Origin of the sequence: Enterococcus sp. 22-H-5-01 (genome assembly GCF_050310005.1) — a bacterium.
GTDB lineage: Bacteria > Bacillota > Bacilli > Lactobacillales > Enterococcaceae > Enterococcus_A > Enterococcus_A hailinensis.
The window spans coordinates 1819402-1877072 of record NZ_CP189993.1 but is presented as its reverse complement, the minus strand read 5'-3'; the positions used below and the strand labels follow the sequence as shown (position 1 = coordinate 1877072).

59 protein-coding genes and 1 riboswitch (2 of these 60 only partly in view) are annotated in these 57671 nt (G+C 38.9%); of the genes, 11 read left to right on the top strand and 48 right to left on the bottom strand.

All coding sequences use genetic code 11. The annotated features are described in order from the left end of the window. From ftsH to pth, 9 genes are all read right to left on the bottom strand, one after another. Positions 1-214, bottom strand: partial view of an ATP-dependent zinc metalloprotease FtsH gene (gene ftsH / locus ACQKTA_RS09535; protein WP_407855895.1) — the beginning only. 1847 nt of this gene lie to the left of the window's left edge; the window shows 214 of its 2061 coding nt (coding positions 1-214); it begins with the start codon at positions 212-214; its stop codon lies beyond the left edge, outside the window. A gap of 94 nt (positions 215-308) precedes the next feature. Further along, positions 309-854 (bottom strand): hypoxanthine phosphoribosyltransferase, encoded by a 546-nt coding sequence (gene hpt / locus ACQKTA_RS09530; RefSeq protein WP_332580160.1) that lies wholly within the window; start codon positions 852-854, stop codon positions 309-311. A 13-nt stretch (positions 855-867) separates the two neighbouring features. Beyond that, positions 868-2205 carry a tRNA lysidine(34) synthetase TilS gene (gene tilS, locus ACQKTA_RS09525; RefSeq protein WP_407857197.1) on the bottom strand — a complete coding sequence of 446 codons (1338 nt, stop codon included), beginning with the start codon at positions 2203-2205 and terminating at the stop codon, positions 868-870. A 75-nt stretch (positions 2206-2280) separates the two neighbouring features. Then, positions 2281-2727, bottom strand: coding sequence for a S1 domain-containing RNA-binding protein (locus tag ACQKTA_RS09520; RefSeq protein ID WP_332580162.1), 447 nt, complete (start codon positions 2725-2727; stop codon positions 2281-2283). Positions 2728-2783: 56 nt separating this feature from the next. After that, the gene (locus ACQKTA_RS09515) at positions 2784-3218 is read right to left on the bottom strand and encodes an FtsB family cell division protein (protein WP_427813566.1); all 435 of its coding nucleotides are present in this window, start codon (positions 3216-3218) and stop codon (positions 2784-2786) included. 74 nt (positions 3219-3292) lie between these two features. Beyond that, on the bottom strand, positions 3293-3562 hold the full coding sequence (locus ACQKTA_RS09510) for an RNA-binding S4 domain-containing protein (RefSeq protein WP_407855892.1): 270 nt from the start codon (positions 3560-3562) through the stop codon (positions 3293-3295). Between the two features lie 3 nt (positions 3563-3565). Then, positions 3566-5128 (bottom strand): putative polysaccharide biosynthesis protein, encoded by a 1563-nt coding sequence (locus tag ACQKTA_RS09505; RefSeq protein WP_427814540.1) that lies wholly within the window; start codon positions 5126-5128, stop codon positions 3566-3568. A 39-nt stretch (positions 5129-5167) separates the two neighbouring features. Then, positions 5168-8680 carry a transcription-repair coupling factor gene (gene mfd, locus ACQKTA_RS09500; RefSeq protein ID WP_427813565.1) on the bottom strand — a complete coding sequence of 1171 codons (3513 nt, stop codon included), beginning with the start codon at positions 8678-8680 and terminating at the stop codon, positions 5168-5170. 33 nt (positions 8681-8713) lie between these two features. Further along, positions 8714-9271, bottom strand: coding sequence for an aminoacyl-tRNA hydrolase (gene pth / locus ACQKTA_RS09495; protein ID WP_407855890.1), 558 nt, complete (start codon positions 9269-9271; stop codon positions 8714-8716). Positions 9272-9629: 358 nt separating this feature from the next. On the opposite strand from pth, the gene ACQKTA_RS09490 reads away from it, so the two are divergent. Both ACQKTA_RS09490 and ACQKTA_RS09485 read left to right on the top strand, forming a co-directional pair. Next, a complete protein-coding gene (locus tag ACQKTA_RS09490) occupies positions 9630-10610 on the top strand; it encodes an L-lactate dehydrogenase (protein ID WP_071858067.1) in 981 nt (326 codons plus the stop codon). 210 nt (positions 10611-10820) lie between these two features. Next, positions 10821-12227 carry a L,D-transpeptidase family protein gene (locus ACQKTA_RS09485; protein WP_427813564.1) on the top strand — a complete coding sequence of 469 codons (1407 nt, stop codon included), beginning with the start codon at positions 10821-10823 and terminating at the stop codon, positions 12225-12227. Positions 12228-12265: 38 nt separating this feature from the next. Here the strand turns inward: ACQKTA_RS09485 and ACQKTA_RS09480 are convergent, their stop codons facing one another. The 20 genes from ACQKTA_RS09480 to ACQKTA_RS09385 form a co-directional block, all read right to left on the bottom strand. Next, positions 12266-12988 (bottom strand): YebC/PmpR family DNA-binding transcriptional regulator, encoded by a 723-nt coding sequence (locus tag ACQKTA_RS09480; protein WP_427813563.1) that lies wholly within the window; start codon positions 12986-12988, stop codon positions 12266-12268. A 76-nt stretch (positions 12989-13064) separates the two neighbouring features. Beyond that, complete coding sequence (locus ACQKTA_RS09475) at positions 13065-13568, bottom strand: VanZ family protein (protein ID WP_427813562.1); 504 nt, start codon at positions 13566-13568, stop codon at positions 13065-13067. A gap of 123 nt (positions 13569-13691) precedes the next feature. Next, positions 13692-15233 carry a PcsB-like coiled-coil domain-containing protein gene (locus ACQKTA_RS09470; protein WP_427813561.1) on the bottom strand — a complete coding sequence of 514 codons (1542 nt, stop codon included), beginning with the start codon at positions 15231-15233 and terminating at the stop codon, positions 13692-13694. 231 nt (positions 15234-15464) lie between these two features. Next, positions 15465-15980, bottom strand: a complete 516-nt coding sequence (gene mreD / locus ACQKTA_RS09465) for a rod shape-determining protein MreD (RefSeq protein WP_427813560.1) — start codon at positions 15978-15980, stop codon at positions 15465-15467. Further along, positions 15977-16837 carry a rod shape-determining protein MreC gene (mreC, locus tag ACQKTA_RS09460; RefSeq protein ID WP_332580173.1) on the bottom strand — a complete coding sequence of 287 codons (861 nt, stop codon included), beginning with the start codon at positions 16835-16837 and terminating at the stop codon, positions 15977-15979. The genes mreD and mreC overlap by 4 nt, the downstream gene beginning before the upstream one ends. A gap of 149 nt (positions 16838-16986) precedes the next feature. Next, positions 16987-17625, bottom strand: coding sequence for a thiamine diphosphokinase (locus ACQKTA_RS09455; RefSeq protein ID WP_427813559.1), 639 nt, complete (start codon positions 17623-17625; stop codon positions 16987-16989). Next, positions 17625-18275, bottom strand: coding sequence for a ribulose-phosphate 3-epimerase (gene rpe / locus ACQKTA_RS09450; protein WP_427813558.1), 651 nt, complete (start codon positions 18273-18275; stop codon positions 17625-17627). Before rpe ends, ACQKTA_RS09455 begins: the two co-directional genes overlap by 1 nt. A gap of 64 nt (positions 18276-18339) precedes the next feature. Continuing rightward, on the bottom strand, positions 18340-19221 hold the full coding sequence (gene rsgA, locus ACQKTA_RS09445) for a ribosome small subunit-dependent GTPase A (protein WP_427813557.1): 882 nt from the start codon (positions 19219-19221) through the stop codon (positions 18340-18342). A gap of 96 nt (positions 19222-19317) precedes the next feature. Then, complete coding sequence (pknB, locus tag ACQKTA_RS09440) at positions 19318-21489, bottom strand: Stk1 family PASTA domain-containing Ser/Thr kinase (protein ID WP_427813556.1); 2172 nt, start codon at positions 21487-21489, stop codon at positions 19318-19320. Next, positions 21486-22229: a Stp1/IreP family PP2C-type Ser/Thr phosphatase gene (locus tag ACQKTA_RS09435; RefSeq protein ID WP_427813555.1), complete on the bottom strand. Its 744-nt coding sequence runs from the start codon at positions 22227-22229 to the stop codon at positions 21486-21488. Before ACQKTA_RS09435 ends, pknB begins: the two co-directional genes overlap by 4 nt. A gap of 21 nt (positions 22230-22250) precedes the next feature. Then, the gene (gene rsmB / locus ACQKTA_RS09430; protein WP_427813554.1) at positions 22251-23603 is read right to left on the bottom strand and encodes a 16S rRNA (cytosine(967)-C(5))-methyltransferase RsmB; all 1353 of its coding nucleotides are present in this window, start codon (positions 23601-23603) and stop codon (positions 22251-22253) included. Further along, positions 23604-24545 carry a methionyl-tRNA formyltransferase gene (fmt, locus tag ACQKTA_RS09425; protein ID WP_332580180.1) on the bottom strand — a complete coding sequence of 314 codons (942 nt, stop codon included), beginning with the start codon at positions 24543-24545 and terminating at the stop codon, positions 23604-23606. Continuing rightward, entirely contained in the window at positions 24538-25029 is a 492-nt protein-coding gene (gene def / locus ACQKTA_RS09420) for a peptide deformylase (RefSeq protein ID WP_332580181.1), read from the bottom strand. The genes fmt and def overlap by 8 nt, the downstream gene beginning before the upstream one ends. Before the next feature lie 35 nt (positions 25030-25064). After that, positions 25065-27467: a primosomal protein N' gene (priA, locus tag ACQKTA_RS09415; RefSeq protein ID WP_427813553.1), complete on the bottom strand. Its 2403-nt coding sequence runs from the start codon at positions 27465-27467 to the stop codon at positions 25065-25067. A 187-nt stretch (positions 27468-27654) separates the two neighbouring features. Further along, entirely contained in the window at positions 27655-27957 is a 303-nt protein-coding gene (gene rpoZ, locus ACQKTA_RS09410) for a DNA-directed RNA polymerase subunit omega (protein ID WP_071858051.1), read from the bottom strand. Positions 27958-27961: 4 nt separating this feature from the next. Then, positions 27962-28576, bottom strand: a complete 615-nt coding sequence (gmk, locus tag ACQKTA_RS09405) for a guanylate kinase (RefSeq protein ID WP_332580183.1) — start codon at positions 28574-28576, stop codon at positions 27962-27964. A 111-nt stretch (positions 28577-28687) separates the two neighbouring features. Continuing rightward, entirely contained in the window at positions 28688-29572 is an 885-nt protein-coding gene (locus tag ACQKTA_RS09400; RefSeq protein WP_427813552.1) for a YicC/YloC family endoribonuclease, read from the bottom strand. Between the two features lie 38 nt (positions 29573-29610). Beyond that, positions 29611-29826, bottom strand: a complete 216-nt coding sequence (locus ACQKTA_RS09395) for a YdbC family protein (RefSeq protein WP_332580185.1) — start codon at positions 29824-29826, stop codon at positions 29611-29613. Next, complete coding sequence (locus tag ACQKTA_RS09390; RefSeq protein ID WP_427813551.1) at positions 29826-31442, bottom strand: patatin-like phospholipase family protein; 1617 nt, start codon at positions 31440-31442, stop codon at positions 29826-29828. Before ACQKTA_RS09390 ends, ACQKTA_RS09395 begins: the two co-directional genes overlap by 1 nt. 89 nt (positions 31443-31531) lie before the next feature. Further along, a complete protein-coding gene (locus ACQKTA_RS09385) occupies positions 31532-32236 on the bottom strand; it encodes a class A sortase (protein WP_332580187.1) in 705 nt (234 codons plus the stop codon). A 267-nt stretch (positions 32237-32503) separates the two neighbouring features. On the opposite strand from ACQKTA_RS09385, the gene ACQKTA_RS09380 reads away from it, so the two are divergent. Continuing rightward, positions 32504-33274 carry a hypothetical protein gene (locus ACQKTA_RS09380; protein ID WP_332580188.1) on the top strand — a complete coding sequence of 257 codons (771 nt, stop codon included), beginning with the start codon at positions 32504-32506 and terminating at the stop codon, positions 33272-33274. A 33-nt stretch (positions 33275-33307) separates the two neighbouring features. On the opposite strand, the gene thiT is transcribed toward ACQKTA_RS09380, so the two are convergent. The 3 genes from thiT to ACQKTA_RS09365 form a co-directional block, all read right to left on the bottom strand. Further along, complete coding sequence (gene thiT / locus ACQKTA_RS09375; protein WP_427813550.1) at positions 33308-33892, bottom strand: energy-coupled thiamine transporter ThiT; 585 nt, start codon at positions 33890-33892, stop codon at positions 33308-33310. Positions 33893-33941: 49 nt separating this feature from the next. Then, positions 33942-34040: riboswitch (TPP riboswitch) on the bottom strand. A 64-nt stretch (positions 34041-34104) separates the two neighbouring features. Then, positions 34105-34467: a hypothetical protein gene (locus ACQKTA_RS09370; protein WP_332580190.1), complete on the bottom strand. Its 363-nt coding sequence runs from the start codon at positions 34465-34467 to the stop codon at positions 34105-34107. A 64-nt stretch (positions 34468-34531) separates the two neighbouring features. Continuing rightward, positions 34532-34990 (bottom strand): low molecular weight protein-tyrosine-phosphatase, encoded by a 459-nt coding sequence (locus tag ACQKTA_RS09365; protein ID WP_407855872.1) that lies wholly within the window; start codon positions 34988-34990, stop codon positions 34532-34534. Positions 34991-35042: 52 nt separating this feature from the next. Between ACQKTA_RS09365 and ACQKTA_RS09360 the strand changes: the two genes are divergently transcribed. Continuing rightward, a complete protein-coding gene (locus ACQKTA_RS09360) occupies positions 35043-36020 on the top strand; it encodes a 2-hydroxyacid dehydrogenase family protein (protein WP_427813549.1) in 978 nt (325 codons plus the stop codon). 8 nt (positions 36021-36028) lie between these two features. Here the strand turns inward: ACQKTA_RS09360 and ACQKTA_RS09355 are convergent, their stop codons facing one another. The 12 genes from ACQKTA_RS09355 to ACQKTA_RS09300 all read right to left on the bottom strand — a co-directional run bounded on the left by ACQKTA_RS09355 (position 36029) and on the right by ACQKTA_RS09300 (position 48059). Then, the gene (locus tag ACQKTA_RS09355) at positions 36029-36592 is read right to left on the bottom strand and encodes a TetR/AcrR family transcriptional regulator (RefSeq protein WP_427813548.1); all 564 of its coding nucleotides are present in this window, start codon (positions 36590-36592) and stop codon (positions 36029-36031) included. Between the two features lie 11 nt (positions 36593-36603). Continuing rightward, positions 36604-37605, bottom strand: a complete 1002-nt coding sequence (gene ruvB, locus ACQKTA_RS09350; protein ID WP_427813547.1) for a Holliday junction branch migration DNA helicase RuvB — start codon at positions 37603-37605, stop codon at positions 36604-36606. A 13-nt stretch (positions 37606-37618) separates the two neighbouring features. After that, entirely contained in the window at positions 37619-38218 is a 600-nt protein-coding gene (gene ruvA, locus ACQKTA_RS09345) for a Holliday junction branch migration protein RuvA (protein WP_427814539.1), read from the bottom strand. 109 nt (positions 38219-38327) lie between these two features. Further along, positions 38328-39788, bottom strand: a complete 1461-nt coding sequence (locus ACQKTA_RS09340) for a helix-turn-helix domain-containing protein (protein WP_427813546.1) — start codon at positions 39786-39788, stop codon at positions 38328-38330. A 52-nt stretch (positions 39789-39840) separates the two neighbouring features. Beyond that, the gene (locus ACQKTA_RS09335) at positions 39841-40539 is read right to left on the bottom strand and encodes an LrgB family protein (RefSeq protein ID WP_427814538.1); all 699 of its coding nucleotides are present in this window, start codon (positions 40537-40539) and stop codon (positions 39841-39843) included. Beyond that, positions 40520-40948 (bottom strand): CidA/LrgA family protein, encoded by a 429-nt coding sequence (locus ACQKTA_RS09330; RefSeq protein ID WP_427813545.1) that lies wholly within the window; start codon positions 40946-40948, stop codon positions 40520-40522. The genes ACQKTA_RS09335 and ACQKTA_RS09330 overlap by 20 nt, the downstream gene beginning before the upstream one ends. Positions 40949-41074: 126 nt before the next feature. After that, positions 41075-41506 carry a peptide-methionine (R)-S-oxide reductase MsrB gene (gene msrB, locus ACQKTA_RS09325; RefSeq protein WP_407855869.1) on the bottom strand — a complete coding sequence of 144 codons (432 nt, stop codon included), beginning with the start codon at positions 41504-41506 and terminating at the stop codon, positions 41075-41077. A 148-nt stretch (positions 41507-41654) separates the two neighbouring features. Then, positions 41655-42209, bottom strand: a complete 555-nt coding sequence (locus tag ACQKTA_RS09320; protein WP_332580200.1) for a Maf family protein — start codon at positions 42207-42209, stop codon at positions 41655-41657. A 21-nt stretch (positions 42210-42230) separates the two neighbouring features. Further along, positions 42231-44231 carry a DNA mismatch repair endonuclease MutL gene (gene mutL, locus ACQKTA_RS09315; protein ID WP_427813544.1) on the bottom strand — a complete coding sequence of 667 codons (2001 nt, stop codon included), beginning with the start codon at positions 44229-44231 and terminating at the stop codon, positions 42231-42233. Positions 44232-44298: 67 nt separating this feature from the next. Beyond that, the gene (gene mutS / locus ACQKTA_RS09310) at positions 44299-46854 is read right to left on the bottom strand and encodes a DNA mismatch repair protein MutS (RefSeq protein WP_427813543.1); all 2556 of its coding nucleotides are present in this window, start codon (positions 46852-46854) and stop codon (positions 44299-44301) included. A 35-nt stretch (positions 46855-46889) separates the two neighbouring features. Next, positions 46890-47255 (bottom strand): YlbF family regulator, encoded by a 366-nt coding sequence (locus tag ACQKTA_RS09305; protein ID WP_332580203.1) that lies wholly within the window; start codon positions 47253-47255, stop codon positions 46890-46892. A 9-nt stretch (positions 47256-47264) separates the two neighbouring features. Continuing rightward, entirely contained in the window at positions 47265-48059 is a 795-nt protein-coding gene (locus ACQKTA_RS09300) for a TIGR00282 family metallophosphoesterase (protein WP_332580204.1), read from the bottom strand. Between the two features lie 572 nt (positions 48060-48631). Here ACQKTA_RS09300 and brnQ point away from each other — a divergent pair. Then, on the top strand, positions 48632-49987 hold the full coding sequence (gene brnQ / locus ACQKTA_RS09295; protein WP_427814537.1) for a branched-chain amino acid transport system II carrier protein: 1356 nt from the start codon (positions 48632-48634) through the stop codon (positions 49985-49987). 152 nt (positions 49988-50139) lie between these two features. On the opposite strand, the gene ACQKTA_RS09290 is transcribed toward brnQ, so the two are convergent. Next, positions 50140-50919 (bottom strand): HAD family hydrolase, encoded by a 780-nt coding sequence (locus ACQKTA_RS09290; RefSeq protein WP_332580205.1) that lies wholly within the window; start codon positions 50917-50919, stop codon positions 50140-50142. 425 nt (positions 50920-51344) lie between these two features. On the opposite strand from ACQKTA_RS09290, the gene rpsD reads away from it, so the two are divergent. The 4 genes from rpsD (at position 51345) to ACQKTA_RS09270 (ending at position 53010) form a co-directional block, all read left to right on the top strand. Then, positions 51345-51956: a 30S ribosomal protein S4 gene (rpsD, locus tag ACQKTA_RS09285; RefSeq protein ID WP_332580206.1), complete on the top strand. Its 612-nt coding sequence runs from the start codon at positions 51345-51347 to the stop codon at positions 51954-51956. A gap of 151 nt (positions 51957-52107) precedes the next feature. Continuing rightward, entirely contained in the window at positions 52108-52230 is a 123-nt protein-coding gene (locus tag ACQKTA_RS09280) for a zinc-ribbon domain-containing protein (protein ID WP_427813542.1), read from the top strand. An 18-nt stretch (positions 52231-52248) separates the two neighbouring features. Continuing rightward, positions 52249-52785: a hypothetical protein gene (locus tag ACQKTA_RS09275; protein ID WP_427813541.1), complete on the top strand. Its 537-nt coding sequence runs from the start codon at positions 52249-52251 to the stop codon at positions 52783-52785. 21 nt (positions 52786-52806) lie between these two features. Beyond that, entirely contained in the window at positions 52807-53010 is a 204-nt protein-coding gene (locus tag ACQKTA_RS09270; RefSeq protein WP_427813540.1) for a DUF975 family protein, read from the top strand. A gap of 26 nt (positions 53011-53036) precedes the next feature. On the opposite strand, the gene ACQKTA_RS09265 is transcribed toward ACQKTA_RS09270, so the two are convergent. After that, a complete protein-coding gene (locus ACQKTA_RS09265; RefSeq protein WP_427814536.1) occupies positions 53037-53744 on the bottom strand; it encodes a TVP38/TMEM64 family protein in 708 nt (235 codons plus the stop codon). A 331-nt stretch (positions 53745-54075) separates the two neighbouring features. Between ACQKTA_RS09265 and ACQKTA_RS09260 the strand changes: the two genes are divergently transcribed. Next, positions 54076-54618: a biotin transporter BioY gene (locus ACQKTA_RS09260; RefSeq protein ID WP_407855865.1), complete on the top strand. Its 543-nt coding sequence runs from the start codon at positions 54076-54078 to the stop codon at positions 54616-54618. 124 nt (positions 54619-54742) lie between these two features. After that, positions 54743-55903, top strand: a complete 1161-nt coding sequence (locus ACQKTA_RS09255) for a macrolide family glycosyltransferase (RefSeq protein WP_427813539.1) — start codon at positions 54743-54745, stop codon at positions 55901-55903. A 32-nt stretch (positions 55904-55935) separates the two neighbouring features. Here ACQKTA_RS09255 and ACQKTA_RS09250 read toward each other — a convergent pair whose 3' ends face one another. Further along, on the bottom strand, positions 55936-56799 hold the full coding sequence (locus ACQKTA_RS09250; RefSeq protein ID WP_427813538.1) for an ROK family protein: 864 nt from the start codon (positions 56797-56799) through the stop codon (positions 55936-55938). Positions 56800-56876: 77 nt separating this feature from the next. Then, positions 56877-57671: the 3' portion of a ketose-bisphosphate aldolase gene (locus tag ACQKTA_RS09245; RefSeq protein ID WP_407855862.1), read on the bottom strand. 105 nt of this gene lie beyond the right edge of the window; only the last 795 of its 900 coding nucleotides appear in the window; the start codon falls outside the window, past its right edge — the gene reads right to left on this strand; its stop codon occupies positions 56877-56879.

Below are 57671 nucleotides of genomic sequence, written 5' to 3'. Positions count from 1 at the left end.
TATACTCACCAGTGATTTTATAAACGCCACCGGCTGGCTGGATCTTCACATTTTTGATCTTGCCTTCTTGCATTTGTTCAGTAAAAGTTGAATACTCGATATCTGGCGATGCTGATTTGTTGTCTCCAAATAGGAAATACACAACCATGACCATCGCTAAGATGACGAGAATATAATAGAGAGCATTTTTTACTCCCTTATTGTTTTTATTCATCTACGTCCTCCTCACGCTTGTTAGCTGATTAGCTTGTTAAAAGTTTTATCAATTCTGACCTTTTAAGTATATCACACTGAGTTTTTTTCAGTCACTAATTTGATTGATAAATTTTTGGCTTTAATACGCCTACGTAAGGCAAGTTACGATACGCTTCCGCATAATCCAATCCATAACCGACTACGAATTCATTTGGTACATCAAATCCGATATAATCTGCTTGGATATCGACCACACGACCTTCTGGTTTATCTAATAATGTGACGATTTTCACTGATTTTGCTTTACGATATTTGAACAAATCAACTAAATAGCCCAATGTTCGACCGCTATCAATGATATCCTCGACAATCAATAAGTCGCGTCCTTCAACATTTGTATCTAAGTCTTTGATGATTTTTACTTCACCAGAAGAGACCGTTTGGTTCCCGTAGCTCGATACATCCATGAAATCCAACTCTAAATGAGTATCGATTTCGCGAATAATATCCGCCATAAAAGGAACTGCTCCTTTTAAAATACCAACCACCAAGGGATTTTTATCCATATAATCTGTAGTTAGCTGTGCACCTAATTCGACACAACGGCTTTGAATATCTTCTCTAGTGATCAAGATTTTTTCAATATCTTTTTCTAGCATATAGAAACTCCTTTCAGTTCGCTTTGTTAAGCGTATAGTCAAGTATGTAGTGTATTCTATCAGTTTCAGTAGTAATACTCAAATAGGAATTAACAAATGATAAGATTGCCAAGATCTCGCCCGAGGCATCTTCAACAATCCAAGCGGCATCTCGTTCTGCCGTCGGGATCTTTTTATCAATAAAATAACGGTTTACACGTTTGGTTAAACCTTGGGTCAAACGAATACGATCACCAGCCTTGCGATGACGAATCATTAACGGAAATTTCACCGTGACCGGTAAAGGGATTCGAAACTCCTCACTAGGTTTATATTGGCTATTTTTTCTTACGCTGATTATTGACCCATCTGATAATTGACAATGTTCATTTTCATTAAGGGAATACTTTTCTTGGTCAGTGATTTCTACTTTTTTCTCAATAAAATAGGTATCATATCGGCGGACAAATTGCCAAGCGTCTCCTAGATCAAATCGCCATTGACTGCTTGCTTTTTCTAATTGTTCTAATAAGGAAAATAGTTGTCGTTGTGAGACTACTAGCTCTTGGGCTTCTGTAATTTGTTGGAACAAAGTAGTTAAAAAATAATAACGTTCCCCCGTCTCAACAGGCAACACTGATTGAGTAAATGACCAGCAAGCCCCATCAGTTTCAACGTTGTTTAAATTTTCTTTTAGACTCTTTTGGATCAATTGATCTGCCCAAGTTAGTTGTTGGTGGAACTGATTGGCATGTTCTAGTAGTTGCGGATTTTCTTTTTTTAGTTCCGGGACGACATTCAAACGGATTCGATTTCGAAAATAATCAGTGGAATGATTAGTTGCATCTTCAAAATATGTTAGGTGTTGCTCATTTGCATAAGCATAGATTTGTTCCTTCGAAAAGGTTAATAATGGACGAATCAGTTTGCCCGTAGCGAAAGGTTGCACTCTGGAAATCCCCGCATGTCCTGCAAGAGAACCACCACGTACCAAACGCATCAGAAGAGTTTCTACTTGGTCGTTTCCATGATGGGCTGTCAATAAAAGGTTATATCCTTCTCTTTCCATAATCGTTGAAAAAAATTCATACCGCAGTTTGCGAGCCTTTGCTTCCATATTTTTTTTGGTTGGTGTTTGCCATACTTTTAGATAAAAAGGAATGTTATGTTCTTTACAATATTGTTCTAAAAAAGCTGCTTCCGCCTTTGATTCTTCTCGCAATTGATGATCGATGTGCGCAACGCCGATCGAGCTTCCCATTTTTTCTAACAAGTGTAACAAAACCATTGAATCCACTCCGGTCGAAACAGCTAACAATATTTTTTGGCTCGTTCTCAATTCTGGATTCTGATATAAAAAAGCCTGTTCCATTTTCGACTCCTTACGTTTTGTTCTTAAATTTCTAGCTAAAAAAAGCTGAAATCTTTTAGGATTCCAGCTTTTTTTCTAATTACGACGACCGCCACGGCCTCCGCGTTTACCTTCAGTATTGCGTTTGATCGATGACAAACGATCATCGCTATCCTTCAAAAAGGAACTCATCAATGAATCGAAGTCTTGTTTGCCGCTATTATTTTGGGGCTTTCCTTTAGGCGCAGGTTTTGGACGATTGTTATCGCGAAATTCCCGTTTAAAAGGTTTCTTTTCTGGTTGAGGTTGGTCTTGTGCTTTACGAATCGAAAGACCTACTTTTCCATCGTCTCCTACAGAAGTGACTTTTACTGTTACTTCATCACCGACAGTCAACACATCATGAATATCCTTAACGAAACCATTAGATATTTCACTGATATGGACTAAGCCCGTTTTGCCCTCTCCCAAGTCGATAAAGGCACCAAAATTTGTAATTCCTGATACTTTTCCTTGCAGCTTAGCTCCTACTTCGATTGACATAAAAAAAATGTTCCTCCTAGTTTTTTCCATTTTTTATCTTAAAACTGCTGAATATTTTAATTCGCAGTTTCGGACTTTATTACTTCGTCAGCTGACTGAGTGTCTTTGCTTGGCGTTTTTGTTTCATCCGGCAATACAAATACTAATTCGCCGTCTTTTGAATAGTAGAATCGACTACGAGCTAATTTTGCTACATAGTTATCATCTTTTAGCATTTTAACGTCCTTTTTTAAACCTACGACTTGATCATCTACCTTGGCAGATTCAGCGACTGTTTTTACTTTGATGTCGTTCAACTCGCTCAAATGACGTTGCTCATTAAAAATTTGAACTCCCATGACAATGGCAACAAATGCTGCGACAGCAAAAAGGGCTGCTAACCGTCGACGTTTAAAAATCAATTGACGATGCTGTTTTTGAAATTTACGATACTGCTCTTTTGCATACGGAGTATCTAACGCTGCAATTTTCGGCGTCTCGCTTTCATTCATTCCCGCTCGCTCCTTACCATGAAATTCTTTACTATTATACCAATTCACGGTATAATTGTCTATTTGAATTATCTTTAATTTCCGTTATTTTCCACACGAGTCTCATTAATAATATGGTACATTTTCGCTGCATCTTCTTTTTTTGTTGATTCATGTAGCTCATCGATTCCAACCTCTAAAATTTTATTTCCGAATTGGATTCGCAATTGATCACCGATTTTAACATCCGTCGATGATTTCGCTAGTTTTCCATTCACTTGGATACGACCTTTATCTGCCACTTCTTTAGCAACACTCCGCCGCTTGATGATCCGTGAAATTTTTAAGAATTTATCTAAACGCATAAATTATCCTCTTTTCCAATTTATTCTTAATAGTTTACTCCCGAACGGCAACATCAGCCATTCGCGAATTGTTAATAATCGTATTTGAATCGCTAATATTATAAAAGTACTGCCGCCAATCGCCACCCCTAAGATGGCAGCAATCAAAGCGATACTCCTCTTGTGGACGACCCCAAATATCAAACTAATACCGCCATAGTAACATAAAAGGACGACAACCATACCAATTAAACACAGAACTAATTTCTGATTGAAGCGGCGCTCATTTCCGTAATTTCTTGTCTCACGTTCACTAGTCAGATGCAAAATGAATAGTGCTACCGCCAAACCTATCAAAGTAGAAAGACTGGCTCCGACGGTTCCAAATTGTTTGGTCAAGCCGCCTGTAGTGACGATCTTTAAAACTAAACCTGCTCCAGCTGCTTGTAGTGAACTGCGATACTGATTCTGACTTTGAGCGATGCTCTGATACGCTTGAACCATCGCCATCAAAAAAATCGCAAACACAAACAACAATAACGTGAGGTTTCCCTTATAATCTTTGAACAGTGCATAATTGACGTACGGTAAAAGCAAGGCCAAACCTAATGAAGCCGCTGCAGCAATAGCCGAAGTCAAACGTAAAAAAATTCGACTTGTCTTAATAAACATCTTGCGGTCACGATTGACTAAATAGCGAGTCATCAATGGTAGAAAACTGGAACTCAAAGCTAGAGCCACAACTAAACCAAGTTGAACCAATGGTTGGCCTCGGTCATAAACCCCTTTGGCTAATTTTGCACCGTGTTCACTTAAGCCATAATCAACTAATGCTTTTTTTACTGTAAACGAATCGATTAATTGAAATAAAATCAGCAAGCCGCTATAGATGGTCATCAGCCCGCCTTCAAGTACTAATCGCTTGCCTAAAGCCCATGCTTCATCTCCTAGCCTAAGCTTGCGCCGTAATAGACTTGTGCCTAAAATTTGGTGGCGGTAATACCATAAAACGATCACTGCTGCTACTCCGCCGACCACTGCTCCAGACATTGCCACAGTCCCAGTGTGATAAACATTCCAGCCAAATTGTTTAAATGACCAAGCTGCCACGATGATAACACCGACTCGAATCAGCTGTTCGACAACTTGCGAAACGGCGGTTGGGACCATCAATAATTTTCCTTGAAACTCTCCGCGTGTGATCGATAAAAAAGGCATGATCACAAAGGTGAAAGAAACAACTCGAATCAACGGTGCTAATCTCCCGTCTCCCATCCAATCCGCCAGCGGTTGAGCGGTGAAAAAACACAATCCCCACAAAATCAAACCAAAACCGCTGATCAAAGGAAATAATCGCTCTAATGCTTGTCCTTGTTCTTTAATTTCTTTTTGTTCTGCCACATATTTCGAAATAAATTGCGGCAAACCTGATAAGGCCAAAGTCATCGCGATTCCATAAATCGGATAGACTTGCTGATAGACATAAAATCCTTCGTCCCCAGCAAAGTTTTGATAGGGAACCCGATAGACTGCGCTTAATAATTTTGCTACAAATGAAGCTGCTGTCAGGATGAAGGCACCTTGCATCATGACTTTCATTTCTTTATTCGCCAGTGCCTCCACCACCTATTCTTTGTATTTTTGCTCTCGCAATGCCCGAACGAAAAGACTGATTTCGCGTAGCCATACTGCTTCATCCATCGTTTTACCGACTGTAAGTTTAATAACCATTTTTTCTTTTTCCACACCAAGCGTTGCTTTCATTTTCGTTGCGCTCAGCGCTTCAAATAATTGTTCCACTTTATACGCTTTAGTACCGACTTTACTCAACGTCAAAATAATTTGCTGCTGACGTTTATGGATACTTTCGACTAATGCACGATCACCATCCATTTTAATCTGGCCGATGTTCAACAAATTAGCGACTTCATCCGGGTAGTCACCAAAACGATCGACTAAGTCTGCTTCCACTTCATCCAGCATTTCGGTGCTTTCCAACTCGCGAATTCGTTTATAGATTTCAATTTTTTGTCGTTCATCTTCAATGTACGTTCCTGGAATATAGGCATCAATTCCTAAATTGATCTCAACTGAAGTCCGTTCAATTTGATTATTCTTCCCTTGCTTGCGATCAACTGCTTCAGAAAGCATTTGTGAATACATATCGAACCCAACAGCGTCAATAAATCCATGTTGCTGTGCTCCTAATAAATTTCCGGCACCGCGAATCGATAAGTCACGCATCGCGATTTTAAAACCAGAACCTAATTCAGTGAAATCTTTGATTGCTTGCAGTCTTTTTTCACTAACTTCATTCAAGATTTTTTGCGGTTCATACATGAAATAAGCATAGGCGATTCGATTACTTCGTCCTACCCGTCCACGTAATTGATACAACGTCGACAAACCCATGTAATCGGCATTTTCCACGAACAATGTATTAACGTTTGGAATATCGACCCCGGTTTCAATGATCGTCGTTGTTACTAAAATATCGTATTGTCCTTCAATGAAATCCATCAGCGTATTTTCTAATTGGACTTCGGTCATTTGACCATGCGCAAAACCAACCTTTGCGTCCGGGACTAACATTTGAAGCTCTTCCACTTTCCACTCAATCGTTTCAACTCGATTATATAAATAAAACGCTTGTCCTCCGCGAGCCATTTCACGTTCGATTGCTTCACGAATCGCACCTGGATTTGTTTCCATCACATATGTTTGGATCGGGTAACGATTTTCTGGCGGCGTTTCGATTACGGAAAGATCACGTACACCTAGCATCGACATGTGCAATGTTCGAGGTATCGGTGTCGCCGTCAGCGTCAAGACATCGACTTGAGAGCGTAATTGTTTCAACCGCTCTTTATGCTTTACGCCAAATCGTTGTTCCTCATCGATAACCAACAATCCCAAATCAGCGAATTGTAAATCTTTTGATAGTAAACGATGAGTTCCTACAACAATATCTACTTGACCAGTGCGGATTTTCTCAATCGTTTCATTTTGTTGTTTCTTTGTTCGAAAACGACTCAATACATCAACATTGACGGGGAAATTCTCAAAACGTTCCGTCATTGTTTCATAATGTTGTTGCGCTAAAATCGTTGTTGGAACTAAAAAAGCTACTTGTTTATTTTCTTTAATCGCCTTAAAAGCTGCGCGCAAAGCTACTTCCGTTTTACCAAAACTGACATCTCCGACTAATAAACGATCCATCGGACGGTCTTTTTCCATATCATGTTTGATTTCGGCTGTACTTCGCAATTGGTCATCGGTCTCGCTATATGGGAAAGCATTCTCAAATTCCTTTTGATACTCATCATCAGGACCAAAAGCATAGCCACGTTCTGCTTCACGCTTCGCATAAAGCTCAATCAAATCATCGGCAATGTCTTCGATTCTTTTCGATACTTTACTTTTAGTTTTTGTCCACTCACTGCCACCTAGTTTATTGATTTTCGGTGGTTTAGCCTCTGAAGAGACATATTTTTGAATCAAATTTAATTGTGTGACCGGAATAAATAATTTGTCATCTTTTTGGTAGATGATCGACATGTAATCCTGGTGGACTCCGTCGATTTCGATTGTTTCCATCCCGACATATCTACCGATCCCATGATTGGCATGGACGACGTAATCGCCCGGTTTTAATTCATTGTAGCTTTTCAAACGTTCCGCATTCGAAATCGTTTGACGACGGGCTCTTTTTTTAGTGACCTTCTGAAAAATTTCTCGTTCAGTAACGACAACCAATTTATCTTGCGGCAACTCAAAACCGCTAGTTAAATGGCCAATAACAACCTGTGTGGTGCCGATGAGCAATTTGTCTGGTGTTGTCTGTACAGCTTGAATCGCCACATCTCGAAATTCTTGCATCAGTTTTTCTTGGCGCTCCTGATCTGAAACGACAAATAAAACAGTTTGCTCTTGTTTTTCCCATCGATCGACTTCGGTCTTTAATAAGGGCATTTGACCAAAAAATTGTTGCATTGAACGGTATTGAAAATTATGGATTGCTTCAAAGCGCAAATTGCCCATGCCTTTTTGAAATAGCGAAAAGAAAGTTGTAGCAAACGGCGCTTTCTTGATTAGATCAGGAACATTCATTCCAAAAGACTGCTCTGAAAAAACACGTAACTCCTCTAATTTTTGCGTGTGCCACTCAGCTTCTTCTCGTTCCATTTCCCGATATGTTTCCATCAGACGGGGATAATCATCTACAAAAAGCAAGGCATCTTCAGCTACATGATCCAGTAAAGAAGTTTTTTTATTGTAAAGTAGATCCGTGTAATACTTAGCATATTCAGTCGGGATGCCTTCTTCCCAAGCAGCAATCAATTGACCAAAATAATCATTTAAAAAGTTATAGCTTTCTTTATCTTGGGTAACCGCTAAGCGATTTTGCAACAATTGATTGACTTTAGCGACTCCTTGCGTCAATTCTTCGGCAGCAAAAACAAGATCAGTTGTCGGTGTGACCCAAACCTCGGTTAAGTTTTCAACTGAACGCTGAGTCTCCGGTTCAAAATAGCGTAAAGAATCGATCTCTACATCAAATAATTCTACTCGCACAGGGTACTCAGTCGTTAAGGGATAAATATCGATGATACTACCACGCATACTGAATTCTCCCGGTTTGCCAACCATCGATTGACGCTCGTAACCCATTAAAACCAAGCGTTGAGCTAAGTTTTCTAAATCAATTTCACTCCCGATTTTCCAGTGTAATTGATTAGCTTGCCAAACTTCAGGTGTTGGAAGGTATCTTCTCAACGCTGCAGCAGGTACAACGTAAATCCCATTTTCGCCTTGTGATAAGGCTTGCAAAGTCGCTACTCGTTCTGTCCGAGCTTCCGGTGAAGCAAAAGCCATCTCAGCAGATAAGACCTCATCAACTGGAAAAAGATGAACATCTTCTTCGATTTGGCGTAATTCTTCTGCTAATTGATTACTATAGTAAAGATTCGGGACAACGATCACCGTCTGCTTTTGACTCTTTTGATGAGTCGCAGCCATTACTAATGCTTTCGCTGAACCAGAGAGCCCGATCACTAACTGGCGTTTAGCTTTTTTTGTTAAATATTCTTGCCACTCTTTTACTAGCGGCAACTGATTAATAAAATCAATCAAATTCATTCGAGTACTCCTCATCTAATTTGTTATACATTTTTAATTAAAGCGATTCATTGTATTTAAAAAATCATTTTCTGCAACGAAATCATCGACTGCTTCTGCTGCTCGCGCAACACTATCTGCAATAACGGTTGCTTCCTCTTGATTAAATGTACTCAGCACATGGTTAACGACTGTTTTACCGTTTGGTCGACCGATACCGATTTTTATCCGATTGAATTCTTGTGTTCCAATATGTGAAATAATACTTTTTAATCCATTATGGCCGCCTGCACTGCCTTTTTGACGTAAACGTAATTTACCCATTCCCATATCTAAATCATCGGCTACCACGACTAATTCAGTTAGCTCAACCCCAAAATAAGTCATCAAAGGACCGACCGCACGCCCTGATTCATTCATAAAAGTCGTTGGTTTAACTAATAAAATTTTTTCGCCATTCACAAAATAATCTGCAACTTCCGCTTCAAAGGGATTTTTCTTAAAAGTTACTCCTTGTTCAGCTGCTAAACGATCCACGACCATAAAGCCTATATTGTGTTTTGTATTTTCATATTTTTTACCTGGATTTCCCAGTCCAACAATCATCTTCATGTATTTTTCCGCCTCATTTTTTCTTAATAGTCTATCTTTTATGTAAAGAAATCATCATTTTCCATCGGCATGACAAAATGCTGGATAGTCGTCTGACTACCCAGTTCTAAAATTTCTTTACATAGTATAACACAAACTTTGCTGTAGTGACCGTTTTCAGTGCTCTGTGCCAGTATAAAAAATGTGTTATTTTTATAAAAACTTAAGCATAGCAGTCCTTAGAACATCAACACATAAAACGCTTACTAAAGAAACAGGTAAAAAAACTGTATTATTAATGAGTAAAACACGTGACAAATTTCATTAACTAATGTTATGATTCCAATGGAAAAACAAATAGAAGAAGGGATTGGTACACATGACTGCATCAGCAGCTAGTAAAACCCATCAAAAAGTAATCTTAGTTGGAGACGGCGCAGTAGGCTCAAGCTATGCCTTTGCATTAGTCAATCAAAATATCGCTCAAGAAATCGGCATTATTGATATCGATAGCAACCGCACACAAGGAGATGCGATCGACTTATCTCACGCATTAGCCTTCACTTCACCTAAAAAAATCTATTCAGCTTCATACGAAGACTGTCACGATGCTGACTTAGTTGTCATCACAGCTGGCGCTCCACAAAAACCAGGTGAAACTCGTTTAGATTTAGTTGGTAAAAACTTGCGCATTAACAAAAGTATCGTAGAACAAGTTGTTGCTTCTGGTTTCGACGGAATCTTCTTAGTTGCCGCTAACCCAGTAGATATCTTAACTTACTCTACTTGGAAATTCTCAGGTTTCCCTAAAGAACGCGTTATCGGTTCAGGTACTTCATTAGATACAGCTCGTTTCCGTCAAGCAATTGCAGAATTAGTTGACGTTGATGCTCGTAACGTCCATGCTTATATCTTAGGTGAACACGGAGATTCAGAATTCCCAGTTTGGTCACACGCTAACGTTGCTGGCTTACAAATTTACGAATGGGTTAAAGATAATCCAGAAGTTGATGAAGAAGCATTAGTTAACCTATTCTTCGGCGTTCGTGATGCTGCATACGAAATCATCGAGAAAAAAGGCGCTACTTTCTACGGTATCGCAGTTGCTCTAGCTCGTATCACTCGTGCGATCTTAAACGATGAAAGTGCAGTATTCCCATTATCTGTATACTTAGAAGGTCAATATGGCCAACAAGACATCTATATCGGTGCTCCAGCAGTCATCAATGCTAAAGGGATCCAAAACATCATTGAAATCCCATTAACTGACTCTGAAAAAGATCGTATGGATGCTTCTGCTAAAGAACTTAAAGAAGTAATGACTAAAGCTTTTGCTGATCTTGAAGCTGAAGGTAAATAATCAAAACTTTTCTAGCCACAAAGAATAAAATATTCTTTGTGGTTTTTTTAATATTTGATTACGTTTCAAGACCAATCACTCGTATTTCTTCCTATCTGTGGTATATTTATAATCGGTATAGTATTAAAATATGGAGCCATTTGTCTCTAATTTTCTCCATACGTTAATAAAAAAACCAAATACATAAAGAAACAACGAGGAGTTATTTCGATGACAAGACAAGAAAACAGAAATTCTCACAGCCGGAAAAAAATCGGTATTATTGTTGTCTTAGGTTTATTAGTAGTTCTGGCAGGCGGATATGGTGTTCGTAGTACATATTATACTAAAAGGTTTCTTCCAAATACCGAAGTCAACGGTGTAAAAATCGATAATTTAACCATCAGTGAAGCCAATCGAAAAATCACACGTGAATTATCCAAGTCACCTTTCCTTATCAAAGTGGATGGGAAAGATTGGAAAGAGATCAATCGTGAAGATTTAGGTTGGAAAAATTCATATACTTCTGCATTGACTAAAGTTCAAAAAGAGCAAAATCCTTATAGCTGGGGAATGCAATTAGTTTCTGCGTCAGATAAACAAGACGTAGATGGTTCAACTTTAGATGAAACAAAATTAAATGCTGTTATTGATGCTGTTAAAGCAGAATTGACCGAGACAAACAAAACCAGAACAGCAACTGAAAATGCTAAGGTCACTCGTACCGATAGCGGGTTTGAAATCAGCCCAGAAAAACAAGGAAATACGATCGACGTTGATGCTGCTGTTGCTGCCTTTAAAGAAGCGGCAAAAAACGGAGAACAAACGATTGATTTTGATGACTACTTAGCAAAACCAACAATCACTAAAGATGATGCTAGCTTGAAGAAAACACTAGATAAAATGAATGCTGTTGCTAAAATTAAAGCAACGTACAGTATCAATGGCAATACATTTGACATTCCGACCTCAGATATCAATGATTGGTTGATCGATGATAATGGAACAATGTCTCTTGATCAAGAAAAAGTAACTGCTTATGTGAAAAGCTTAGGCGACAAATACAATACAAGCACCAACCCAACTGAATTCAATAGTACGAAACGTGATAAAGTTTCTGTTCCAGCAGGTACGTACAGTTGGACAATCAATACCACAAGTGAAGTTGAAGCACTAACAAAACAAATCTTAGAAGGCAAAGATTTTACCCGTTCACCTATTGTGACTGGTGCTACAACAGCTGATAAAGCTTTAGTCGATAAGACATACATCGAAGTCGATTTAGAAAATCAACACATGTGGTACTACAAAGATGGCAATGTTGCATTAGAAACAGACATCGTAAGTGGTAAACCAAAATCTCCTACTCCAACTGGTGTTGATTATGTTTGGGAGAAAAAGACAAATGAAACATTGACCGGAAAAAATGATGATGGTTCTGATTATGCAAGCCCGGTGAAATATTGGATGCCAATCGATTGGAGTGGCGTAGGTCTGCACGATTCTGACTGGCAAACAGCTTATGGTGGTGACCTTTGGAAAACACGTGGATCTCACGGTTGTGTCAACACCCCTCCAGATGTCATGGCAAAACTTTATGATATGGTTGAAGTCGGTACTCCAGTAGTCGTCTTTTAGCCAAATAAAAACCAGCGAATGATCGCTGGTTTTTTTATTTATTCAACTGAAGTAAATACTTCTGAAACGTCATCATCATCTTCCAGTTTCTCAACCAGTTGATTTAATTTTTCTCGCTGCTCTTCAGCTAACGCAACCGTCGTTTGAGGAATCATCGTTAACTCTGCTTGAGCCAACGTAAAGCCATCTGCTTCTAATTGATCACGAACACTGGTAAAATCTTCTGCGGCAGTATAGATTTCAAATACTTCTGGAGAAATTTCCATATCTTCTGCCCCGGCCTCTAATACGTCTTCAAACATTGTATCTTCATCAACTGCTAACCCTTCACGCTCGATAGCGATATATCCTTTTCGATCAAACATATAATTAACTGACCCTGTTTCACCCAGACTGCCTCCATTGCGCGTAAATGCTACGCGTACATTGGTTGCTGTGCGGTTGCGGTTATCTGTTAATGCATGGACTAAAATAGCTACTCCACCAGGTCCATAACCTTCATAAGTAATTTCATCATAATGCTCACCTTCACCTGCTGAGGTTACCTTTTTGATTGCTCTATCGACATTATCATTCGGCATATTAGCTGATTTTGCTTTATCTATCACTAAGCGTAAGGCAGGATTAGTACTCGTATCCGGCCCACCAGCCTTTGCTGCCATATAAATTTCACGAGAGATCTTTTGGAAAATTTTTCCTCTTTTTGCATCTTGCGCATTTTTTCGTCCTTGGATATTGTTCCATTTACTATGTCCAGACATCCTTATACACTCCTTAAAATACTATGCTCTTCCTTTATTCTCCATCTGAATATTCATTACGTCAAGGAAAAACCCGCTATTTCTTCTTGCGGATCAAGCGATAGATAATAATAAGCAGACAAGCTGTCAAGGCCCCACACGAATCAAGCATAACATCTTGAAATAATGGTGAACGTCCGCCAGTCAACATTTGATGAAATTCATCGGTCGCTGCATATCCCGTTGCTGCAAGCCAAGCAAAAAAGAGCGTTAAAAGTAATGAGCTTTGTTTCAATTTTGGCAGTAAGCCTAAAAATAAACTGCCTCCCATAATAAAATAAGTCATAAAATGAGCAGCTTTGCGAATAAAAAATTCAATAAATTTTACATAACCGGCAGCTTTAATACTTATTTCTGTCCCTGCATAATCAAAAGAAATTCGGCTTAAAGCGGCTTTAAATGGTTCTTCTGATAAATATTTCTGAATCGTTGAAACTTGACTTTGTTGTTGATAGGTCATTGATGAACTGATAAATAATACGATCATCATCACTACGGCGATTCCTAAATATAAATTGCCATTTTTTATTTGCTTTTGCATTTTCTATCCTCCAGATATCTTATCTATAATTATTTCAGTCAAAAGTAGTCTTCTCTAACAAAATTCGCCAACAAAAAAACCGGTACGTTATTCGCACCGGTCATATCATACTATTTAGATTGATTACATACGAACTGCAAAGCTTGGTGCAAAATAAGGATTAACAGAAGCCGTAGTTACTGTTTCACCTGGTTGAGGTGCATGGATGTATTGTCCGCCACCCATAGCAATCGCTACATGATATGTTCCACCAGGAGAACCCCAGAAGTATAAATCACCTGCTTGAGCTTCGCTAACTGAGATACGTGTTCCAGCTGATTCTTGAGGAACTGTCCAGCCACCGATTTCACGGCCAGTTGCTTGACGATATACATAAGCTGTAAAGCCTGAGCAGTCAAATCCTGAAGGAGTTTTTCCGCCCCAAACATATGGAGTACCAATATATTTCATTGCTTCTGCAACTACTGCAGATCCATTTCCAGATGGTGCTGGAGTCGGAGTTGAAGGAGTTGACGTTGAAGGTGTAGTAGCTGTTTGATTACTTGATGATGAAGTAGATCCTTGGCTACTGTTACCTGTTGAAGTTGAACTTTGATTATTAGTACTTGTTGAAGTATTAGTGCTACTTGCTGGCGGAGTTGCTTCAGCCGCTTGAGAACTATCTTCAGTCGCTACAGTTGAAGATTCAGTCGTAGTTGATGAATCTGTCGTGCTTGTAGCTGGTGCTTCTGTTGAAGAAGATTCTACTGTCGCAGAACTTTCTATTGACGCTTCTGTAGAAGTAGAAGTTTCTACTGTCGTAGAACTTTCTGTTGTTGTACTTGATTCAGTTGATGCTTCTGTTGAAGATGCGCTTGAAGCTGCTTCTTCTTGGGCTTTAGCATCTGCCTCAGCTTGGGCTTGACGATCTGCTTCTGCTTTTTGAGCAGCAGCTTGGGCTTGGGCCTCAGCCGCTTGACGTGCTTCTTCTTGTACACGTTCTTGTTCTTTGATTGCAGCTTCTTGTTTTGCTTGCAAGTCAGCTTTTTCGTTTTCAGCAGTTGCTTGTTCTGCTGCTAAAGTAGTCGTTTGAACATTTAAATCTGCTTGTTTAGTGATTAAATCGCCTTTTTGGCTTTCTAATGCAGCTTGATTAGCAACGATTGCTTCTTGTTGCTTTTTATTTTCAGCTTGTTTTTGTTCAACTTCTGCTTTGTCCGCTTTTTGTTGTTCAACTAAGTCATTGTTTGCTTTCACAATTGTAGACATTGCTTGAACACGGCCAACAGCATCGCTGAATGATTCAGCATTCAATACTACGTCAATAACATTGGTCGATGATTGTTTGACTTGGACGTTACGTGCTTGTTCTTTGATTGCTTCTGAACGTTTTTCGATACGTTTTTGCAATGCATTAATTTGGTTTTCTAAATCTTGAGATTTTTGTCTCAATGATGCTTGATTATTTAATAAACTTTGTGCTTGATCATTAATTGCAGCAACTTCATTTTCTAATGCACTGATTTGAGACTGTGCATCTGTTTGTTGATTTTGCAAACTTGAAATTTTCGCATCTTGGTCAGCGATCTTACTATCAAATTCATCGGCAGAAGCTGCGGCTGGAGCTGCTAATGCGCTTAATGTTACTGAACATACCATTAATGCTGATAACAAACTTTTTTTCACTCTTATGTCCTCCGACTACTCTTAGTTTTATTTTTGAATTTTATTAGACTTTTTTCTAACACATTGATGAGTTTACCACAGCTGTATGTCATCCAGATAATAGCATTGTTACAAAAACATTTCATTTTGCTATTTTCTAGTTACAAATGAGCAAATAAAAAAACAGAAGAAATTTTCTTCTGTTTTTATCAAACTATAAATTTAGCTCTTTTTCTCATAATAGACAGCAGTTTATTCAGCTGATCCGATTAAAATTTTTTCTAGTGGGAAGATTAAAATTACAAACATTATGATATTAAACAGTAGTGTCGGACCTAAGTAACGGGGCACAAAAAAGTCGCTACTGATACCGGTTAATCCGAAGACAGACTGCAATAATAAACTAGCAAATTCAAAAACCGTCACACTGATTACTAATGTAAAAAACATCGTTAACACATTTTGCTGAATTACTTTTTGGAAAAGATAAAACAATAAAACAAGTACGGGAAAAATTACCGCATAAATACCGATGACTCCGATATAATACAAATCATATAAAACTCCTAGCACTAAAGCAGTAACCAGCATAAAACGCTCATTGATGACCCGAGTGATAATCAATAAAACTAATAAAGCGAGGTGTGCATTGGCGACATAGGCATTATTAGTAACAGCCATCATAAACTTTGTTGCATGGGCATCTAGCAGCAATAAGAGCATCAGAAGGACAGGTGCGATACGTTTTAAAGTAGTTCGTCTGATCATTCTGTAGACCCTGCCATTCTTTGGATAATCGTCACAACTGAAATATCATACATTTGTGCGTAAGGCTTGATATAAACCTCCCGATTTAATCCATAGCTGTCTGGTTTTACTTTTACCACCGTGCCGATCGCTAAATCAGCAGGTGAATTCCCACCTAATCCAGAAGTTTGAACAACGTCACCTTCCTTGATGTCTTGACTGCCAGTGATCTCTGAAGCAATCAATTGTTGCGCTTTCGTATCGTATTTATTCAAGACGCCGAAAGAATTCCCACTAGCTGAAGTAATCTTTATCGGAAAATGATTGCTTGTTTTTGTATCTGATGTCAATAATTGAACTTTAGAGGAGTGAGCATTCACTTCCATCACTCGGCCAATTAAACCCTTTTGAGACATTACAGCCATATTACCTTCAATTCCATCGCTACTGCCTTTATCGACGATCAGCATATCTTGCCATGTATCTGGCGAACGCGTAATTACATTTGCGGTCACCTTGTCATAGCTAGTCAGCGTTTGATTTAATTCAAGTTGAGCTTTCAATTGCTCAATTTCTTTTTCCTGGTTCTTTGTTTTTTGTTTGGTTTCATCGTATTGATCAACTTCGGCTTTTAATTTTTGATTTTCATCATAGGTATTAACTAAATCGGAGATCGATTCTACCCCATTACTAAGCCAACGTCCTGGTGCTGTAATTACTTTATCAACGACTCCAATCGAATCATTGATCGCAGATTGAACAATATTTGTATCACTGTCTTTTGCACGATTTGCTGCAGTGATGGAGACTGTTGCTACGACAATTATAACAACAATTAAGATAATAATAATGTTTTTATTTGGATTAAACTTTCTCACTTAAGCACCTCTGAACGCTATAATATACGATAAATTTTACCACTAATTGAACAGATTAAAAAGCGCGGAGCCATGATTTTAAAGAATTTTAGGATCTCTAAAAATAAGAGAGTGAGATAAAAGTAAAACGACTTTTATCTCACTCTCTTTTAAACATCTCGACTCTGGATGACTGCAATGATTCCGTTAGAAAAAGAAACAGCGGCTTCTCCTGTTAAAAATTCATTGCTTGCTAAGCTTGTCGGCTGCAAAAAATCCGTTTCAAACAATTCATATTTGACATTTTTTAATGTTAGCTTTTCAACTGGTGTCAAACAACAAAAAGCTAAATATTTCATCTCGATTTCTTTTTCGATTACATGATGACCAGGAGCTAAGTAGCAAACACTATTCCCTTGGTCTTCCAGTCTGATCTGTGATAAAAATGCTGAAAAACGGGGCTCTACTCCTAACCAAAGATTAGCCAGCAGGTGATCTAGACGTCCACCTGTCGCACCAATGATCGTAATATTTGCTTCTGGAAAGCGTTCAAATGCTGTGACTAAAGCAAGCTGAGTATCTGTATCATCTTTCTCAGCGGGAGCAGATAAAATTTCTGATACTTGGTTGAATACTTCTTCTTTTTCAAGCGTATCTAATGAATCAAAATCACCAACTGCTAAATCTGGAACGATTCCTTGGCGCAAAAGAAAAAGATTTCCTCGATCAATGCCGATGATTTTATCATACGATTTTGAAAAAGCAGGCCAGTGACTCGAGTCACCGCCTGCCACAAGTAAAACATTCATTAATTTAATGCCGCTCTTAAAGCAGCAATTTTTTCTTCTGGTTTATCAGCGCCGTAAATGTAAGAACCTGCTACGAATACGTCTACTCCGGCTTCTGCACACTTCTTGGCAGTTTCCGGCTGGATGCCGCCATCAACCTCGATCTCATAATGATAGCCTTTTTCTTTACGTAAACGATCTAATTCAGCAATTTTTTCTACAGTACCTTCGATAAATGACTGTCCACCAAATCCAGGATTCACCGTCATGACTAATACTTGATCAACGTCAGCTAAAACATATTTAATCGCTTCTATTGGGGTACCTGGATTCAAAACAACCCCTGGTTTTACACCTGCTGCTTTGATCATTTGAACTACTCGATGGATATGAGGCGTTGCTTCTACATGAGCCATAATGATATCCGCTCCTGCTTTTACAAAATCATTGATGTAATTTTCTGGATCAGCAATCATCAAATGAACGTCTAATGGTAATTTTGTCACAGGACGTAACGCACTTACTACGACTTGTCCGAAAGAAATATTTGGCACAAAATTTCCATCCATCACATCAATATGGATGTAGTCGACACCTGCTTCTTCAACCATTTTTACTTCTTCACCTAAACGCGCAAAATCTGCACTCAAAATTGATGGGGCTATTTTCATCATTTTTACTCCTTTTTTGATAGATTTCTCTTTATAAAACAAACAATTATAAACTAATTTAAAATTACTTATTTTTCTTATAGATTGGACGTCGATTCTCGATTTCTTGCAAAAACTGCAAGTAATTATCATACCGCGTTTGAGCAATTTCACCCGTTTCAACTTGCTGTTTTACTTCACAACCTGGTTCTTTCACATGACGGCATTCTCTGAAACGGCATGCTGGAGCTGCTGCACGAAACTCGGGAAATTCTTTAGGCAATTCATCGGCGGCTATCTCAAGAAAATCAATCGAACTAAATCCTGGTGTATCAGCGACTAAACCGTCAAACAAATCCAATAATTCCACATGTCGCGTCGTATGTCGTCCCCGACCTAACGCATCTGAAATTTCCCCCGTCACTAAATTTAATCCTGGAGAGACTTCATTTAACAAGGTTGATTTCCCAGCACCGGATTGTCCCATGAATACCGTTAGTTTATCTGCGAATAATGCGGTTAATTTCTGTTTATCTTGTTCACCATCGATCACTGGATATCCTAAAGATTCATAAACTGCACGGATTTCCGCTACTAATGATTGATCTGCGACTAGATCGGTTTTTGACAGATAGATGATTGGTTGAATATTTTTATTTTCTAACGTTACTAAAAAGCGATCCAACAAATTATACGAAAAGTTAGGTTCGATCAAACTAGTAACAATCACACCTTGATCGACATTGGCAACAGGTGGACGGACTAGTTCATTTTTTCGAGGTAATAATTCTAAAATATATCCCTCGCTATTTTCTTCGCTGCTGAATACAACGTCATCACCAACTAAAGGGGTTAATTTTTTTTTGCGAAAATTCCCACGTGCTCGGGTCTGATGGATTTCTCCTTCACTTACCACATAGTAGAAACCACTTAGGGCTTTACGAATTTGTCCTTCGATCAGGCTCATCTCCTTTAATATCTCTTTTATTGTAGCATACTTCAAAATGCATTTCAGTACAAATGACCTAAAAAACCTTTCCTAAAAGATTAGGAAAGGTTACGCTTATGGAACAGTGATTGTCTCCGCACTTTGAACTTCTTTTGTAACAACTTCATCGCCATTACGCTGAATTTCAATCGTCGCACTTTGACTGTCTTTTGTGGTTATAGAAACTGTTTGTTTTGTTGAAGAGGTATTCTTGTCTAGTTTAAAATTCAATACTTGAGTCAAACTTTGTTTTTTTGCATCCTTCACCGCTACAGTGATCGTGTCTTGTGTATCTTCAGATCCAGTAAAACTAGCTGAAATCGTAACATTGAAAGTTGTTTCTTTTGATTCTGGGCCTTTAGACACATATACGGTTACCGTGTCGCCAACCTTTACTGAGGACGTACTTGCACCATGGTCTGTTCGAATGACTTTTCCTTCTGCTATATCATCTGAAAATTCTTCCTGCTCAGTATATTTCAACCCCAAATTGGTTAAAGTCGTTTCAGCATCTGATTTGTCTTGACCAGAAAGATCATCTAGTTTTACATAACTGCTGCCGGTACTGACTTTTAAAGTGATCGTATCTTTTGAAGTCAATGCTGTACCACTGACTGGATTTTGACTGATGACTTCTCCAGCTGGTACGGTCTCATCAGAAGCATCTACACGATTGATTTGACCATCTACGATTCCGATTTGTAAAAGACTCTCTCTAGCGTCTTCATAGGTCATTCCAGAGTAATCATCAATTTCGACAGTCTCAGGACCTGAGGAAACTTCAAATGTGATTGTATCTTTTTTAGGATCAACTTTAGAATCTTTTCCAGGATCTTGACTAATAATTTGATCCTCAGGGACAGTTTCGCTATTTACTTTTTTAATTTGGATATTTTTTAGTAAAAAGCCAATCTTTTGTAAATCTTCTTGAGCATCATCGATTGCTTCACCTTGATAATCCTTTAAAGAAACTTTTTCAGTCCCTGAACTGATATACAGACGAACGCTACGATTTTTTTTGATCATCGTTCCGGCTGCTGGATTTGTTTTCACTACATGTCCCTTTTCAATCGTATCACTAGGAACTTCGTCCGCTGTACTTTCTACAGTCAAACCAGCTGCTTTTAACGCACTACGTGCAGAAGTTTCCGTCATATTATCTACTTGGGGTACCGACACTTCAGCCGAACCTGTCATGAAATAAGCTACCGCTCCGACAATCGCTGCTAACAATATTAGAAAAATAAACAACCAACGTTTTCTTCGTTTTTTCTTTTTCGGTTTTGGGTTGATTGGTTCTTCTGTCTTTATCGGTGCTTCTTTAGGTACTTCAATCGCTACTTCATCAACTGGTTGAATAGGCGTTAATACTTTTGTTTCGTCTAACATCGCAGAAGGATGCCACGGCAATTCATTTACGCGAAGTGCTGTTAAAGCAGTACTAAGATCTGCAGCCATCTCATCAGCTGTTTTATAACGATCAGCGGGATCTTTGGCTGTTGCATGCATCACTACATTTTCCAACGCTTGAGGTACAGCTGGATCAAATCCTTTAACGGATGGAATCTCATCTTGAAAATGTTTCAATGCGATCGTTACGGCTGATTCTCCATCAAAGGGGACATTGCCTGTGATCATCTCATATAAAATGATTCCTAGAGCATAAATATCTGATTGTTTGGTTGCCATACTTCCTCGTGCTTGTTCAGGAGATAAATAATGGACCGAGCCTAACATAGAATTCGTTTGAGTCAGTGATGTCTCTGATAAAGCAATCGCAATTCCGAAATCTGCGATTTTAACTACTCCCGCTTCATCCATCAAAATATTTTGCGGCTTCAAGTCACGATGGATGATTCCATGTGCATGAGCCAAATTAACAGCAGATAAAATTTGTTCCATGATATCTACAATTTTTTCATACGGAATGTGTGCTTGGCTTTGGATATAGCGTTTCAAATCCATCCCCTTCACATATTCCATTACTAGATATTGCATGCCACTTTCTTCATCCACGTCATAAACACCGACGATATTCGGATGGACTAATTCAGTTGCGGCTAATGCCTCACGCTGAAATCGACGAATGGCTGTTTTATCATTCTGAAAATTAAATCGTAATATTTTGATGGCAACATCACGATCCAAAATCAGATCGTGAGCCAAGAAGACGTTTGCCATACCACCGCTACCGATACTGGCAATCACTTTATAACGTCCATTGACCAATTTGCCTATTTCGATCATGGACGAGCCTCCCCTTCAAAATGGATCAATAATACCGTAATATTGTCTGCTCCGCCAGCCTCGTTGGCAGCATTGATCAATTGCTTCGTTTTATCTTCTAAACTTTGATCGCTAGCTACTATCGTTAGAATAGCTTTTTCGCTGACCATATTGGTCAATCCATCGGAACATAATAATAAATAATCATTTGATTGGCATTCGTGTTCAGAAATATCAGTCTTGATGGTTCCGGCGATTCCTACAGAGCGGGTCAAAACATTTTTTTGTGGATGGACCGCAGCCATTTCTGCTGTGATCTCGCCTGATTTCAGCAATTCATTGACCAATGAATGATCGTCTGTTAATTGACGAAGTTGATCTTCATGAATCAAATAAGCACGACTATCTCCAACATGTGCTAATACGAACTTTTCGTTTAATAAAGCGGTACTAACGATCGTCGTTCCCATTCCTTGCATCTCAGGATGTGTCGTTCCCTCTTGATAAATGGCCTCGTTTACTTTTTGAATCTCTTGTTCAAACCATTCAGAAGCCTTATCTGGCTGCGAGATAGTTGAGGTTGACCAAGCGGCGCCTAAACCATCTACCGCCATTTTACTAGCAACATCACCAGCTAAATGACCACCCATCCCATCAGCAAGGATTGCTAGGTCCATTCCTGATTGATTTGTAAAAACATTCGTATAATCTTGGTTCATATTACGCCGTTTGCCGATGTCTGATTGAAATTGAATCTCCATCTTTTCGTCCACCTCATTTATCTAATTTTTTTGCATTGCACAAATAAAGAATCCATCGGTCATAAACATCTCTGGATATAGGATCAGCATTTGATTTTGAATCGCTTGCTGTACTTTTGAATCTAATGACAAATCAATTTTTTCAAAATCAGCGTGTTCGTTTAAGAACTTTTCGATTACTTGTTGGTTCTCTTCTGGTGCAACAGTACAAGTACTGTATACCATAATCCCACCTTGTTTCAAAGTAGGTGCGCAACTATTTAAAATATCCAGTTGAATTTTTGATAATTGCATAAAGTCTTCTGCTCGTTTTTGATATTTGATATCTGGTTTGCGACGCATCAACCCTAAACCTGAACAAGGAGCATCGACTAAAATACGGTCAAAGCTTTCTGATTCGAATGTTTCTGCTGCCTTTCGTGCATCCAGTTCTTTGGTTACGATTCGATCAGTTACGCGCAAACGTTCCGCATTTTCTTGAACGAGTTTCAACTTATGTTCATGAATATCGAGTGCAGTGACTGAGCCGCTGTCTTGTAATAAAGCTGCGATATGCGTTGTTTTCCCGCCTGGAGCCGCACAAGCATCTAATACCTTTTGACCAGGTTCGATCTGTAACGCTTGAGCCACTAGCATCGAACTTTCATCTTGAATCGTTAGCCAACCATTTTGAAATAATTCGCTACCTGCTAAAAAGCCACGATCTGCAACGATACCGTATGGTGAAAGCTCACTTTCGCGCGCTTCGATCCCATCTTCAGCTAAAGCTTCAATGGCTTCATCACGGGTTAAAAAGCGAACATCTACTCGTGCACTCACTCGGCTTGGTTCAAGCAATGACAAGCCTAATTTACGTGTTTCAGCTTCACCGATTTCGGCTACAAATTTTTCGGTTAGAAAAACAGGCATGCTGATTTCTGTTGCTAAACGTTCGATTGGATCTTTAATCAGTGCTACTGATGGCACACCTTTTCTTTGAATCGAGCGCAGTACTCCATTAACAAATTTCCCTGTACCCGGATTGCCTTTTGCTTTTGCGATTTCAACAGCTTCATTGATAATTGCATGATCAGGTACACGATCTAAATACAGCATTTGATAAACAGAAAGTTGCAATAGACTTTTGACCCACGGATCAACTTTTTTTGCATTTTTAATGAATGGTTCGATTTCATAGGCTAATAATAACTGACGGCTGATCGTACCGTAGACTAGCTCTGTCAGTAACGCCGTGTCTTTGCCGTCGACTTTATTTTTCTGGATCAATTCATTTAACAATAAATTAGAATAAGCGCCGCCACGATTGATCCGTTCAATCGCTTCTAATGCTGTAAAACGAACAGAATGTAATAATTTCTTAGGTATTTTTGCCATTTATTCCACCCGCTGTCCTTCTGTAATTGCTTGTCCACTACCATTTAAAAAAGCTTGAACTGTTTGTTTTGCTTTGCCGGCAGGTTGTAATTCATCGATGGCTAAAACAGTCCCTTGACCACATGCGATGTGTAAGGCCTTTTTAGTCCGCGCGATAATCGTCCCAGGCAATTCAGTCGTTTGTTCATCTAATGGCGTCACATGATAAATTTTCCAGCGTGCGCCTTCAAATGTTGTAAAAGCGACCGGCCAAGGATGCATGCCGCGTACTTGATTGTCCACGGCTTCCGCTGTTTTATTCCAGTCAATCGCTTCTTGCTCACGACTGATATTTGGTGAAAAAGTAACTTCTGCTTCGTTCTGTGGAACGGGTTTTAATTCACCTGAAATGATTTTAGGTAATGTCTCCAGTAATAAATCGCGTCCTACAACACTTAATTTTTCGAACATCGTACCGACATCATCTTGCTTAGTAATCGCAATTTTTTTCTGACTGAAGATACCGCCCGCATCCATTTTTTTGATCATTTCCATAATCGTCACACCAGTCTCTGAATCACCTTCCATAATGGAATAATGAACAGGGGCACCGCCACGATATTTAGGTAGTAACGATGCATGGACATTGATGGCGCCTAATTTAGGAACTTGTAATAACTTTTCTGGTAAAAATTGTCCAAAAGCTGCTGTGATTAATAGATCTGGTGCTAGTTCTTTGATTTTTTCCATTTCCGGCGAACCACTGATTTTTTCTGGTTGTAAAACCAATAAATCATGTTTGACTGCTGCTTCTTTGACAGGCGTCGGTGTGATGATTTTTTTTCGGCCGACTGGACGATCTGGTTGAGTCACCACGGCTGCGATATCATAGCCTGCTTCGATCAAACTTTCTAGAATCGGGACTGAAAAGGCTGGTGTTCCCATAAATACAATTTTAGTCATCAACATGTTCCTCCATATAACGTTCTAAATCTTCAGGGGCAATTTTTTCGATGATTTGATCAATAAATAATTTGCCGTCCAAATGATCGATTTCGTGTTGAAATGCTCGAGCTAAATAGCCATACGCTGTAACTTCCATTTCTGACCCTTCACGATCATAATAACGAACCGTCACTTCATCTGCTCGTTTTACAGTTCCATAAGTTTCAGGGATTGAAAGGCAGCCTTCAACATCGATACTAGTTCCTTTTCGATCAATGATTTCTGGATTGATCAAATCAAAACGATCATTTTCCTCCACTTCAATTACAGCGATTCTAAGATTTTTGCCGATCTGAGGGGCAGCAATCCCGATGCCATCATGAGCGATCATTGTTTCATACATATCATCTAGTAACGTAACGATCTCATCAGTCACATATTCGATCGGTTCAGTCACTTTATGCAAACGTTCGTCTGGATGGAGAATAATAGGGTAACGCATGACGTTCCTTCTTTCTTTGATTTATTTCTATATTTTTAGATAAAATACATTGGTTCATTATCGATCGCGATCAATAGGCCTTGACGCTGATCTTTCTGACTGACTTGTAAAATATCTTCTAATGTCTTTTGTAAGCGTGGCTCATGTTTATATTTAATGATCAACTGATAATAATAACGATTTTTGACCCGTAAGATCGCGCCTGGCGTTGGTCCTAACAGAATACTCTGCGGGCTCAATTGATGCCGGATTTGCTCCGCCAATTGGAAGGCTTTTTGAGCTGCGCGCATTTCTTCTTGATGAGAGATAGTCACTTTGACCGTGTAATAATACGGCGGATAATCTGTTTGGTGACGAATCCGCATTTCTTTTTGGAAGAAATTTTCATAGTCATGATGCTGTGCTAACTTGATCGTATAGTGTTCCGGATTGAATGTTTGGATCACTACTTCACCGGCTTTATCTCCACGTCCTGCTCGACCGCTCACTTGAGTCAGCAATTGAAATGTACGCTCACTCGAACGAAAATCAGGCAGATTCAAGGCCGTATCGGCATTCAGAACACCGACCAGTGTCACATTTTCAAAATCTAAACCTTTTGCGATCATTTGAGTGCCTAATAAAATATCTGCTTCATGATCCCCAAAAGCCATTAATATTTTTTCGTGAGCACCCTTACGTCGGGTAGTATCGACATCCATCCGCAAGACCCGGGCCTCGGGAATCAATTGCGCTAATTCTTCTTGAACTTTTTCTGTCCCTGTCCCAAAATAGCGGATCTTATCTTTTCCGCAATTCGGACAACGATGTGGAATAGCTTCTTCATGACCGCAATAATGGCAACGCATCGTCTTCGTATCCATATGTAACGTCAGTGAGATATCACAGTTTGGACACGGCAAAACGAAACCACAGTCACGGCACATTACAAATGATGAATACCCGCGACGATTCAATAATAAGACGCTTTGCTCACCTTTAGCTAATCGATCACGAATTTTTTCTTCGAGACTTTCTGAAAAAGATGAATTTAGACGACGGTGCATTTCTTCTCGCATATCGACGATCTCAACAGTCGGCAATGTCGCATTACGATTAGCACGCTGCGTCAATTTCATTAGTTGATAAACACCTTTTTGGCCCCGTGCACGTGACTCTAATGAAGGAGTCGCGCTGCCTAGTACGATTGGACAATTATGGTACTTGCCACGCCAAATAGCTAGATTTCTTGCATGGTAACGTGGTGATTCATCTTGTTTATAACTTGTTTCATGTTCTTCATCGATAATGATCACACCTAGGTTTTCTAAAGGAGCAAAAATAGCCGAACGGGCACCGACCACTACATGTGCTTCGCCTCGTTCCAATTTACGCCATTCATCATATTTTTCTCCTTGAGATAAACCACTATGTAAAACGGCGACCTCACTGCCAAAGCGCGCCTTAAAACGGGTCGCCATCTGAGGGGTCAAAGAAATTTCCGGTACCAACATCATCGCTGTCTGTTTTTTTGCTAAAACGTCTTGGATCACTTGCAGATAAACTTCTGTTTTACCGCTGCCAGTTACGCCTTCCAATAAAAATACTTTATGCTCATTGTCTGCGCTAGCTTTACTAATTGCTTCATAAGCTGCTTGCTGTTCATCATTCAACTGCAATGCTGCTGTTTGTTCAATCTTTCTTTCAGCATAAGGGTCCCGATATTTTTCAATCGCTAAAAAGGTCAACCAGCCTTTTTTTTCTGCTTGATTTAAATTAGCTAAGGTAAACTCTTCGGCTTTCAGCTGTTTGACAGCAACTAATTCTTCATCTGCTAATGTTGCTAAATAGTCAAGCAACTGTTCTTGTTTAGGCGAATTCTTTCGCAATGATGCCTTTAATTCCGTTAGACATTCTGGTGGAAATGTTCGTTTAATATAGCGTTCAGTTTTGATTTTATTTTTTGTATGTACTTCATAACGAAGTTCAATGATCCCTTGCTCTCGCAAACGTGCTAACTCTTTTAACCAGCCTTGAGCTTCTGCTTCTTCCCAAGTGATCGATTCAGCTGTACCAAAATATTTTGCTTGGATCACTGGATTATCTATTAAAAGATACAATCGTTTTTGATAATCTGCCTTCATTACACTCGGCAACATCGTTTGCAAACAAGTCACTTTAAAAGCAAACGTCGTGTCTTTCATATAATCAGCCAAAGCTAATAATTCTTGATTCAATACAGGTGCCAAATCCAGTACACGAATGATGGGCTTTAAATTCGTTGGTAATGGTTCTGGAGCATCTTCAAACCCGATCACAAATCCTTGGACATGTCGAGAACCAAAACCGACTTCCACTCGCATGCCGATTTCGACGGTCAATTGAGGCGGGATCAAATAACTGAATGGCTGATCCGTTTGCATCGCAGGGACATCTACGATCACTTGTGCTAATTTCATTCTTTCCGCCTCCATTCCTCATTTATTGTACTAAATTTTGTTCATCTAGAGCTAATGAATCACCTATGTAAATAAAACTTTTATCTTTAGTCCTATGTTTTCGTTTACTTTTTTCTCACAAAAAAGAAGGGACTGTGCCAAAAGTATTGGTACAATCCCACTTACACTTAATCAGCGCGTTTCACGCTTAGTTTTTTTCACTGCGGATACGCGCTTCTAGATCACGTTGATCACGTTCACGTTGCATGCTGCGTTCTTCTTCTTCCATTTTTAAACGTTCACGTTTAATTTCAGGATGTGGATCACTGATCACGGTTCCTGAATCAATTTCTTCTAACGCTTGACCAACACTTTTTACTGATTCAAATGAATCTAAAGTTGGTTGCGCACCTGCATCTAATTCATGGGCACGTTTGCTCGCTAAGATAACTAATGAATATTTTGAATTTACGTGGTCTAACAATGTATCAATTGAAGGTTTTAACATCATAAGCTTATATCTCCTTTAACATTTTAATATATTTGCCAATCACTCGGTCAACGCGGTAATGTTCGCTGACGATAATATCCTTGATTCGATCAACGGCTTTTGGTACTTGATCATTAACAACGGCATAATCATAAAGAGCCATCATTTCAATTTCTTGGCGTGCAACACGCATACGTTCATCAATCACTTCGGGGCTGTCAGTGCCTCGACCTACGATTCGTGCTTTTAATTCCGCAAGATCTGGCGGTGTTAAGAAAATAAAGACGCCATCTGGCACCTTATCCTTTACTTGTTGTGCGCCTTGGACTTCGATTTCTAAAAAGACATCTTTGCCCTCATCTAATGTTTTATTTACATAAGTTAATGGTGTGCCATAATAATTTCCGACATACTCGGCATACTCCAACATTTCACCTGCTTCGATCATCGCCTCAAATTCTTCTTTGCTGCGGAAATAATAATCGACGCCGTCCACTTCACCCGCTCGCATTTTGCGTGTGGTCATTGAGACAGAGTATTGAAACTCATTATCGTCTCTTTCAAAAATGGCTTTTCTGACCGTTCCTTTTCCAACTCCGGAAGGTCCCGACAATACAATCAACAGTCCTCGTTCAGACATACTAACGCCCTTTCATGCTCTTTTTAGCTAACGCCTATTGTGCACTTTTTTTCCGAATATTTCAAGTGGCTTCGCTAAGCTGCTCATTAATTCTTATAAAATTTCGCTATTTTATTCGACATTTTGGATTTGTTCGCGAATTTTTTCCAAAATCGTTTTTAATTGAACCACGATATCTTTGATACGGATCGGACTGGATTTTGAGCCGATCGTATTAACTTCACGATTCATTTCTTGCAATAGAAAATCCAATTCTCTGCCTACCGGACCAGTTGCTTGTAAAAGACTAGACATTTTTTCCAGATGAATCATCAAACGATCCAATTCTTCATGGATATCCCCACGCTCCAGTAAGATCGCCAGTTCAGTCAGTAAACGATCTTGATCAACGGTTGTCCCTAAGTATTCTTCTAGTTTTGCTTGATACCTTTGTTGAAAATCAGCTTCATATTCTGCTACAAAACTCTGCAGTTCCATGACTAGCGACTGGACTTTTTGACCATATTCTAACAATACTTTTTGAATGCCCTCCCCCTCAAGGGCGCGACTGTTAGCTAATTGAGTGAACGCTTCGATTGCAGTCGTTTGGAACAATTCTTTTAATGTTTCTGTTTCTAATTGTTGATCGACCAAAGTCACGAAATCACTTTGTTCCATCGCTTTGACTAATACTTGTTCCACAGGGAAATCCACAATGCCAAAACGTTCTTTCCCTCCAGTTTGCAATTCAGAAACTAATTGTTCGATCAATTCCCAATGAATTTGAACTTTTTTATTGCCACTTTTTAAAGGAGTCAGATTGACGAAAACATCGACTCGACCACGTTGGGCCTTTTCTTTCGCGATTTTCCGCAAATCTGCTTCATAAGGATTTAATTCTTTCGGCATCCGAATCTGTAAATCGAGAAACCGATTGTTGACACTTTTTAATTCGATCGTTAATTCATAGGCTTCATTTATTTGATTGGCTTGACCATATCCTGTCATACTTTTCATTCAGATTATTTCCTTTCTCGATAATAAGAATCAAGGCTTTACATTTTTGCTAAAGCTTCTTTTAATGCGGCAAACTCTTCATTGCTCAAGGTAACACCTTTACCCATTTTTTCATGTCCCGGTGCCCAATCACGCAAATCGAATTTTGGCGGACGTTCATTCCAGCTGACCAAATTCAATTCTTTACGCCAGCCTTTCGGATTTTCTGATAATACTGCGATCTCTTCTACGATTTCATAATTAAAATCTGCCATTAGATTTCCTCCTGTAAATAATTGATAAATAGTGCCAACAACGTTTGGATCGGCCACCGACGATACGTTCTCGGAAAGTCTCTCGGTTGCTGCGCTAGTTGTACGACATGTCGATACACTGAGAATACATTATTATTTTCAATAAAACCTTCTATTTGTTCCTGTACAGAATAATCGGTTGTAACGATCGGTTCCGGCAATTTAAATTGCTGGATGACGTTTTGAATAAATTCAGCTAAAGTATAGCTCTTCAACGGTGAGACTCGGGTCCAATAGGCAAAAAATTCTAAGAAAAATTGACTCATCAATTCGATAGGAAAAGACTGATGGAAAAATTTTTGTAATTTAAGACTTAATTCTTCTAGTTCAAGGGGTATTTTTTTTTGACTATATCGAATAAAGGCTTTAGTCAATGACTCAAAATCTGCTTGAGCATCAAAGGAATAACGTGTGCCTTGCAGATCACCTAAAGCTTTTTTTGTTTCTAAATAGCCTAGTAATCGGTTTTTTGCCGAGCGGGACTGCTGAAATAAAAATAAATCACCTAGACTCCAAGAGCTGGCCAATTTTAATTCTGCTACATTTTCTGGCAAGTGATATTTTTTATCATAACCAGGGCCATGAACATCTACAATGATCAATTCAGTTAAATTTTGATGGTTCAATGCCACATCGACTGGCAGATTATTACGATAACCACCATCAACATAGTATTCCGTTCCGATTTTAGCCATAGCCATCACTGGGAAAAAAGCGGCTGATGCCATCAACCAATCGATGATTTCTCCGGAAGAACAGTGATTCAAACAAACGACTACCTCTTGGAAAGTAGGTATTTTGGTTGTCACACTATAAAAAGGGATGCCGCTTTTTATTTTTTGTGGCGCTAAATGTTCACTCAATAAGTGTTTAAGCGGTTTTGATGACACACCGCGTTGTTTCAACGACGTTCGCAAAAATGTCCGTAATTGTTGTACCTGAGCTGAAAAATCAATTTCCTCTACCTCATTAAAAGTCACTTCTAATATTTTATCGGTTTCAATTTCTTCCCATAATGATACTGCTTGCTGATAGTCACCTTGAGCAATCAGAGCGCCGTTCAAGCCTCCGACAGAGGTCCCAGTGATCAACTCAAATTGAATCTTTTTTTCCAGTAATGCTTGCCAAACACCGATTTGGTAGGCACCTCTAGCACCTCCGCCCCCTAAAACTAACCCCGTGTGATAAACCATTTTTTTTTGCCACTGGCCTTCAATCCATCGATAACCTTTAGAAACTAGCCAATGAGCCAAAACAGGATTAGCTTCAAAACTTAAAGCAAGCCACTGCTTGAATTGTTGACGTGCGGCTTTTTCTAGTAAATCGATCACTCGCTCCCAACTGCTATCAGAAGAACTCAACAAATTGATGATCTGCCATCCGTCCGCTTTTTCATTTTTAACGAACCACAGCTGATTCGTTCCATCGATAACTCGATACCCTCGACCATTTTTAGCCGCCGCCACATAATGTGTTCGTGCTTGTTGGTGAGAAGAAAAGAACGGGAAAAGTAAGTGCGCCTGTTGAAACTCTTTCCATGTAGTAGATAGTTCTGACACATATGTTTTTTTCAGCATCGCTACTTGCTCCTTGTATAATTGTCTGCTTTTAGTATAGCAGAAATTTAAGACAGTAAAAAACTCCAAGGCAAGCCTTGGAGTAGGAATTAATACGTTCGTTGTTCCATTTGGAAAGCATTTTTCATCGTATCTGTCGCATTGTTGACTGGTGTGACGGCGATCAACTCTCCTTGAACGATGATCCGGGTGATTCCTTCGATCTCCCCACAAGTAATCAAAGTAACTTGCTTCTTGTCTGGATCAACATCGAGATATTTGACCTCGGTAGGCTGAACCCGAACTTTAAGAGTCGTTTTATACGTATAGATATTATTCAGATCGGTTAAATAAATCAAATCATTTTCTTTGATACCATCTAACGGTGTAAATAAAAGACCCGGACGATCCGCTCGATGACTCGCTAAAGCATAATTTCCTTCACCCATTTTTTGATCAGCCGCTAATGTCCCTGCACCATAAAGTAAGGATTCATTCGACAACCCTTTAAAAATCGGCAAATTGATTTCAACCGCCGGAATAGCGATCCCACCAATCACTGGTAATTGTTTATTACTTAATTGCGCTTGTAAGACTGCCTCGGTACTAGCCGGCTGCACAGCATCAAAATCAAACGAAGCCTCTTTTTTCATATTTTTGTCGATCTCCGTGCGATCCAATTTTGCTACCGCATAACGTTCACCATTATGTTGCATCAAAAAGTATTTGATCTGGTTATTGAAAATCAGCGCTAGACCTACTAACAATAATAAAAATAGAAAAATATTGATCAACCAATTGCGTTTCTTCTTCATTATGAGCCCCCCACAGTTTCGCCACTATCATATCATATTCTATATTTAGTAGTGAATCTACTTTCAGTTACTAAAGAAAAATTAAAAAAAAGAAATAATAAGATTAACGAACTGTTATTTATTAAAATGATTATAAATGCTAAAAATGTACCTGAATGTTGCGGTTTTTAAGGGAATTGTAATCTAATTTTAAAATAAAAGATACGAGCTTTTTTTTTATTATTGAGTTAAAATAATTGTGACAAGAATGAGAAAGGGTGAGGATGAGTGCCAGATACAATATTTGCTTATATTGATTCTACAAGTAATGCTGTACTATCAAAAGGCCTATCACCCAACGATTTTGTGAACGGGATCGTCCATCAGCCGAATCATTTGTTATTATTAGATCCTGTGGCTGAAGCAGGCGAATACGATCCGCATACAGGACTGAAAATCATCGATAGTCCAGAACAGATTCACAATTTTTTTAACACAAAAACTTTTAATTATTCTAAGAGCAACAAGTGGATTGATTTTAATGATCCCGCAATGCTGAAGGAACTGACTCCATTAGAAATATCTGAACTTCTTTATTTTGGGCATATGCGAACGCATCTCCATTCACCTTTCTTTTATAAACTACAAAATAATTTTGTTTATTTTAATTTAGGTAATGAGACAATGCGGGTCTACTATCGCTATTTAGATGAATTTTATCGGATACTCGCGCGAAAATTGACACGAATCGTTTTAGAAAAGATCAATGACCGCCGTTCATTTTTCCGAAAGGGCTCTTCAGTAGCCCCCTTAGACGGTGAAATTTTAAAAGAATTATATCCAATTTTACAAGAAGGTGCTCTGTTTTGTTTGACTCAAACGGAACTGAAAAATAGAATGTATCACATCCCGATTTATCTTTCAGATGAAAAAGGATGGCGCCGTAATACTCAAAATTATAAAAAAGAACAGCAAGTGGGAGAAATCACTTACGATACAGCAAAACAACGTTGGTCATTAGATGTGGATCACGATGATCCTGCCTTTTCTTTTCGCTAAAAAAGCAGTTGCTAAAAGAGCAACTGCTTTTTTCTAATGACTATGTTTTTCGATTAAGTTACTTCCTTTGGGCAAATACAATTGCGGCACTTTTTCAACGATCACTACAGCAACGATAGCTGTCACTACAGCAGTTGCTAAACCACTAAGTCCATTCATCACTAATGAAAAGATCCATGGATTCATTCCCCACAAAGCATAACTACCCCAAAAAACTACTCCAGCGATAAAATGCCAGAAAAAACGAGCGCCAGTTCCAGCAAATGTTCCATAGATAATATTCTTTCGAGCTGTTTTGATATCTTGATCGACCAATGCTTGTTGAACTTTTTTGGCATGTAGACCTGCAAAGCCCGCAAATGTAAAGGCAATCGGATATTCAATCAACACTTGGACCACACTTAAAAAATATACATCGCCGGCAGGAAAGTGTAAAATCCCCCAAATAAATGCAGATAGCAACCCGGGTTTTACTCCCCGTCTTAATGCAAACAACACCATGGGGATCATTCCTAAAGAAATAGTGAAGCTGCTGCCGATCGATGTTGGGATCAGTGACAGCATAAATGCTAATGCTGCAACGATCGTTCCTTCGATCATGATTCTTGTTTTACTCATAAAAAAACTCCTCCTTTTTGAACATACAGTCCACAAAGGAGAAGTAACAGTATTACTTCATCACAATTCCTACGCTCGAATAACCGAAACAGGTACTAGGGTTTAGAGTAAACTCAATCTCAGCCCGTGGGCTCCCCTTTGTGAAAGTATTATTCTTTTTTTAGTACATTCCGAGTATACCAAAAGTTTTCATACTCGTAAATGTATTAAATTTATCGTGAAATGCTTTCTTGATCACCACTTGGTGATAAGGTCGTCACCTTTTTGATCCGATCGATCGTCAGCATGACTAATTGGTTATCTTGTGTTCGTATAACGATCGAATCATTATTGACGACTTTTGGCAACCAACCAGAAATAGTCCGAAATTTATCTTCATTTTTTTCATCTTGAACTTGAATAACGACTAAACTATTTTGTAGAGCAGCCATCTTTAGTTTAAGAAAAATATTCTCATTTGCTTGCTCTTGAGCACGTTTGTCACCAGAATCATTCAAAAAATCCGAGATGAAGCGATACGATGAATTTGAAAATAACTTGATTAAATTCTTTCTGGGTTTCTCGTTTTTAGTCATCCAGTTTCCTCCTATCAAGAGCGTAGTTTGATTTTACTTAAATTTCTAAAAAAAGACAAGAATTCTAATCATTTTCAAAAAAATTTAACCAATTTGGTAATCCTTTTTCGATTAAGTCATATGTCTCTTTAAAATCTCCCGTGTACCACGGATCGGGAATACTTTTTCCTTCATATCCAGGAACCCGATCAAGATACAAATAGATTTTTTTCTTCGTTTCTTCTGGAGCTCTTTGGATTAAATCAGAAACATTTTCTTGATCCATCCCGATAATAAAATCAGCTGCATAAAAGTCTTCTGTCGTTACTTGGCGAGCTTGCATGCCTTCCGATGAAATATGGTGTTGTTTCAATATTTTTTTCGTTCCGCGATGTGGCGGATTCCCGATTTCCCATTGGCTCGTAGCAGCTGAATCCACTTTAAAATCAGTTAATTGTTTCTCAGCTAACGCATCACGAAAGATCGCTTCTGCCATTGGTGAACGGCAAATATTTCCCATACAAACAAATAGAATCTTTTTCATGTTCTGCCTCCTGTGCTATAGTCAATTTAACGAAATGAAATGAGGGATATCAATGAGTAAAATTTATCTTTCCGCTCAGCTTCCTGAGTTGGGTACTGCCTTATTAGAGGATAAAAAATTAGATTTTTCCGTCTTTAACGGACAAGGCTTGATTTCAAAAGCCGAGTTGATCAAAGAGATCGTCGATTGCGAAATCTTGATTTGTCCGTTATCGACTCAAGTCGATCAAGAAGTCATCGATGCAGCACCAAATTTAAAATTGATTGCCAACTTTGGTGCTGGCTTCAACAATATCGACGCGGCTTATGCAAAAGAAAAACAAATCTACGTCACTAACACACCGATTGTCTCCACTCATGCGACTGCCGAATTAACCGCAGGACTGATCATTGCTTTATCTCGTCGCATCGTTGAAGGAGATCGGCTGATGCACGGTGATGGCTTTGATGGCTGGGCACCCTTATTCTTTTTAGGTCATGAATTGAAAGACAAGACTTTGGGAATTATTGGAATGGGCCAGATTGGTCAGACTGTTGCTAAGATGATGCAAGCATTTGGTATGAAGATTATTTATACACAGCGGCATCAATTAGATCAAACAACCGAAGAGCAATTAAATGCCACTTATTGTTCTCAAACAGAGGTGATCCAACAAGCCGATGTTCTGACTTTGCATGCACCGCTGACTGAAAAAACGCGACACTTATTAACTACTAAAACATTTGAGACGATGAAAGATACCGCTTTATTGATCAATGCGGCTCGCGGGCCACTTATCGATGAGATCGATTTGCTTCAAGCATTGAAAGACAAAAAAATCGCTGGCGCTGCTTTGGATGTGTATGAGTTTGAACCAGCTGTCAGCACTGGGCTCCAAGACTTAGACAATGTGATTTTAACACCGCATATCGGTAATGCTAGCGTAGAAGCGCGAAATCAAATGGCGGCGATCGTTGCTAAAAATGCGATTGCTTTCAGTGAACAAAAACCAATCAGTTATATCGTTAATGGGCTAACACAAGAGTTTTAACTCTCGTGTTAGTCTTTTTCATATAAGCGATAAGCAAAAAATTCGATATCTTTAGCAAAACGAAACAATTGAGCTGCAATCGTGATCGGCGGTTGCTCGGCATCTGCCAACAACCAATCGATCAAAATACCACCGCAACCATAAGCTAAGAAGCGCGCATAGAATTCTTTATCGATTGAAGACAATGCTCCTTCTTGATCGACATCATCAAACAAGCGAACAAATAATTGCTTTGCTAATTCGATAAATTCTTTAGTCAATACTTCAGGTTCTGCGGTTACAGTATTCAGATAAAACTGATGGTATTCTTGCATTTCTTTTAACATCAATAAGACAGACTCTTCCCAATTCACTAATTTCAATTCGTCTGAAGTTAAATAATCCAGCCCTTTTTGATAATACGCATAGTGGAGCAGATCATTTTTGTCTTTGAAGTGGTAATAAAATGTTTGGCGGTTCAAGCGGACCTTCTGACTGATATCTTGAACAGTGATCTTATCATAATTTTTTTCTTGGCATAGCTCGACTAATGCTTGAACCAAAGTATTTTTGGTCGTCTTTCCTTCCGCCATTGTTTCACCCTCTATGATTGATATGGATAATTAAAATGTTCATAGGCTAACGGTGTTGCCACTCGCCCTCGCGGTGTCCGTTTGATAAACCCTTTTTGGATCAGATACGGCTCATACATATCTTCGACCGTCTCGCGTTCCTCTCCGATATTGACCGCCAATGTACTCAAACCGATCGGTCCACCATGATACAGTTCGATCATTGTTTTTAATAATTTTTGATCGACATAATCTAAACCCGCTTCATCGACTTGTAATAATCCTAAGGCTTGGTCAGCGATTACTCGATCGATCACTCCATCTGATTGGACTTGTGCAAAGTCACGAATCCGTTTCAACAAACGATTGGCGATTCGCGGTGTACCACGTGAACGACGGGCAACTTCAATCGCACCTTCCTCGACAATTTCTGTTTGAAAAATATCTGCCGAACGTAAAACGATTTCTCGTAAATCGTCTTCTTCATAATATTCCATATGCGAAATAATTCCAAAACGATCACGCAAAGGTGCTGATAGCATTCCTGCTCGAGTCGTTGCCCCTACTAAAGTAAACGGCGGTAATGGAAAGTGAACTGGATGTGCTGTCGGACCTTGTCCCACCATAATATCGACATAATAATCTTCCATCGCTGAATACAAGGTCTCTTCGGCAACTCGTGGCAAGCGATGAATCTCATCGATAAATAAAACATCGCCAGGTTCCAATTCATTTAAAATGGCGACTAAATCACCCGGACGTTCGATTGCTGGACCGCTAGTTGAACGGATTTGGACATCCATTTCATTCGCAATCACCATTGCCATCGTTGTTTTACCAAGACCCGGCGGCCCATAAAGCAGCACATGATCTAACGCTTCTTCCCGATTTTTAGCAGCTTCGATATAAATCGACAGTTCTTGTTTTACTTTGTCTTGTCCAATATATTGTGCCAAATAGCGAGGACGTAATGATTTCTCTAAACTTTTATCGCTGTCATCCGCATCAGGCGAAAGCAAACGTTCTTCATCCATCTATCGAATCCTCCTACTTTTTCATCATTAATTTTAACGCAGCTCGTAAATAATCGTCGGTATTTTCCAACGATTCTTTCGACAAGGTTTTTTCGACTTTTTTGATTTCTTTTGGGCTATAGCCTAATGCTTGCAAGGCTTCCATTGCTTCTGATAACGCTCTGTCATTGCTGTCAGGGCCTTCATAAAACAAGGACATTGGATCGTCCATCAATTCAGTCAACTTGCCTTTTAAGTCTAAGACCATTTGTTGAGCAGTCTTCTTGCCCACGCCCGGGAATTTCGTCAAATAAGTCACGTCTCCCGCTTCGATTGCTTGGATCAAACCTTGATGATCCTCGTTAGCCATAATAGCTAAACCACTTTTAGGTCCGATACCTGAAACTGAAAGCAGACGTAAAAATAATTCTTTTTCTGCAAGTGATTCAAAACCATACAATAAATGGGCATCTTCTCGGACGATCTGCTGCACATAGATCGTGACTGACTGCTCCATTTTACTACTGTAACGATAAGGATTTCCTAACGCGATTTGATAGCCGATCCCATTCACATCCAAAACAACATAACTTGGACTGATATATGTCAAACGACCTGTAATATATTCGTACATAGCTGTTCCTTTCTTACGATAAACTTGTATCATCTTTTTCTAGCTTATGTAAATAAAACCAAGTGCACAAGCACATATGTTCTCATTATTTTAGCACAAAAGCCGGCGGTTAAAAACTCTTACCGCCGAATCCTTGCAATAACTGGATCAACGCTAGATAATCCGACATTCGCAATTCCTGTGCGATCATTAACGTGGGCACTTCTTCATCTTGATACGATAAACTCGTAGTTAAACAGAGGTCGCTTTCTGTGGGATTTTCTTCAAAAACAACTTGGTAATCATTGGCTAAAAATTGATGCACATCTTCCCGTAAGATTGTTTCTTCAAATTCAGGCAGATCTGTCTGTAAAAAAATCCGGACAACTGGGCGAACAGTCAATTCAGACAACCGTCGTAATACTGATAAGTAGCGACCGAATAAAATTGATTCACTTCCACCTTGATCTGCTAAAATTTCACTTACAAAAGTCACTAATTTTGGTTGTTGTTGCGTGATCATCGTCCAAAAAGCTTTGCCATTGATGTTAAAACGAATCATCGGAAAAAGCCGATGGTATAAATGGCCGCTGATCAAATAATTTTCGGCTTGTAAGCTTTGTAATTTTTCCCAAGTAGCTTCGTTATTGATTTTCTTTTCCAAAAGCAGCGCCATTGCAGAGACTTCATCCATGACCGAAAAAGGTTCTTTTGCTAACAGATACTGGATTTTTTTTGTCATCAGCGGAACATGATAGTATTCTTCGCGTGTCAAAAGGTTCAAAAATAAATTTCCGACTGAGTCTTGTTCATGGAAATAACTTGGTAATACTGGTAGTAACTGCCTAGAAAAATCCTTAAACAACGGATCATTGATCAATGTTCGTTGGACCTGTTCATTTTTTTCCAACTCATGATTTTGGACTTCTCTTAAAAGATGCGCGGCGACCAAATACTCCAATCGTTGCTCCTTCAAAGGATTCAAAGCCACTTGAAAAAATTGCTGGATCCTACGACTGATGTTTTTGACCAAGTCATGTTGTAACGGCGCAAATGGCCAATCTTTGCCCCGAAAAATCCGCCAATAATAAACAGATAGATACATCCTAACAACGGATTCTTCTGCCGCAAAAAAGACGCTTCCTCTTTCAATCGTTAAATCAAGCGGAGCTAATTCATTGGCTAAATCCTTCAACTTTCGCCGGATCGTAGATTCACTGCGATACAATTGCTCACTTAATTCTTTGATCGTCCGTGCTGTCCCAGTAATCAGCAAATGCAGCAAACGATAAGTCAATGAATGACGGATCAAATCCACTAAAAATTGATTTTCTTCCATGACTTGTCCAGCAATGACCAAACGATAAGTGTTATTATTTTTTACAACTAATGGTAGATCCGTTTCTGTAAAACGCTGATAACTTTTATCGAGCTCCTCCAACAAGCGTTGGACACTACGACTATCTAAATTTAATGCTTCAGCTAATTCACTGCGTTTATACATCTCACCATCATCCATTACTTCCATTAAACGAACACCTAAATAAATATCTTTTTCGTAATGTTGTAATTCACGTGCGTTTATATACATAAAAAAAACTCCTTCGTACTTCATTTTAACAAAAGAGTACTAGGAGTTGATATTAAATACTTTCAAATAAGTGAAATAATGTCGGCAACAAAGCAACCGTCACTAAACCATTTACACAAATACATAAACCAGATAGAATCCCTTCCAGTTCGCCGATTTCAATTGCTCGACCTGTTCCAATCGCATGAGAGGTACTTCCTAATGCGATTCCTTGAGCAACTGGGCTTTCGATTCTGAACAATTGAAAAACTTTTGTTCCGACTAATGCGCCAAAAATACCCGTCGAAATGACGATTGCCAAAGTTACTGGTGAGATACCGCCCATTTGACTAGAAAGATCGACTGAGATAGCGGTCGTTACAGATTTAGGCAATAACGAAACCACGATTCCTTCTTTTAAAGAGAACAAACGACCGATGCCGACACTCAATAAACAATTTAATACGACACCGACTAAAGTTCCTAAGATCACTGGTAAAAAATATTTTTTCAATTTATCAAAGTTTTGATAAAGCGGTAAGGCTAACGCTACCGTTGCTGGGGTGATCATCATCGTGAAGATATTGCCCCCCACGTTGTATGCTTTATAACTGATGCCGCTGACCTTCAATAAAATGATAATCAAAATGACACTGGCAATCAGTGGATTGATAAAGGGGATATTTACTTTACTTAATAATTTCGTCATCAATGCATAGATCACTAATGTTAATGCTAGACCGAAAAGCGGATTACTCGCCAGCGCTGAAATCATCGACTTCACCTCGAATCTTTTCAACTGTTTCTAACAAGACTTCTTTTTCTTCATGGCTCTTGATACTGAATTTTTCAACCAATTCTGCAGTTTTCCCAACAGCGACTAAAGAAACCAACGAACATAACACAACCGCTCCAAGTAAGATCGGCCAAGTATATTTGATCGCACCATAGTATTGCATCAAGCCAACACCCGCAGGCACAAATAAAATCGTTAAATTATTTAATAAAAAGTTGGCTGTCTCTTCAATATCAGAAGGTTTCAACAACTTTGTTTGGAAAGAAAGAAATAATAAAAGAATTCCAATAATACTCCCCGGTACTGGCAGACCTAAAAACAGCCGTAATCCTTCACCGACAACAGAATAAAGTAATAATAAACTTAACTCCTTAAATATTTTCATAAAAAATCGCCTTCTCTAAATGTATGATGGTTTTAGTATAGCGAAAAAAAAGAGCTATCTACACCAAAATTTGTCATTGTTTCATACATTTTCTGAAAAAAAGCTGTGTCGACACTTTGACACAGCTTACTTAACGATCGTTTTATATTCTCCGTAACCTTGATCATCCATCTCATCAAAGGGAACAAATTTCAATGCTGCTGAATTGATACAATAGCGTAATCCGCCTTGGTCTTGCGGTCCGTCATTAAAAACATGTCCCAGATGCGAGTCGGCTTCTTTGCTGCGAACCTCAACGCGATGCATCCCGTGTGAAAAATCAGCCTTTTCAGCGACACCACGTTTTTGAATCGGGCGACTAAAAGCCGGCCAACCGCAACCAGCATCATATTTATCATTAGAGGAGAACAATGGCTCACCACTAACGATATCTACATAGATCCCTTTTTGATAAAAATCATCATATTTTCCAGAAAAAGGACGTTCCGTAGCATTCTCTTGCGTTACAGCATATTCCATCGGTGAAAGTTTTTGCTTTAATTCTTCTTTTTCCATCATGACCCCTGCTTTCAATCAAATTTTATACACATTAAGCATACGCTCCTCAAAAAAAAGACACGAAGAATCTGCTCAAATAATTGATTAATTTTCCCTTCATTCAATAGCAGTTGAACTAAAAAAAACGAACAGCCGAAGCTGTTCGTTGTTAATTGAATTTTTTTAACATTTGATTAACTGTTCCAACCGGAAAGCCTACGATACTGTAGTAATCACCTTCGATTTTTTCTACAAAAACACCTGCACCATTTTGAATGCCATAAGCACCTGCTTTATCTTTATAATCTTCACTGTCTAAGTAATGATTAATTTCTGCTTTACTTAAATGATAAAAAGTTACTTTTGCAAAGGTCAATTGCTCGACGATTTGATCCGCTCTGCGGATCACAACAGAAGTATAGACCAAGTGAGTCTCACCGCTCATCCCACTCAACATGTTGAAAGCTTCTTCACGACTTTTGGGTTTTCCTAATATCTGATCATGCCATACAACGATCGTATCACTCGCAATCACTAAGTCTTCGGGATGTTTCTTTGCAATCACTGCTGCTTTTTGGCGAGCCATTTCCATCACATATTCTTTCGGTGCGTATCGATCTTTTACTTCTTCATCGATATCTGCAGGCTGAACTGAAAAATCTGAAACCAGCCAACTCAGCAATTCTTTTCTTCTTGGTGACTGTGAAGCTAAAATAACTGCCATCACTTTACTCCTTTAATTATCCTAATGCGGATCTTGAATTCGTTTAAACATGTGTTCCATATCGCTATTACTAAAGTGGATCAATACTGGCCGCCCATGCGGACAATTAAATGGATTTTCACACGTTGCCAAATCCGTCAACAGCACCCGTGCTTGTGCTTCATTCAAATGATGATTCGCCTTGATCGAACGTTTACAGCTCATCATGATCGCCGTTGCTTCACGAAATTTTTTCACACTGACTGAGCCCGTGATCAATAACATATCGATCATCTCACGAATGATACTTTCTTCTTGCCCTGCTGGATACCATGTAGGATGGGCCCGAACAATAAAACTATTCGGACCGAATTCTTCTAAATAAATTCCGACCTCTTGCAACAATTCTGTTTGTTCCCTTAACTTTATAGCATCGTTATTGGGATAGTCTAGTACAAACGGCACCAATAATTCTTGTAGATCATCTGAAACATCACCAATTTTTTCACGAAAATATTCGTACTTGATTCGTTCCTGAGCGGCGTGCTGATCGATAATGTGTAGGCCTTCTTTACTTTGAGCGAATAAATAGGTTCCATGCATTTGACCAAAATATTCTAACATTGGAAAACGGGCTTGTGGTTGTTCGTTTTCTAATTTATTGATTGCTTGCTCAACGATTTTTTCGCCTGATTGCGTACTCAAATCAAATTCCGGATGATCACTTGAACTACTTTCATCGATCACTGGTTCTTCAGCTATTTCTTCTGATAACTCGGCTGACTTTTCTTCGATAAGGGTTGCTCTTTCTGGTTCTGTTGGTAAAGGAACATTCAATTCCGTGATCGGTGATTCTTCTTTTAGCGGAATTTCTGCTTCAAAAGATGCTTTTTCTACAGCCTTTGGTTCTACATAAAAAATACCAGTCTTCGGGTCATAGTTTAGGTCACTTTTTTTCTTCGGCTGCTCTTCTAAGGGCAAATCCAATTGTTCCGTGTGAATCTTTTCAACTTTACGCTTAAAACTAGGATTTTCACCCACATCAGGAATCAAATTGATTTGACGCAGGCTTTCTGCGATTGCTCGACTGATCAAGTCCATCAATTCTTTTTCTTTAGATAATCGCACCTCTTGTTTTGTTGGATGGACATTCACATCGACTAACAACGGGTCCATCGTGATTTCTAAGACTGCGATTGGAAAACGGCCCACCATCAGTTTTGATTGATACCCTTGGATGATGGCTTTATTCAACGCATAGTTTTTGATATAACGACCATTGATGATCACGGACAAATAGTTGCGGCTTGCTCGTGTGACTTCTGGTAAAGATACATAGCCTTGCAGTTCAAAGTCTAAATCAGTTGCTTCAACTTTGAGCATTTTCTTAGCAGTCGCCACACCATAAATACCAGCAACCGTTTGCTTCAATTCCCCACTGCCGCTCGTAGTCATCATCTTGTGCCCATCATGTACTAAACGAAAAGCGATTTTCGGATGACTTAAAGCCATCCGATTGACGATATCACCAATGTTGGATAATTCTGTTTGCAGTGATTTGACATATTTTAAGCGCGCAGGCGTATTAAAGAATAAATTTTCAACGGTGATCTTCGTTCCTGTCCGTAAAGCCGTTGCTCGTTGCTCTTCGATTTTCCCACCTTTTAAGAAAAGATACGACCCTTGAGATTCATCAGCGGTAGCTGTTTCTAAAGTCAGTTCTGAAACAGAAGCAATCGATGGCAAAGCTTCTCCGCGAAAGCCCAGTGTTCGAATACGAAATAGATCATCACGATTATGGATTTTGCTCGTCGCATGGCGCTTAAAGGCGTTGGTTACATCTTCTTGACTGATTCCCTCACCGTTATCGACGATCTGGATTTTTTTAAGACCCGCTTCTTCAATCAAAATATCGATTTGGGTCGCTTTCGCATCGATCGCATTTTCCACCAATTCTTTCACGACGGAGGCAGGCCGCTCTACGACCTCACCCGCAGCGATCTGATTAGCTAAACGTTCAGATAATTCTTGGATTTTCCCCATCAAACTGCTCCTTTCTATGAATAAATCAATTGCTCTTCGCTGATTTAAACTAGGCGAAGAGCAAAAATTAGATTTGCTTTTGTAACTCGTATAAGAAGTTTAAAGCTTCCATAGGATTCATTTCTAAAAGATTGGCTTTTTTCAATCGATCAACGACACCTAGTTCGGCTGTCGATACTTCATTGAACAATGATAATTGTTCGGTATCTTCTGAAACCTCTACATTTTTTTGCACTGGTGCATCTGCTTCTAAAGCAGCTAAGATCGTTGCGGCTCGAGACAATAATTCGGTCGGCATCCCAGCGATTTTAGCCACATGGATCCCGTAACTTTTATCTGCCGGACCATCCATCAACTTGTGTAAAAAGACCACTTCGCCATTTTGTTCCACAGCACCGACGTGAACATTTTTTAACTGCGGTAAATTTTCTTCCAGCACAGTCAGTTCATGGTAATGCGTTGAGAACAATGTTTTTGCTTTAACATGTTTATGGATATATTCGATGATTGCTTGAGCCAAAGCCATCCCATCATAGGTAGCCGTTCCGCGTCCGAGCTCATCAAATAAAATCAAGCTATTCGGTGTCGCATGACGCAAGGCTTGATTTGCTTCCATCATTTCCACCATAAAGGTCGACTGCCCCGCAATCAAATCATCGCTAGCTCCGATTCGCGTAAATATTTGATCAAAAATTGGCAGTTCTGCACTTTCAGCTGGAACAAAACAACCCATTTGAGCCATGATGACCGTCAACGCCAATTGACGCATATACGTACTTTTACCTGACATATTAGGACCAGTGATCAGTAATAGCATCTCTTCTGGATTCATATGGACACTATTCGGAATATATTCTTGATGACCCAAAACCTTCTCGACTACCGGGTGACGGCCTTCTGTGATCTGAAGATTATGTATTCCGCTTTCCATCGTTGGACGCACATACTGATACCGTTCGCTGACGGTTGCAAAGCTTTGCAAGACGTCAGTTGCACTTAAACTTTTAGCTAGTTTTTGTAAACGAGTAATTGCTTTTTTCACTTGATTACGTACACCTAAGAACAAGTCATACTCTAGAGCAACTGATTTTTCTTCAGCTTCTAGAATCAATGTCTCTAATTTTTTTAACTCGGGAGTAATAAACCGTTCAGCATTTGCTAGCGTTTGTTTGCGCTCATATTTTCCTTCTTCGAGATGTGCAAGATTGGATTTTGTGATTTCGATGTAATACCCAAAAACACGGTTATAGCCAATTTTCAATGTTTTGATCCCCGTCGCTTCACGTTCCCGTGCTTCTAATTCAGCTAACCAAGTTTTCCCATTTCGCATCGCTTCGCGGTATTGATCGAGTTGCTCATCATAGCCATCTTTGATGACATTTCCTTCGGTGATCTGTAATGGTGCATCCTCATTGATTGCTTTTTCGATCAACAATACTAAATCATCCATTGGTTCCATATCGACCAATAAATCGTTCCATTCTCCTTGGTTGATCCCCATTAGTAATTGCCGGATTTGCGGAACTTGGATCAGAGATGTTTTTAACTGGATCAAATCACGTCCATTAACACTTCCAAACGCCACCCGCCCAGCTAAACGTTCTAAATCATAGACTTTAGTCAATGATTCGTTTAGATCCATGCGTTCAAAATAAGCATTCAATAATGATGCCACCATCGCTTGGCGAGCATGAATTTGCCGTTTTTGGATCAATGGACGATCGATCCATTGTTTTAATAAACGTCCACCCATCGCCGTCTTAGTTTCATCCAGCAGCCACAGCAATGTCCCTTGTTTTTTACCTGTTCGAATGGATCGTGTCAATTCTAGATTAGTCTTAGAAAAATAATCCAATTTCAAGAAATGTTCGGTTTGATATTCCTCTGCTTTTTGGATATGACCTAGACTACGTTTTTGTGTCACAGATAAATACGTCAACAGTTTCCCAGTCGCTTCTTTTTCTAGTGCTTCTTTGATGTCTGCTGTTAAAAAACTGAACTCTGCATTATCTTCAATTGTTTCTTGCGTTGAGAATACTAGACCTAAGCGTTCGGCTAGATTTTTTTGTAAGTTTTCAGGAATCTCACTGCCCAAGACAATTTCTTTTGTTTGTAAAGCGGTCGCTTCATTCATGACCGCTTCTTCATCTTGTAATAAGGCGGTCTTTAATTCACCTGTTGATAGATCGACATAAGCAAACCCAAATTTATTATTGTCATACACAACAGCAGTTAAAAAATTATTGGCTTTCGCTTCAATCCCTTTACCTTCCATCAAGGTGCCCGGCGTGATCAATTGGACAACTTCACGTTTGACCATTCCCTTAGCTTGTTTCGGGTCTTCCATTTGTTCGCAGATTGCTACTTTATAGCCTTGTTCTACTAAAGTATCGATGTACCCTTGAGCAGAATGATGCGGTACACCACACATAGGGATTGGATCATCTGCATTACGATTTCGACTCGTCAAAGTCAGCTCCAATAATTGTGAAACTTTGATCGCATCTTCGTTGAATAGTTCATAAAAATCGCCTAAACGATAAAATAAAAAGGCATCTTTATATTGTTCTTTGATCGCCAAGTATTGTTCCATCATTGGCGTGTTTTTAGTTTTTTGAGGCATTCGTGCTCCTCCTAATTCTTAATGGGTATAACGGATCAAGCATCATTTTCCAATGCTTCATTGACTTCCTTTTGAATCATGGTAGTCAAATATTGTAATAAATCATTGGCTTCAATCAGCTGTTCTCGATAGGCAGTTACTAGTGGGTGTTGATTCAATTCTTGGGTCAAACGATCAGCTTCTTTCAACGCCGCTTTTTCTGCTTCTGGTTTGTCATAATGAGCAAACTGAACGGCCGCTTTTTGCGCTGTTTTGATTCCTTCTTCTAATTCCTTTAAAGTATCGTTTTCATCGACACGTTTTTGAAGCTGCTGATAGCGAACGATCGCTTCATTTTCGCTTAATAATGCCGTTAAATGTGTTAAAGCCGCTTCAACGGCGGCTTCATTTGCTAAATTCATTTGATACTCCTATTCTCTAAATGGTCGATCATCATTGATCACAATCGTTTCGATTTTCTTCGCGTGACCGTCTTTGTCTAAATCAATCACACAAGCAGACAAGATTCCACGACCTTCATCAATCACTTCAAAGCGATGTGGCAAAGCCGTTAAGAATTTTTCAATGATCGGACCTCTCTTCATTCCTAAAATCCCATCATAAGGCCCTGTCATACCAACATCTGTCAGATAGGCTGTTCCTTTGGGTAAAATCCGTGCGTCATTGGTTTGGACATGGGTATGCGTTCCGACAACTGCCGATACGCGGCCATCAGCAAACCAACCCATTGCTTGCTTCTCACTAGTCGTTTCTCCATGAAAATCGACAAAAATATAAGGTGTTCGTTTTTGAGCTTCGGCGATCAATTGATCGCCCACACGAAATGGATCATCTAAATCGACCATGAATGAACGGGCTTGTAAATTGATCACCGCTAATTCGATCGCATTTACTTTTACATAAACAATGCCCTGTCCAGGTGTACCGGCCGGAAAATTGGCTGGACGGATCATTTTTTTGGCATCCGGAATAAAATCAAAAATCGCTTTATTATCCCAGGTGTGGTTTCCCATCGTGACGACATCCACACCGTCTTGTAGAAATTTTTTATAAATTTTTTCAGTGATTCCACGGCCTGCCGCCGCGTTCTCTCCATTAACGATCGTAACCTGCGGATGATACTTTTGTTTTAATCGCGGCAAATAATCTGTCAACATTTGTCGGCCTAATGAACCCACAACATCCCCAATAAATAGTAAGCGCACTTTTTTTCCCCTTCTCTAGTTAAACGTCTGGCTTTATTATAGTTGTTTTTGCTTAAAAATAAAAGATTGCGTCGCAAGTCCAAAAAAAGTTTAAATTTAATTCTTAAAAAAATTGAAGAAAATTATTGCAATTTATTAATTTTTTGCTATGATAATAAACAATAAATAGTTAAAACGTAGACGGAAACAGTAAAAATAGGTATGAATTCTCAGAGAGCTGTCAATGGTGAGAAGCAGCAATCCCAACTATTTTGAACATCATTCCTGAGTCAATGTCGATAAGTAGAACATTGTGGCGGCCTCCATTATCGGGCTAGCAGATCGCTTTCATCGTCTGTGAACAAGTAAAACAAAAGGTGGCACCGTTCATTCAAGAACCCTTTTTCCAATCAATTGGAAAAAGGGTTCTTTTTTTATTTAAAGGGGGGATTTTTATGGATACTGATATTTGCGACATTCGGATCTTATTCAATATACACTGCAGGTCGTATGATTAATCAGCCTTTGTAGATTAATTATATGACCCTATAAGGTGAAAAAATCACCATAACTATTAGGGGGAAACAATTATGATGGAATCTACAAAAAAAATCTCTTGGAAGCAATTATTCGTTTTAAGTTCTTTGATCTTTGGTATGTTTTTTGGCTCAGGTAATTTGATCTTTCCTGTCCATCTAGGGCAACTAGCCGGCAATCATTGGTTTGTTGCTGCTTTAGGCTTTGCCATCTCGGGTGCGCTATTTCCATTTTTAGCTATCTTAGCCGTCGTCGTTACTAAAAGTGATGGGCTTTATGATCTTGCTCGTCCCGTCGGGAAAAAATATGCGGCCGTCTTTTTGATCTTAGTTCATTTGACGATCGGACCATTTTTTGGGACTCCGAGAACAGCCGCAACTGCTTTTGAAATTGGTTTTAAACCATTTTTAGCTGAAAAATATTGGAGTCTAGGAATGTTTTTATTTACTGCCGCTTTCTTTGCACTCGCATACTTTTTAACTTTACACCAAAATAAATTGATGACCTATGTAGGAAAATATTTGAACACGATCTTCTTAGTCTTATTAGCCGTCGTTTTCTTAATTTCTTTTTTCCATCCCATGGGTAATCTAAATCATGCAGCTACTACAGATTACGCACACCATCCTTTAACTAATGGTGTTTTGCAAGGGTATAACACTGTTGATGCTGTTGCATTATTAGCTTTTAGCGTCACTGTCGTTCATGCCGTCAAAGCTATGGGTTTTCAAAAAAATGAAGCTAAAATCACTGCTCAAGCTGGTCTTTTCAGTGTTTTGTTAGAAGTCGTTATCTATTTTGGTTTAGTACTAGTGGGAGCAATGAGTTTAAATCACTTCCAACTTTCAGATAATGGCGGAACGGCCTTAGCCCAAATCGTTCATTATTATTTATCTGACTTTGGTTCTGTTTTTCTTGGAGTATTAGTAACATTAGGCGTATTTACAACAGACATGGGCTTAGTTGTATCCTTCGCTCAAGATTTCCATAAATTGTTTCCACGTGTCAGCTATAAAAATTGGTTGCGTTTAACGACCTTCGTTTCATTTGTAGTTGCTAATGCTGGACTTGATCGGATCATCCAATGGTCATTACCCGTCTTGATGCTGCTATATCCTTTGTCATTAGCCTTGATCTTACTATCATTAACTGCAAAATATTTTGATAAAAATCCATTCGTTTACCAAATGACAATCGCCTTTACTCTGGTTCCTGCTGTTTTGGACATGTTGGCCAATGCACCACAAGTTGTGGCTACACAACCGATCGTTAATGCTTTATTGACTTTCTATCACCACTACCTACCTTTTGCTTCGCTTGGCTTAGGCTGGGTCGTCCCAACATTCGTCGGATTTTGTTTGAGTTTCTTATATGTAAAAATGACTCCTAGATTAGCTTTAGATACAAAATAGCTAACATCATTAGACTAGTTATTTCTATTTAAATAGAAAAAGAAGCTGAACCAAAAGTAGAAAATACTTTGGTCTAGCTTCTTTTTGCGAATAAACATCTGTACTCTTACTGCAATTACTTGAGCCTTATTAGTGTTTATCTCAATCATTTTTTAATGGACTAATTCTAATTGACGTAAGGCTTTATAAATCCCGTCTTGATCATTAGTGTCAGTCACAATATTGGCAGCATCTTTAACATGGTCTGCGGCATTTCCCATTGCTACGCCAGTTCCCGCAAGATTTAACATCTCGATATCGTTGTTTCCATCTCCAAAAGTAATGATGTTTTCAGGTTTGATACCGACTTTTTTTGCTAAAGCTAAAATAGTTTGGGCTTTTGAGCCTGGATCTGGGATGATATCAACACTATTCTCATGCCAACGCACGATTCGAAATTCTGGAAAGGCTGCTTCAAATTCTTGATCCATCGACTTATCATAATAGACACATGCTTGATACACTTCATGTTGACCAAAATAATCTTTTTGATAATCTGGAGCCGCTTGGCCAAATGAAGCCATAGCTTCATTGACTTTTCCGCCATTATAATCAGTCACACGTGCGAATGAATCTAAACCAAAGAGCATGACGTCTATTTTTCGTTCACCTGCAAAAGCAATCATTCGCGTCAACGCTTCACGGTCAAGCGTATGTTTATAAACTTGTTCATGATCGAGAAACGCAGCTGAACCATTACAAATGATATAATTCGTACAGCCTAATTGATGAATCACTTCGCCCGCCAATAAACGTGAGCGTCCAGTCGCGATGATCACTAAATGTCCTGCTTCACGTAACGCTTTTAAAGCTTTGATTGTACTATCCAAAGGTTTTCTCTGACTGCTCAACAAGGTGCCATCAATATCTAGTGCGATCAATTTTCTTTCCAAAATTTATCTCTCCATTTATATGTATTTGTTGGTACGAATTGAATAAGCAAAAACGTGCAATAACGTTTTCTTCCTTTAGGAATATAGATCAGTTTCAAGGAATTTGCAAAATTTGCTTTATTTTCTTTTATTCTATCATTTTTTTTAAGTAGAAAGTACCGCATTACCTATATATGGATCATTTATCATATTTATTTAAGAATTGCAATAGCTTAACTTGACTTACCTTCCCTTTGTCCGTTATACTGACATCTGTGTAAAATAATGCAGCAGAAGAGTAATAGCCCGTCCCCAGTTCGTTGCCAATATTGGTTCAATTGCGTAACCGCGGCTGCGAAGGCGAAGATTGAAGAACGAACTACACGGATATGAATTTTTCAAACGGATTATTTTACTCCAAATACAATTTATTGGAGGAATTTTTAATGTCACGTTATACAGGACCATCATGGAAACAATCTCGTCGTCTTGGTATCTCATTATCAGGAACAGGGAAAGAATTAGCACGTCGTCCATACGCTCCAGGTCAACATGGACCAAACAGCCGTGGTAAAAAATCAGAATACGGCTTGCAAATGTCAGAAAAACAAAAATTACGTTTTATCTACGGATTAAACGAACGTCAATTCCGTAACTTATTCGTACGCGCTAGCAAAATCAAAGAAGGTAAACACGGTGTTAACTTCATGATCTTACTAGAACGTCGTTTAGATAACGTTGTTTACCGTTTAGGTTTAGCTTCAACTCGTCGTCAAGCTCGTCAATTAGTTAACCATGGTCACGTAACTGTCGATGGCAAACGTGTTGATATCGCTTCTTACGAAGTAGAAGTTGGCCAAGTAATTGGTATCCGCGAAAAATCTAAAAACATGATCACAGTTAAAGAAGCTGTTGAATCTGCTGTTGGTCGTCCTGCTTTCGTAAGCTTTGACGCTGACAAATTAGAAGGTTCTTTATCTCGTTTACCAGAACGTGATGAATTCAACCCAGAAATCGACGAATCTCTAGTCGTTGAATTCTACAACAAATTAATGTAAGACTTCTTACAAACACTCAAGTCCTTGTTATCAAGGACTTGGGTGTTTTTTGTTTTAGTGTTGACTCGTTAAAAATCCTTTGATAATGATGGTAATTATTTTCTGAAAATGAGATACTAAAGCTATCTATCGAAGGAAAAGAGTGAAAAATATGAATTATTGTCCAAATTGTGGGACAGAATTAAGGGCTGGGGCCAAATTTTGTCCAGCATGTAGGTGTGATTTGGAACAAGAAACACGAAATCATGAAACAACTGATACAAGTCAATTTTAAACGGATGATTCTTTTGAATTGGAGTTGGAACCAACAGCTGGATCAAATATCACCCGTGCAGAAATAAAAAAAGTTGCTCAAGAAAAATTATCTGGCCGTTATGGCGAATGGTTTAAAACGATTTTTTTATGGCTCATTGCTCAATGGGTCGTTAACCTTATTTTTCGGATCGCATTTATTAAGTATATCAGCCAAGGAACTAGCTATTGGTTCGCAAGTATCTTTGGACCTGCTTACTCATCTTATGAGTATTATAATTATGGCTATAGCTATTCTCCATTTGCTCATTTCTTCTGGTTCTTGATTATGCTATTGGCGATCGTAGCAATGTTTTTGATTGCTTCTTTAGCTACTGCCACCTTCCAATGGTGTGCGATCCATACATTGCGGGGCAATCAAGCAGATGGTCTCAAAATTTTTGCTTATTTCATCAAAGCACAAAAAAATCGCGTATTGAAAGCTAATGTCTTAATTGCAATCTATACATTCTTTTGGACATTACTATTGGTTATCCCAGGAATCGTAAAAGCAGCTTCTTACGCCATGACGAATTAACTATTAGAAAAAGATTCAACATTGAGTGCATCGGATGCTATATTACTTAGCCGACAAATCATGCATGGCTATAAATTAGAATTTTTGATTTTACGCGCTTCATTCTTCTTTTGGACCATCTTAGCAATTTTTCAGGTAACCAATTTTTATGTGTTACCTTATCGAAATGTAACAGAGATTCAATTTTTGGATACTCTTTATGAACATTACATCAAGCAAAACTAGCAAATAAAAAACATCCGTCAGTTCTATTACTGACGGACGTTTTTTTTTATTTGTCTACTTTGATAAAGCTGTTTAAAAATATAAACGGCAATAAATAAAGCAAACATACTCAACAAACCAAAAAGAACTGTTTTCGTATTTCCGGATAAATTACTGCCCACATATGAATAGACGATCGTCGCTGGTAATTGTCCGATTCCTGTTGCGATCAAAAAAGGAATCGGTTTGATCGCTGTTAACCCCGCGGCATAACTAACAAAATCAAATGAAATAAAAGGCAGTAATCGGCAAATCAAAATCGTATGTTTCCCATACCGATCAAAGTAATTATCTAATGATTCCAATGAAAAATTTTTATTCAAACGTTCAACCAAATCTCTACCGGCGATCCGTGCAATATAAAAACACACCAACGAACCAGCCATGGCACTCGTCCAAGAAAGTAACGCCCCTTGCCACCAGCCAAAAACTGCAGCATTGGCAAAGGTAATCAAAAAAGCTGGTAGCGGAGCAATGACCGATTGGAACATCATCAATAAAAAAGAAATCAAGATTGCCCAAACACCAAAAGAACGCAGATACTCTGCAATATTTTCGACACTCATGGAACTAAATAATGCTAGAACTTGCGTGACTTTTAATCGTATCGGTGGAATAAAGTACGCACTGATACTCAATAATACAATAACCGCAACTAGTCCGACCTTCGCTAAAGATTTATTTTTCAATGATATTTCCATCCTTGTTTTAGTTTCTAGTTCAAAAATAGCCACTCAAAACGAATAAAATACTTAAAACAGCCCTCCCGTTTTAAGAAAAATACTGCCTTAGATAACCTAAGACTGTTCAAACTCCATAACTGATAATTTACCTTTAATAGTTTTCCTCCTTCTCTAATAGCTCTTAACCCAAGTATATAAAACGCTTTCCAGTTTTACAATAAAGAGTTTAAGACAAAAAAGACTAATTAATCATGCAGCTGTCAAAGTACTTTACTTCTAATACTCTTTGTTTTATAATTACGTTAACCTAAAATAAAAAATAGTTAACGAAAGAGTGAGTCTATTGAAATTATCAAGTCGAGAAATTGTCTTAGCTGGAGTTTTTGCTGCCGTCATCAGTATTTTGTCACAATTTACCATTCCTTTAGGAGCTATCCCCTTGACCTTGCAAACTTTTGCTGTTGGTTTTGCGGTTACCATCTTAGGTAAAAAAACAGGAACTATGGCTGTTTTGATCTATCTATTGATGGGAATGATCGGACTTCCTGTATTAGCTGGTGGTGCTGGCGGGTTTGCTAACTTTTTTGGCCCGACAGGCGGTTTTTTGATTGGTTTTATTTTTCAAGCGTATTTTACCGGTTGGTTATTAGAAAAGTCTGCGTTTAATTATTTTTGGTCGATCACTGCTAATCTTATTGGCGCTTTTATCACCTTGATCTTTGGTTCTTTATGGCTAAAAGTCAGCGGTGGTCTTCCTTGGCAAGCAGCTTTTTCTGCTGGAATGATTCCATTTATTTTACCGGGGATCATCAAAGCAGTTGCGTCAGGCTATTTAGGCGTTCTATTAGGCAAAAGACTGACTTTCACAAAATATATTTATCGATAGTTGCCCCAGAGTATGGCCGATCGTGACCATACTCTTATTTTTGTTTGACTTTTTAATCAGGGTGCCTTATCATATCAATTAATAAGGTTACCTTACAATAATGAAGATGAAAGAAGCGAGACAAATGACAAAAGTTTTATTTCTAAATGTAACAACTCATGGACACGTAAATCCTTCTCTAGGATTAATCAATGAATTAACCGGTCGCGGTATTGAAGTCGTTTATTTTTCGAGTGAGGAATTTCGCGAAAAAATTGAAGCTGCTGGTGCAGAATATCGTCCATACCACTATGATCTGAATATTTTTAAAAATGGATTCAACGTTTTGATCGATCATGGAGCAGATATCATCCAAGACATTTTGGATCAAATCGAAAACGACTCATTTGATTGCATTATTCACTCCATCGCTATGCCCTTTAGTAAACAAATCGCCGACTATTTGATGTTACCTGCAATTTCTATGCTGGCGGTATTTATGGGGATGAAGAAATTCATGCAGCCCAATCAAACGAAGATCGCAGGTAAATTCAACGCTTTAGATGAGGCCTATTTGCAAGAAGCCCAAAAAATTGAACAGCAATTTAATCTAACGATGCCTGAACATTTTTTTGATTTGATCATGAATGAAGAAGACTTAAATATCGTCTTTACTTCAGATTATTTTTTACCTGCTGAAGAACGCGATTTCTTTGATGACAAGTATGTATTGGTAGGAGCAGATGTTTACAATCGATTAGAAGACTTAACTGATTTTCCAATTGAGCAGATCAAATCGGCTAGTAATGTTTTATACATTTCATTTGGAACGATTTTTGGTGATTTCGCCAAAGAAATTTATCAAAAAGTTTTTAACGCTTTCGGCCATTCTGAATATTTAGTTGTTATGGCTGCTCATAAAGTCGGTTTAGATGAACTAACTATTCCCGAAAACTTTATTATTCGCGATTATGTACCGCAAAACGAAGTCCTGAAATATGCAGATGTCGCAATCACTCATAATGGGCTGAACAGCATGAATGACCTGATTTTAAATGAAGTTCCTTTTGTCTCTTTGCCAATGGGTTCTGACCAACCAGCACTCGCAAAACGGCTGACAGAATTGAATGCAGGGATTTGTTTAGACTATCAAACAGTCGGAAGTGCTGAATTACAGGCGGCAGTTGAAGAAGTTCAAATTGATCCTAACTATTTGATAAACTTAAAAACAATCAAAACTTCTTTTGAATCCGCTGGCGGATATAAACAAGCTGTCGACGCGATCCAAACATATTTAGCTGAATAAATAAAAAAAGTCTTTCATTACGAAAGACTTTTTTATTTTTCTAATTCTTTTTGTGCTAATAATAGCGTTCCAATCAAGCCGCTTGCATTTGGTAATCCCCACCGTACGATATACTCTTCAACCTTGGGTGTTTCCATATAACCTGCCATCAACTCAGTAAATTGTTGTTGGATTTTTTTTAGTAGGTGATCTTGATTCATCACACCACCACCTAAAACGATGACTTCTGGTGCTAAGATCAATGTATAGGACATCAGTGCTTGAGCTAAATAATTGGCTTGCAGATCCCAAATTGGGTGGTCCAACGGTAAGTCTTCGCCACGAATACCTGTCCGTGCTTCTAAAGAGGGGCCTGCAGCTAAACCTTCCAAACAATCTTTATGATAAGGACAGGTTCCTTGATACGTATCTTTAGGATCACGCTTTACAAAAAGATGGCCCATTTCTGGATGACTGATTCCTTCAAAGACCTCATCATTTACAACGACGCCCCCGCCGATACCCGTTCCAACCGTTAGATAAATACAGCTACTTTTTTGCTTGGCTGCACCTTTTTTTATTTCGCCATAAGCTGCCGCATTCACATCAGTTGTCCAAGCTGTCGGAACATGGTAACGCTGCTTCATTTTCCCTAAAAAATCTGTATTGGCCCAGCCTTCTTTCGGGGTCGATAGAATATGCCCATAGTTTTTATAGTTTGGTTGAATGCCGATTGGTCCAAATGAACCTATTCCTAATGCATCGATCGGATAGCGATCAAAAAAAGCAAATACTTCTTCAAATGTTGCTTGCGGTGTAGTCGTTGGAATGCTGACTTTTTCTAAAATAGTTTGCTGATCGTCAGCCACTGCGCAAATAAATTTTGTACCACCTGCCTCGATACCACCATATAACATAATCTTCCTCCTAATTTTGGCTATTCATTTTATGTTTAAAAAAAAGACCGAGGGGAAATTCCCCTTGGTCCTGTCACTTAATTTTGTTCAGATCTCCAAGGTTGGATATTTTCTTTACGGAAGATTTCCGCTTGGCCGATTGAGTTGAATAACTCCATTTTTTGTTTCACGACTGCTTTAGCTGCATCGATACATTCAGGATAGATGGCATTTGGATCCCATAACTCAGTAGTTGAAAGAATTTCACGACATTTTTTGTAAAATGCGTATTTGTAATCTGACGAGATATTTACTTTTTGGATCCCGATTTGAACTGCTTTAGCAATTTCTTCATCTGGATTAGCTGACCCGCCGTGTAAAACTAATGGAATATCTACTTTGCTCTTGATTTCTTCTAAAACATCCATTTTTAATTCTGGTTTAACATCTTTAGGATAGATACCATGTGCTGTACCGATCGCAACAGCTAATGTGTCGATCCCTGTTTTTTCAATAAATTCTTCAGCATCTTCTGGTCGTGTATAGATTACTTCAGATACACCGCCCTCGACTGAAGTACCGGTATTTCCGATTGTTCCTAATTCACCCTCGACAGAAACTCCAATTTTGTGACAAACATCGACGATTTCTTTAGTAATGGCGATGTTTTCTTCGAACGGCAATAATGACCCGTCAATCATGACAGAACTAAAGCCGCAATGAATGGCACGCATGATACTAGCTAAACTATCACCATGATCCATATGGATGACGAATGGAACTGAACTATTCTTTGCGCGTGAGACAGCATACTGGAAGAACTCATCTTTGGTAAAATCCAATTCCGTTGGATGAACGGCAATGATCGCTGGTGCATCATTTTCTTCGGCTGC

Excerpts from the sequence above, each read along its gene's own strand:
- ACQKTA_RS09370 (WP_332580190.1), bottom strand. The coding sequence starts at position 34,467 with ATGACTAAAAACGAGAAACCCAGAAAGAATTTAATCAAGTTATTTTCA.
- rsmB (WP_427813554.1), bottom strand. The coding sequence starts at position 23,603 with ATGGCAAAAATACCTAAGAAATTATTACATTCTGTTCGTTTTACAGCA.
- ACQKTA_RS09255 (WP_427813539.1), top strand. The coding sequence starts at position 54,743 with ATGACAAAAGTTTTATTTCTAAATGTAACAACTCATGGACACGTAAAT.
- ACQKTA_RS09355 (WP_427813548.1), bottom strand. The coding sequence starts at position 36,592 with ATGGCGGAAGGAAAGACGACCAAAAATACTTTGGTTCAAGCATTAGTC.
- tilS (WP_407857197.1), bottom strand. The coding sequence starts at position 2,205 with ATGGAACAGGCTTTTTTATATCAGAATCCAGAATTGAGAACGAGCCAA.
- ACQKTA_RS09515 (WP_427813566.1), bottom strand. The coding sequence starts at position 3,218 with ATGAATGAAAGCGAGACGCCGAAAATTGCAGCGTTAGATACTCCGTAT.
- hpt (WP_332580160.1), bottom strand. The coding sequence starts at position 854 with ATGCTAGAAAAAGATATTGAAAAAATCTTGATCACTAGAGAAGATATT.
- ACQKTA_RS09385 (WP_332580187.1), bottom strand. The coding sequence starts at position 32,236 with ATGAAGAAGAAACGCAATTGGTTGATCAATATTTTTCTATTTTTATTA.
- ACQKTA_RS09480 (WP_427813563.1), bottom strand. The coding sequence starts at position 12,988 with ATGTCTGGACATAGTAAATGGAACAATATCCAAGGACGAAAAAATGCG.
- ACQKTA_RS09490 (WP_071858067.1), top strand. The coding sequence starts at position 9,630 with ATGACTGCATCAGCAGCTAGTAAAACCCATCAAAAAGTAATCTTAGTT.
- ACQKTA_RS09475 (WP_427813562.1), bottom strand. The coding sequence starts at position 13,568 with ATGCAAAAGCAAATAAAAAATGGCAATTTATATTTAGGAATCGCCGTA.
- ACQKTA_RS09320 (WP_332580200.1), bottom strand. The coding sequence starts at position 42,209 with ATGGCAGTTATTTTAGCTTCACAGTCACCAAGAAGAAAAGAATTGCTG.
- brnQ (WP_427814537.1), top strand. The coding sequence starts at position 48,632 with ATGGAATCTACAAAAAAAATCTCTTGGAAGCAATTATTCGTTTTAAGT.
- pknB (WP_427813556.1), bottom strand. The coding sequence starts at position 21,489 with ATGATCGAAATAGGCAAATTGGTCAATGGACGTTATAAAGTGATTGCC.
- def (WP_332580181.1), bottom strand. The coding sequence starts at position 25,029 with ATGCGTTACCCTATTATTCTCCATCCAGACGAACGTTTGCATAAAGTG.
- msrB (WP_407855869.1), bottom strand. The coding sequence starts at position 41,506 with ATGATGGAAAAAGAAGAATTAAAGCAAAAACTTTCACCGATGGAATAT.
- mfd (WP_427813565.1), bottom strand. The coding sequence starts at position 8,680 with ATGAATTTGATTGATTTTATTAATCAGTTGCCGCTAGTAAAAGAGTGG.
- ACQKTA_RS09510 (WP_407855892.1), bottom strand. The coding sequence starts at position 3,562 with ATGCGTTTAGATAAATTCTTAAAAATTTCACGGATCATCAAGCGGCGG.
- ACQKTA_RS09485 (WP_427813564.1), top strand. The coding sequence starts at position 10,821 with ATGACAAGACAAGAAAACAGAAATTCTCACAGCCGGAAAAAAATCGGT.
- ACQKTA_RS09395 (WP_332580185.1), bottom strand. The coding sequence starts at position 29,826 with ATGGCAGATTTTAATTATGAAATCGTAGAAGAGATCGCAGTATTATCA.
- ACQKTA_RS09305 (WP_332580203.1), bottom strand. The coding sequence starts at position 47,255 with ATGAATTTAGCAAATGAAGCCGCCGTTGAAGCGGCTTTAACACATTTA.
- thiT (WP_427813550.1), bottom strand. The coding sequence starts at position 33,892 with ATGAGTAAAACAAGAATCATGATCGAAGGAACGATCGTTGCAGCATTA.
- fmt (WP_332580180.1), bottom strand. The coding sequence starts at position 24,545 with ATGACTAAAATTGTATTTATGGGAACACCAGCCTTTTCAGTCCCGATT.
- ACQKTA_RS09520 (WP_332580162.1), bottom strand. The coding sequence starts at position 2,727 with ATGTCAATCGAAGTAGGAGCTAAGCTGCAAGGAAAAGTATCAGGAATT.
- rsgA (WP_427813557.1), bottom strand. The coding sequence starts at position 19,221 with ATGAGCCTGATCGAAGGACAAATTCGTAAAGCCCTAAGTGGTTTCTAC.
- ACQKTA_RS09455 (WP_427813559.1), bottom strand. The coding sequence starts at position 17,625 with ATGAATGTTTTACTTGTGGCAGGCGGTGACTCGAGTCACTGGCCTGCT.
- mutS (WP_427813543.1), bottom strand. The coding sequence starts at position 46,854 with ATGCCTCAAAAAACTAAAAACACGCCAATGATGGAACAATACTTGGCG.
- ACQKTA_RS09390 (WP_427813551.1), bottom strand. The coding sequence starts at position 31,442 with ATGCTGAAAAAAACATATGTGTCAGAACTATCTACTACATGGAAAGAG.
- rpe (WP_427813558.1), bottom strand. The coding sequence starts at position 18,275 with ATGAAAATAGCCCCATCAATTTTGAGTGCAGATTTTGCGCGTTTAGGT.
- ruvB (WP_427813547.1), bottom strand. The coding sequence starts at position 37,605 with ATGGATGAAGAACGTTTGCTTTCGCCTGATGCGGATGACAGCGATAAA.
- ACQKTA_RS09435 (WP_427813555.1), bottom strand. The coding sequence starts at position 22,229 with ATGGAGATTCAATTTCAATCAGACATCGGCAAACGGCGTAATATGAAC.
- ACQKTA_RS09400 (WP_427813552.1), bottom strand. The coding sequence starts at position 29,572 with ATGAAAAGTATGACAGGATATGGTCAAGCCAATCAAATAAATGAAGCC.
- mreD (WP_427813560.1), bottom strand. The coding sequence starts at position 15,980 with ATGATCAGACGAACTACTTTAAAACGTATCGCACCTGTCCTTCTGATG.
- ACQKTA_RS09330 (WP_427813545.1), bottom strand. The coding sequence starts at position 40,948 with ATGAAAATATTTAAGGAGTTAAGTTTATTATTACTTTATTCTGTTGTC.
- rpsD (WP_332580206.1), top strand. The coding sequence starts at position 51,345 with ATGTCACGTTATACAGGACCATCATGGAAACAATCTCGTCGTCTTGGT.
- ACQKTA_RS09360 (WP_427813549.1), top strand. The coding sequence starts at position 35,043 with ATGAGTAAAATTTATCTTTCCGCTCAGCTTCCTGAGTTGGGTACTGCC.
- ACQKTA_RS09365 (WP_407855872.1), bottom strand. The coding sequence starts at position 34,990 with ATGAAAAAGATTCTATTTGTTTGTATGGGAAATATTTGCCGTTCACCA.
- priA (WP_427813553.1), bottom strand. The coding sequence starts at position 27,467 with ATGAAATTAGCACAAGTGATCGTAGATGTCCCTGCGATGCAAACGGAT.
- rpoZ (WP_071858051.1), bottom strand. The coding sequence starts at position 27,957 with ATGATGTTAAAACCTTCAATTGATACATTGTTAGACCACGTAAATTCA.
- mutL (WP_427813544.1), bottom strand. The coding sequence starts at position 44,231 with ATGGGGAAAATCCAAGAATTATCTGAACGTTTAGCTAATCAGATCGCT.
- ruvA (WP_427814539.1), bottom strand. The coding sequence starts at position 38,218 with ATGTACGAATATATTACAGGTCGTTTGACATATATCAGTCCAAGTTAT.
- ACQKTA_RS09505 (WP_427814540.1), bottom strand. The coding sequence starts at position 5,128 with ATGCAAGGTGCCTTCATCCTGACAGCAGCTTCATTTGTAGCAAAATTA.
- gmk (WP_332580183.1), bottom strand. The coding sequence starts at position 28,576 with ATGTCTGAACGAGGACTGTTGATTGTATTGTCGGGACCTTCCGGAGTT.
- pth (WP_407855890.1), bottom strand. The coding sequence starts at position 9,271 with ATGAAGATGATTGTTGGACTGGGAAATCCAGGTAAAAAATATGAAAAT.
- ACQKTA_RS09280 (WP_427813542.1), top strand. The coding sequence starts at position 52,108 with ATGAATTATTGTCCAAATTGTGGGACAGAATTAAGGGCTGGGGCCAAA.
- ACQKTA_RS09340 (WP_427813546.1), bottom strand. The coding sequence starts at position 39,788 with ATGTATATAAACGCACGTGAATTACAACATTACGAAAAAGATATTTAT.
- ACQKTA_RS09250 (WP_427813538.1), bottom strand. The coding sequence starts at position 56,799 with ATGTTATATGGTGGTATCGAGGCAGGTGGTACAAAATTTATTTGCGCA.